This is a genomic window from Collinsella sp. HCP3S3_E11, from assembly GCF_052067375.1.
GTDB lineage: Bacteria > Actinomycetota > Coriobacteriia > Coriobacteriales > Coriobacteriaceae > Collinsella.
The window spans coordinates 1-57,671 of the sequence record NZ_JBQHQI010000007.1 but is presented as its reverse complement, the minus strand read 5'-3'; the positions used below and the strand labels follow the sequence as shown (position 1 = coordinate 57,671).

Below are 57,671 nucleotides of genomic sequence, written 5' to 3'. Positions count from 1 at the left end.
TGCTTTGGGAGCAGGATGTCGCAGGTTCAAATCCTGTCGTCCCGACCATATCTTGCGGGCGTAGTTCAATGGTAGAACCCCAGCCTTCCAAGCTGATGACGCGGGTTCGATTCCCGTCGCCCGCTCCATAGGATAGTTTTAACGGCTTTGGCTCTATTTGGTGCCAGAGCCGTTTTCATAAGCGTGCCGGGCGACGGGAATCGAACCCGGCAGGGTGCGAAGCTGAGAAAATGCGTGAGCATTTTCCAGCGCAGCACGCAAGGGCCAATGGCCCGCAGCGAAACAAGGGTTTGCGAAGCAAACCCTTGGACTTCCCGTCGCCCGCTCCACAAGATAGATGAATGGCTCTGCTTCCTTTTGGAAGCAGAGCATTTTCATATACCTGCCGTGGACCCCACATCCCCTCCTAAGTTGCGGTGAAATACGGACTGTTTTCCGGCTTTTATGGCCCATGTAGTCCGTATTTCACCGCAACTTGCACCTGAGCTTCAGGTTGAGATTGCTCGGCCAGGAAACGCCGGCTATTATCTGGCAGATTATGGTTGGCACGTGCCGTCGCTACTCGAGGCCTGCGATGCGCTGCTCGACGAGCGCGGTTTTCGCGGGTCGGCCAAGGCCGGCATCTCGGTGTTTGACGACGACTTTGGCCTGCATGCTCAGCAGGTGGCACCATCCGCCTGCTCGACAAACGCGACGTAGCCCGCAAGTCGATGTTCACCACGCATTCGCTCCCTTTGTCGATTCTGATCGAAGAAATCGAGCAATCGTGCGATGATATCTTCTTCATAGGGATTCAGCCGGGCGACACGGAGTTCTACAACCCCATGTCCCCGGAAGTCTTTGACGCCGTTGACGCCGTGTACGACGCCGTGGTCGCCAACGACTTTTCCCACTTTGTCCGCTTGGGACAGGAGCTGTAGCAGCGCTTGTCCCTGGTGATTAGGAAAGAAGTGATTGACATGGCAGATTCCAAGGTGGAGTACCCTGCCCCCGATTGCCTGGCGCCCGCCGCGATCGAGGCCAAGACCGAGGCCGCCGGCGTGACCAAGGCTAACCTGCCGGTCGATAAGGCCTTTCTGTTGGCAATGTTCGCCGGTGCGTTTATCGCCTTCGGCGGTCTGTTCTTTACGGTGTTTTTGAGCGACAGCACGCTGGGCTGGGGTGCCCAGCGCGTCGTGGGCGGCCTGTGCTTTTGCCTGGGCCTGGTGCTGGTGCTGGTGTGTGGCGCCGAGTTGTTCACCGGTAATTCGCTTATGGTCTGCGCGCTCAAGAGCAAAAAGATCACCCTGATCCAGATGCTCAAGGCATGGCTCGTCGTGTGGCTTGGCAACTTTGCCGGTGCCTTGTTCATCGTCTTTTTGGTGTACATGGCCGGCATTTACAAGCTTAACGGCGAGGCGGTCGCCAATTCCATGGTGAGTGTCGCCGCCGGCAAGGTGACGATCGACTGGCTGACGATCTTCTTCCGCGGCATCCTGTGTAACATCTTTGTGTGCCTGGCCGTGTGGATCGGTACCGCCGGCAAGACCGTGGTCGATAAGGTCGTGGGCATTCTGCTGCCCATCGCCGCCTTTGTGGCCTGCGGTTTTGAGCACTGCGTTGCCAATATGTACTTTTTGCCCATGGGTGCCGTGATGCACGCGTGCGGCTATGGTGCCGACGTCGCCGGCGCCGATGCGCTCAACGCCGCGGGCATTGCGTTTAACCTGTCCGCCGCCACGTTGGGCAACATCGTGGGCGGTGCGGTTCTGGTCGCGCTCGGCTACTGGTTTATCTACGCCAAGAAGTCTGAGGCGTAAGGTACCGTCTGTTTGACGTTGGACCTCCCGCGGGGCGTCGCCGTGCGAGGATAATAGCGATTGATTGACTCAGCCGATCGAATCGGCTGATAGTTTGACGTTCGAACGATTGATTCACCTTTGGTTTTGAAAGGCCGCACATGAGCGATAGCCAGAACATGTCCGATGAGGTTCGCGCCCGCCTGCGCGCCATTCCCTCCGTCAACGAGCTGCTCGCCGAGTGGCCGGTAGTGAAGGCGGCGGGGGAGACCTGCGACGCGGTGGTACATGCCGCCGTCACGGCCGAGCTCGACGAGGAACGCGCCGCCATTCGCGCCGGTGCCGCCCCGCGCTCTAAGCGCGACCTGGCCTTGGCAATTGAGTGGCGTGCGCACCGCTCCGCGCTGCCGAGCCTGCGCCCTGCCGTCAACGCCACGGGCGTGGTCATCCATACCAACTTGGGCCGCGCCCCGCTCGCGGAGTCGGCGGCAAAGGCCGTGGCCGAGGTTGCGCGCGGGTACAGTACGCTCGAGTACAGCGTGGACACCTGCTCGCGCGGGTCGCGCAAGGAACACGCCGCGCAGCTGATCCGCTCGCTCACCGGTGCCGAGGACGCGCTTGTGGTCAACAACAACGCCGCCGCGGTGCTGCTGGTGCTGGCTACCCATGCCGCAGGCAAGGAGGTCATCGTTAGCCGCGGCGAGCTTGTCGAGATCGGCGGCAGCTTTCGCATCCCCGATGTCATGGCGTCTTCGGGCGCCAAGCTCGTCGAGGTCGGCGCCACCAACCGCACGCACCTAGCAGATTATGAGCAAGCCATCACGCCCGATACGGCCATGATTCTCAAGGTCCATCCTTCCAACTATCGCATCGAGGGCTTTCACGAGGAGGTGAGCTCTCGGGAGCTTGCGGCGCTTGCTCACAAGCATGGCCTGCTGTTCTATGAGGACCAGGGGTCGGGCGCGCTCCTGCCCGATGACATCCTGGTGCGCGGTGGCGAGGAACCCACGCCGGCTTCGGTCGCGGCGGGGCTCGATATCGTGTCGTGCTCGGGCGATAAGCTGCTGGGCGCGGCGCAGGCGGGCATCATCATGGGCCGTCGCGATCTGGTCCAGGCCTGCGGCGCACATCCGCTCATGCGCGCTCTGCGTCCGGGCAAGTTGGCGCTTACGGCGCTCGAGGCCACGCTGCGCATCTACATGGACGGCGCCGATGTTGCCCATCGCGATATTCCGGTGCTCAGCATGCTTACGCTGCCGCAGGCCCATTTGGAGCGACGTGCCCGCAAGCTGCGCGATCGTATGGTCGCCGGGCTCGATAAGGCCGGTTGCCCGTGCGCCGTTCAGGTGGAGATCGTCGAGGAATCGTCGACCCCCGGTGGCGGCTCGCTGCCTACCATGGAGCTGCCCACGATGTGCGTTGCCGTGCGTCTTGTTGACGCGCGCCTGACGGTCGATGCGCTCAAGCGCTCGCTTGTCCAGGACTTCGACACACCGGTCGTCACGCGAACCTCGCACGATCGCATTTTGTTTGACGTTCGTACGCTCGTGGGCGACCGCGATATCGAGACGGCGGCATCGACGCTTGCCGCATGCGTTGAGCAGGCGATTGCTCGATGAGTGAGGTCCAGGCGCTGGTGGAGTGTCCCGTTATCGTTGGCACGGCGGGCCACGTCGACCACGGTAAGTCGGCATTGATCGAGGCACTGACCGGCAAGAATCCCGACCGTCTGGAGGTTGAGCGTCGTCGAGGTATGACCGTTGAGCTTGGCTTTGGCGAGCTGGCGCTGCCGAGTGGCAAGATTGTCGGCCTGGTCGACGTGCCTGGCCATGCCCACTACCTGCGCGCCATGGTGCAGGGCGCCACGGGTATCGACGTAGCCGTGCTGGTGGTTTCGGCCGTCGAGGGCGTGATGCCGCAGACCCGCGAGCACGTGCATGTGCTGGAGCTGCTGGGCGTCACTCACATGGTGGTCGCGTTGACGATGTGCGACCTGGCCGATGCCGAGATGACCGAGCTTGCCGAGCTCGATGTCGATGACTTTTTGTCGGGTACCGTGTTTGCGGGCGCGCCGATTGTGCCCGTGTCGTCCAAGACGGGCGAGGGGATCGACGGGCTGCTTGCGGTGGTCGACGAGCAGGTAAGTGCCTGCTGGGATGCTTGCCGCGACCGTTCCGATCGGAGCGATGCCTCGTCTCGCCTGCCGATTGACCGCTGCTTTACGATCAAGGGTGTCGGCACCGTCGTTACGGGAACGCTGCACGATGCGCCAGTTGCGGTGGGCGACGAGCTGATGGCTTTGCCGTCGCGTACGGTCTGTCGTGTGCGCGGGATTCAGGTGCATGGCGATACGCCGCGCGCGCTGCCTGGGCAACGCGTGGCGCTTAACCTGGTCGGTGACGGTGTCGCGGCGCTTGACCGTGGTGAGATGCTGGGCGCGGCGGGTCGCTTTGGTCAGACGTTGCGCTTTATGATGACGTTTACCTACCTGGGCCGCGAGGGCGCCAAGCCGCGCGTGCTAGAGTCGGGCGCGCGCGTGCACGTGATGGCCGGCACGGCCGAGGTCATCGGCCGCGTCATGCTTTTGGAGGGCGAGGTCCCCATGGCGGTGGGCGAGACCCGTACCGTGCAGGTGCGCCTGGAGGAGCCATTGCCGCTGCGCGCCGGAGACCATGCCGTGGTGCTTTCGTATTCGCCCGTTATGCTCATCGGCGGCGGGCGTGTGCTGCTTTCGCGCTGCCGTCGCTCGCGTGAGCTTTCGGCCGGCGAGCGTGCGCTGTTTGCGGCGCTTGAAGCCGGCGATGCCGTTGCTGGCGTAGACGCGTGGCTGGCGCTGCAAGCGCTGCCGGTTGCGGCGGCTGATGTTGCCGAGGCGCTCGATCTTGTTGCCGGTGAGGCCGATGCCGCGCTGGGCGAGTTGGTGGCGCGAGGCGTTGTTTGCGAGCTTGCCGGCTCGGGCGGCACGTTGTATGCGAATGGCGCCGTGCTTGATGCCGCCATGGACGTGCTGGCGGCGACCCTGTCTGCCATGCACGCGGCGGCTCCCAAGGAGACGGGTTTTACGCCCGGCGCCGTTGCCCATGCTGCGTGGCCTGCCGCCGATGAAGGCGTTGCCGCGGCTCTGATTGCCGCGGGCTGCTCGCGTGGCGTGTGCGCCGCCGAGGGCACCGAGGTGTTCGACTCGCACTCCGCTGCTGCCGCGGCGCGTGTGGTGCGCGAGGCGTGTGAGCGCATTGTGGCGCTGCTCGACGGGGCCGGCCTCGATGCGCCGACGCTGCCCGAGGTGGGTGAGCGACTGCAGCTCGACCGCGACACCATGACGCGCGCCCTGCGCGAGCTTTCGCTCAACCGCTCGATCGTTAAGGTCGAGCGCGACGTTGCCCTGTCTGCCATCTCGGAAGCCCATGCGCGCGAGCTTGTCGCCGCCGCCATTGAGGCAGCCGGCGGCGCTGCCACCACGAGTGTGCTGCGCGAGGCGCTGGGCGTGTCGCGCAAACGTGCCATCAGCATCTTGGAGCACCTGGATGCCGTGCGCTTTACGGTGCTCGACAAGGAAGCCGGCGGCCTGAGGTCCCTACGCTAGACTGGCTGCTCGGTTTGGTAAAATACCGCCGCACTTGGGAACGGATGGGCTCCGGTGGGCTCCGCGGTCCTCAAAACCGTTGCGAGGCGTGCAAAACGTCTTGGATGTGTTCGATTCACATACGTTCCCGCCACACGCCACCAGCGCTTTTGTGCTCGCGGTCTTGCTGCGTGCCGCAAAGGCGCTGTTTTGTTTTTGTGCGGGTCCGCCGTGTCGTCTGTCTTGTCGCCGGTGTGCCCGGGCGCATCATGTGTCCCCAATGTGGTGGTTTGGAACATGTGGACGAAACAGCTTCGAAACACGCGATTTGTACGTCGGGTGCTCAAAAACGCTTCTACCTGCATCGTAATCAAAACGAAACATCTGCTCGTCGGCTTATGCGAAACTTTGCTGCAACAGTGCGATATTATCCATACACGATAAAGTTCGCGGCGCATAGGGTGCCGTGACCGACATTTACGTTTCCCATCATTGGAGGAAGCATGAGCTACACGCAGAAAGTTCTCGAAGAGCTCAAGGCCCGCTATCCCGAGCAGCCTGAGTTCATCCAGGCCGCGACCGAGATCCTCGGCACCATCCAGCCGGCGCTCGACGCCCACCCCGAGTACGAGGAGGCCGCCCTGCTGGAGCGCCTCGTCGAGCCCGAGCGCATCGTCATGTTCCGTGTTCCCTGGGTCGACGATCAGGGCAAGGTTCAGGTCAACCGCGGTTACCGCGTCGAGTTCAACTCTGCCATTGGACCCTACAAGGGCGGCCTGCGCTTTAACCCGACGGTCACCCTGGGTATGCTCAAGTTCCTGGGTCTGGAGCAGATCCTCAAGAACAGCCTGACCACCCTTCCCATGGGCGGCGGCAAGGGCGGTTCCGACTTTGACCCCAAGGGCAAGTCCAACAACGAGATCATGCACTTCTGCCAGTCCTTCATGACCGAACTCTATCGCCACATTGGCCCCAACACCGACGTTCCCGCCGGCGACCTGGGCGTTGGCGGCCGCGAGGTTGCCTACATGTTCGGTCAGTACAAGCGCCTGACCAACGAGTGGACCGGCGTCCTTACCGGCAAGGGCCTTTCCTTTGGCGGCTCGCTCGCCCGTACCGAGGCCACCGGTTACGGTCTGGTCTACTTTGTGGACGAGTACCTCAAGAGCCGCGGCGACTCTTTCGAGGGCAAGAACGTTGTCGTTCACGGCTCCGGTAACGTCGCTATCTACGCGGTCCAGAAGGTCGCTCAGCTCGGCGGCAAGGTGCTCGCCTGCTCCGATACCCACGGCTGGGTCGAGGATCCCGACGGCATCGACTACACCGTGCTCGAGCACGTCTACAACAAGAAGCGCTCCGGCCACGACAAGGGCGTCACGCTCGCCATGTATGTTGACGAGAAGCCCAACGCCGTGTGGCACGAGGGCGACGGCCGCGGCGTGTGGCAGCTGCCCTGCGACATCGCGCTGCCCTGCGCTCGCGAGAACACGCTGCTGCTCGAGGACGCCCAGGCGCTCGTCGCCAACGGCTGCAAGGTGGTCGGCGAGGGCGCGAACATGCCCACGACCATCGAGGCCACGACTTACTTCCAGGAGAGCGGCGTCGCCTTTATGCCCGGTAAGGCTGCCAACGCCGGCGGCGTGCTCGTGTCCGGCCTGGAGATGAGCCAGAACGCCGAGCACCTGTCCTGGACCTTCGAGGAGGTCGACGGCAAGCTCGAGCAGCTCATGCGCGGCATGTTCCACAACGTGGACGACACCGCCAAGGAGTACGGCCAGGAGGGCAACTTTGTCATGGGCGCCAACATCGCCGGCTTCCTGAAGGTCGCCGACGCCATGCTCGCCCAGGGCGTCTGCTAAATCTTCGCTTGACATAGCATGTGGTGAGGCTCCCAGCCATCAGGCTGGGAGCCTTTTTCTATGGTGGCGAGGGCTGTGCTCCCTCGTTTGGTACACTTAGAGATACTGGATAAGTGAGGAGATGGGGGAGAACGTGCTCAAGTTCGGTACCTACGTTCGTGTTGGAAACGCGGCCGAAGCCTATGAGCTCTTACAGAAGAACCGCAACAACAAGATTGTGGGCGGCGGCATCTGGATGCGCCTGGGTTCGCGTCGCGTGGCGACGGCGATTGACCTTTCGGCCTGCGGACTCGATCAGATCGAGGAGACTGAGACCGAGTTTCGCATCGGTGCCATGTGCACCCTGCGACAGCTCGAGCGCCATGCCGAGCTCAACGCGCTTGTCAACCATGTCTTTGAGTTCGCCGTCCACGATATCGTGGGCGTGCAGCTGCGCAACTCCGCCACGGTGGGCGGCAGCATCTACGGTCGCTTTGGTTTCTCGGACGTGCTCTCGGCCTTTTTGGCGCTCGATTCATACGTTGAGCTGACGGGTGCCGGCCGCGTGCCGCTCGCCGAGTTCGTGGATATGGGTTACGTGCGCGACGTGATTGAGCGCGTCGTGGTCGTTAAGCACGATTACCGCGCAAGCTACGAGGCCGTGCACAAGGCCGCGACCGACTTCCCCTCCTTAAACGTCACCGCCGCCTGGTGGGACAACAGCTGGCATGTCACCGTGGGCGCCCGCCCGCTGCGCGCGACCCTGCTGCAGGGCGAGGCATGTGGCCTGGTGAGCGAGCAGCCTTCCGAGGACGAGCTGCGCGCCCTGGCCGCGTCCGTACGCGCGCTGAGCTACGGCACCAACCTGTGGGGCTCGTCCGACTATCGCCGTTGCATCTCGGCGCCGCTGGCGATTCAGGCCGTGCGCCGCGCCGCCGGCATCGAGCTTTCGGCCTCGCTTGCCCGCGAGCTCGAGGGCGTGCAAGTGCCTAAGTTTGCCACGGACGAGTATTCCTGCCGCCGCGTGCCCGGCGTCGATTCTAGCGAGGTGCGCTAATGGCTGCCAAACTCATCGATCTTTCCTTTACGCTCAACGGCCGTAAGGTCAAGGTTCAGATTGCCCCCGACACCATGCTCTTTGCGCTGCTGCGCGAGCAGGGCTGCGCGTCGGTGCGCTGCGCCTGCGAGACTACTAACTGCGGCCTGTGCACGGTGTGGCTCGACGGCGACCCGGTGCTGAGCTGCTCGGTTCCCGCTGCGCGCGTCGAGGGCCGCTCCGTCACCACGCTCGAGGGCCTCAAGGCCGAGTCCGAGGCGCTCGCCCACGCAATGGCTGCCGAAGGCGCCGAGCAGTGCGGTTTTTGCGCCCCCGGCCTCATCATGAACGTGCTGGCGCTTGCCCGCGCCGCCAAGGAGGACCCGAGCCTCGTCGCCACGCGCGAAGAGCTCTCGCGCCAGCTCGCCGGCAACCTCTGCCGTTGCAGCGGCTACGAGAGCCAGCTGCGCGCCATCGTCCGCTTCCTTAATGAGTCCGGCGTGCAGGTGGGCTTTGAGATGCCCGAGCTTCCGGTCAACGACACCAGCTGCGATGGCGTCTCGTACAAGCAGATCACCCATAAGCAGCCCAAGAAGGACTCGAAGGCCCTGCTCGAGGGGCGTCCCGTCTACACAGGAGACCTGGTGCCCGCCGGCGCCCTGATCGTCAAGCTCAAGCGCAGCCCGTATGCCCGTGCCAAGATCCGCTCCATCGATACGTCGCGCGCCCTGAAGGTGCCCGGCGTCGTGGGCGTCTACACCTACGAGGACGTGCCCAAGCGCCGCTTTACCATCGCCGGCCAGAGCTATCCGCAGCCGAGCCCCTACGACCGCCTGATCCTCGAGAACCTGGTACGCTACCAAAACGAGGAGGTGGCGATCGTCGCCGCCGAGACCGAGGAGGCCGCCGACAAGGCACTCAAGCTCATCAAGGTCGACTACGAGGTGCTCGAGCCCCTGCTCGACTTTACCCAGGCGCTCGATAACGACATCGTGGTCCACCCCGAGGGCGACGTGACCTTTATGTTCCCGCAGGGCGGCGACGTTGCTCGCAACCTGGTGTGCAGCGGTACCAGCGATTTTGGCGACCTGGACGAGGCCTTCGCCCAGAGCGACATCGTCTTTGAGCGCACCTACACCAGCCAGGCCACGCAGACCGCGCCCATGGAGACCTTCCGTGCCTTCGCGACGACCGACGCGTTCGGCCGCATCTCGGTGACCACCTCCACGCAGGTGCCCTTTCATGTGCGCCGCATGGTCGCGCAGTCGCTCGACATTCCGCAGTCGCAGGTGCAGGTTATTAAGCCGCGCATCGGCGGCGGCTTTGGCTCCAAGCAGACGGGCTGCTGCGAGATCTTCGTGGCGTTCGTGACGCAGCAGACTGGCCGTCCGAGCTATTGCTGCTACACCCGCGAGGAGACCATCACTGCGGGCAACTCGCGTCACCAGATGCAGATGACCGTCAAGCTGGGCGCCATGAACGACGGCACCATCACGGCCATCGACCTGCACACGCTGTCCAACGCCGGCGCGTATGGCGAGCATGCCACCACGACGATCGGCCTCTCGGGCCACAAGAGCCTGCCCATCTACAACCATGTGAAGGCGAGCCGCTTTAGGTGGGACGCCGTCTACACCAACACCAACCGCGGCGGTGCGTATCGCGGCTACGGCGCCACCCAGGGCCAGTTTGCCGTGGAGAGCGCCGTCAACGAGCTCGCCGATATGCTGCACATGGATCCCGCCGACCTGCGTCTTAAGAACATCGTGCGCGAGGGCGAGATTATGCCGCAGTACTACAACGAAAAGCTCAACGCCTGCGCGCTCGACCGCTGCCTGCTGCGCGCGATGGACATGATCGGCTGGCGCGACAAGCCGCTGGCCGTGGACCTGGGCGACCGCGTGCGTGCTCTGGGCTGCGCGCTCACCATGCAGGGCTCGGGCATCTCCAACGTGGATATCGGCGGCATCGACATGCGCCTGGAGGAGGACGGCTTCATTACGCTTTCGACCGGCGCTACCGATAACGGCATGGGCGTCGACACGATCCTGGCGCAGATTGCCGCCGAGGAGCTGGGCGTGGAGAGCTCGCTTATCGTGGTGCGCGGCGTGGACACCGACGTCTCGCCGTTCGATGCCGGCTCGTACGCGAGCTCGGGCACGTACGTGACGGGCCTGGCAGCCAAGAATGCCGCGACCGAGCTGCGCGAGAAGATCTGCGCCAAGGCCGCCCAGATGTGGGACGTGGACGCCGCCGACGTGGTCTTCGACGGCCAGTACGTGCGTCTGTCTGACGAGCGCGCCGCTCGCGAGTGCGGCCGCTACCTCACGCTGCGCGACTTTGCCAACCTGTGCGTCAAGAACATCGCGGGCGGCGACGCGCTCACCTCGCATGCTTCTGCCTGCCTGCCCGTTTCGCCTCCGCCGTTTATGGCTGGCATTGCCGAGGTCGAGGTCGACAAGGCCACCGGCAAGGTGACTGTGGTGGACTATGCGGCGGCTGTGGACTGCGGCACCGTGATCAACGAGGCACTCGCGCGCGTCCAGGCCGAGGGCGGCATTGCCCAGGGCATCGGTCACGCGCTCTACGAGATTGTCGAGCACGACGACCGCGGCCGCCTGCGCACCGGTAACTTTATGAGCTACAAGCTGCCCACGCGCCTGGATATCGGCAGCATTCGTGTGGCCTTTGAGCCGAGCTACGAGCCGACGGGCCCGTTTGGCGCCAAGTCGATCGGCGAGGTCGTCATCAACACACCGCTCGCCGCCGTTGCCTCGGCCGTGGCGCACGCCACCGGCCACCAGGTTCGCTCGCTGCCGATCACGCCCGAGAAGGCCCTGCTGGGGGAGTAGGCGAGGCGCGGCAGCCGCCGCTCTTTGGCAAGCCCGAGGAAACCGCAGCCCACTTTTCAACCGAATTGTGGGCTGCAGGGTAGCTAATTTGGGACGGGGCTTTTTTAGCTACCCCCACAAGCGGGGTAGCTAAAAAAGCCCCGTCCCAAATTAGCTACCCTGTTCCGCTGTAACTCGTGGTGAGGTCGTGGGCCTAAAAAGGTGTGCGTGCGCTTGCCGTTCGTATCTGCTATCATTCCTAGTCTGTGCGCTCATGCGGGCGTGGCGGAATTGGTAGACGCGCCAGATTTAGGTTCTGGTGGGATTCCCGTGAAGGTTCGAGTCCTTTCGCCCGCACCAACGCACCTGCGTCGGCCTCGGCCGTCGCGACACTTTGTTGCATAAAGGTACCAGCACCTCAGATAAGCTGGGCAGTATGAGGAGGAACGTGTTGAACATCACCGCTTCTGACGTCAAGGACGCCAAGCTCACCGCTACGGTCACCATCCCGGCCGCCGACGTCGACGCCGCGATCAAGAAGGCCTACAAGGACACCGCCAAGAAGTACCGCTTCCCGGGCTTCCGTGCCGGCAAGGCTCCCCGTCCGGTCATCGACGCTGCTCTTGGCGCCGAGGCCACCCTCGCTCAGGCCACCAACGATCTGATCGCCGCCAACGAGCCCGCCGTCCTCAACGAGCTGGACATCGTCCCCACCAAGAACGGTGACTACAAGGAGCTCGACCTCGCCAAGGATCACGAGGACTACACCTACACCGTCGAGTTCTCTCTGCGTCCCGCCGCCGAGCTCTCCTCCTACGACGCCGTCGAGATCGAGATGCCTCCCGCGGAGGTCACCGAGTCCGAGATCAACAACCAGGTCGAGATGCTCCTCAACTATCGCGCTACCTTCGAGGACGTCGAGGATCGTGCCGTCGAGGCCGAGGACTACGTTACCGTCGACCTCAAGGCTGTCGAGAACGCCGACAACTTCGCTGCCGAGGGCCGCATGCTCATCGCCGGTAGCGACAGCAACCCCAAGGAGTTCAACGAGGCTCTGATCGGTGCTAACGTCGACGACGTCAAGACCGTCACCTGGACCGACGAGGTCGAGGAGGGCGAGGAGGCCGAGACCCACACCGTCGAGGTCACCGTCAAGGGCATCAAGGTCCGCAACACCCCCGAGCTCACCGACGAGCTTGTCAAGTCCGACTTTGGCTTCGACAGCATCGATGCTATGCGCGACGCCATCAAGCTCGAGATCGAGCAGGACAAGGCTTCCCGCCTTCCGGCCGAGAAGGAGAACCGTTGCGTCGCCGCTCTCGCCGAGCGTCTGCAGCTCGAGGAGATGGACGCCGACTACGAGCAGTCTGTCTTTGAGGAGCTTGGCCAGAACTTCCTGTCCAACCTCGCTGCCCGCGGCATGACGCTGGACACCTGGCTGCCCGCTTCCGGCCTGACCATGGAGCAGTTCATCGGCGACCTGCACAAGCAGGCCAACGACGTTGCCCGCGAGTCCCTGGCGCTCGACGCCCTCGCCCGTGAGCTCAAGATCGAGGTCACCGAGGACGACGTCAACGCCGAGTTCGAGAAGGTCGGCGTCAAGGACGTCGAGGCTTCCAAGGCCGAATTCATCGCCGATGGACGCATGCCTGCCGTCCGCGAGTCCATCCGTCGCTCCAAGGCCGTCGACCACCTGGTCGAGAACGCCAAGGTGACCGAGGTCGACGAGACCGCCAAGGACGCCGAGTAATTCTCGCCACCTTTCCCGCGAGCGCATGCAGGCGCCCGTGATGGGGTAAAGTTATAAACCGGTTATTCGGTTGCTTCGTACGGTGCCAGCCAATGCATAGCATGCGGGCACCGTACGTTTATCTAGAACCAATTTGGTCCGCAAGAGAGAAATGGAGATGCGTATGATCGCTAAGTTCGATTCCGCCCTCGTGCCATACGTTATCGAGCAGACGCCGCGCGGCGAGCGCAGCTACGATATCTATTCGCGCCTGCTCAACGACCGCATCATCTTCTTGGGCGAGGAGATCAACTCCGTCAGCGCCAACCTGGTCGTTGCCCAGCTGCTGCATCTTGAGAGCCAGGATGCCGAGAAGGATATCTCGCTCTACATCAATTCGCCCGGTGGCGAGGTCTACTCGGGCCTGGCGATTCTGGACACTATGAACTTTATCAAGCCGCAGGTCTCCACCATTTGCGTCGGTATGGCCGCGTCTATGGCCGCCGTGCTGCTTTCGGCCGGCGCCAAGGGCAAGCGCTTCTGCCTGCCGCACTCCAAGGTCATGATTCACCAGCCCAGTGGCGGCGCCCAGGGTCAGCAGACCGAGATCGAGATCGTGGCCGAGGAGATCAAGAAGACCCGTCGCGAGCTCAACCAGATCTTGTCCGACGCCTCGGGCCAGCCGATCGAGAAGGTCCAGGCCGATACCGAGCGCGACAACTACCTGACCGCTGCCGAGGCGCTTGACTACGGCCTGATCGACCGTATCGTTACCTCGCGCGATCTTGCCGCGAAGGACGCCTAGGATGGCCGGTAACATGCAGGACAACTTTGACGAGAACGGCAACCCCATCCGCTGCTCCTTCTGCGGAAAAGAGCAGGGTCAGGTGCGCCGCCTTGTAAAGGGCCCCACCAACATCTTTATCTGCGACGAGTGCGTTGCCGCCTGCTCCGAGATCTTGGAGGAGTCGCTGGCTTCGGACTTTATGGATGCCGCCTGCAACGGCAAGCTGCCGGGCTTCCTCAACGACCACGGTCAGGCTGCCGGGCAGCCTGCCATGGATCCCGAGGCCGAGGGCTTTGAGCTCGAGGACGACGTGCGTCAGGTCATTACGCACGTGCCGACCCCGCACGAGATCTATGACGAGCTTTCGGCCTATGTCATGGGTCAGGAAGACGCCAAGCGCGCCATGTCGGTTGCCGTGTACAACCACTACCGTCGCGTGATCGAGGGCGGCGCCGCGCTTTCGGCCTTTGACGAGGCCTCGGGTGCGGGTTCGCGGCTCGACGACGATATGGACGAGGTGGAGCTCGCCAAGTCCAACATCTTGCTGCTCGGTCCCACCGGTACCGGTAAGACCTTGCTCGCCCAGACGCTCGCGCGCATCCTCGAGGTGCCGTTTGCCATCGCCGACGCCACCGCACTCACCGAGGCCGGTTACGTGGGTGAGGACGTGGAGAACATCCTGCTCAAGCTCATCAATGCTGCCGATGGCGATATCGAGCGTGCGCAGGTCGGCATCATCTACGTGGACGAGATCGACAAGATCGCCCGCAAGGCCGAGAACCTCTCCATCACCCGCGACGTTTCGGGCGAGGGCGTTCAGCAGGCGCTGCTTAAGATCCTTGAGGGCACGGTGGCAAGCGTTCCGCCCACCGGCGGCCGCAAGCACCCCCAGCAGGAGCTGCTGCAGATCGACACGACCAATATCTTGTTTATCTGCGGCGGTGCCTTTGTGGGTCTGGACAAGATTATCGCCGATCGCGTGGGCAACAAGGGCGTGGGCTTTAACTCCGAGATCGCCGGCCCCACCTCGGTCGACGAGAACGACCTGCTGCGTCAGGTGCTCCCGCAGGACCTCAACGCCTTTGGTATGATCCCCGAGTTTGTGGGACGTACGCCCGTCGTCACCCAGACACAGGCGCTCGACGAGGACGACCTGGTGTCGATCCTGACCGAGCCAAAGAACGCCGTTGTGCGTCAGTACCGCAAGATGTTCCAGCTCGAGGACGTTGAACTTGAGTTTGAGGACGCCGCCCTGCACGAGATTGCCCGCATGGCGCTTGCCCGCAAGACCGGCGCCCGCGGCCTGCGCTCCATCTGCGAGGACGTGCTGCAGCAGACGATGTTCGACCTGCCGAGCGAGGAAGGAGTCGCCAAGGTCATCGTGACCGAAGCCTCCGTAAAGGGCACCGAGCAGCCCCAGCGCATCTACGGGTAAACCTGCCAAAAAGGGACAGGTTTATTTTGGCAGGTTTTATCAGGGAGAATGATGTTTGCCCATATAAAACCGACCAAAATAAACCTGTCCCTAAATGGTAGGTTTCGCAAATGTGAATTTGAATAGCCTCCGACCACCCGCAGTCGGAGGCTATTTTATATATACGCAATAACCCCAACTACCTGTGTTATTCTGTGTGTTTGTTTAAGCCTCAGCGAAGTCGTATCAGACTGAAGTAATCGATACCTAAGGGGAGGAATGCAGACCCTGGCGGGCCTACATTCCTCCCCGGTGGGACGGGAGAGATATATGGAAGAGATGCCCAAAAACTACGATCCGTCGACCAACGAGCCGGCGATCCTGCAGAAGTGGCTCGACGGCGGCTACTACAAGCGCCGCGAGGGCGTGGGCGACTGCACTGTCACCATTCCGCCTCCCAACGTGACCGGCAAGCTCCACATGGGTCACGCCACCGACGACTCCATCCAGGATGCCATCATCCGCATGGCCCGCATGCGCGGCAGGTCCACCCGCTGGGTGCTCGGTACCGACCACGCCGGTATCGCCACGCAGACCAAGGTCGACAAGAAGCTTAAAGAGGAGGGCATCAGCCGCCTGGAGATTGGCCGCGATAAGTTTGTCGACGCCTGCTGGGATTGGACCCACGAGTACGGCGGCATCATCGTCGAGCAGATCAAGCGTATGGGCTGCTCCGTCGACTTTGATAACGAGCGCTTTACCATGGACGAGGACTACGCCCAGGCCGTGCGCAAGGTGTTCTGCGACTGGTACCACGACGGCCTGATCTACCGCGGCAAGCGCATCGTCAACTGGTGCCCCAACTGCACCACCGCCATCTCGGACGACGAGGCCGAGTACAAGGACGAGAAGGGTCACCTGTGGCACCTGCGCTACCCGCTAACCGAGCCGGTCAACGGCCAGGACTACATCGTCGTCGCCACTACGCGCCCCGAGACCATGCTCGGCGACACGGGCGTGGCCGTCTCCCCGAAGGACCCCGAGAAGGCCGCCTTTGTGGGTAAGACCGTCAAGCTCCCCATCGTCGACCGCGAGATCCCCATCTTTGAGGATTGGCATGTCGACGCCAACTTTGGCTCCGGCTTTGTCAAGGTCACCCCGGCCCACGACCCCAACGACTACGCCATGGGTCAGGCCCACGACCTGCCGCAGATCAACATCTTTGACGAGCATGCGGTGGTCGTCGAGGGCTACGGCGAGTTTACCGGCATGACCCGCGAGGAGTGCCGCGAGGCCGTCATCAAGTGGTTTGAGGAGCACGACCTGCTCGATCACGTCGAGGATCACGATCACTCCGTCATGCACTGCTACCGTTGCGATGCCGCACTGGAGCCGTGGCTGTCCGAGCAGTGGTTTGTGGCCGTCGACAAGCTCAAGGGGCCGGCGCTCGATGCCGTCAACTCCGGCAAGGTGACCTTCCACCCCGCGCGTTGGACGCAGACCTATACCACCTGGATGGAGAACCTCAAGGACTGGTGCATCAGCCGCCAGCTGTGGTGGGGCCACCGTATTCCCGTGTTCTACTGCGAGGACTGCGGCTGGGAGGATGCCCTTACCGAGGACACCGACGTGTGCCCTAAGTGCGGCGGTCATCACGTGCATCAGGACGAGAACGTGCTGGACACCTGGTTCAGCTCGCAGCTGTGGACTTTCGCCACGCAGGGCTGGCCCCAAAAGCCGGAGCTGCTCGAGGGACATCACCCCACGACGGCACTCGTCACCGCGCGCGACATCATCGCGCTGTGGGTCGCCCGCATGGTCATGAGCTCGCTGTACTTCCTGGATGAGGTGCCGTTTAAGGACGTCGTCATCTACCCGACGATTCTTGCCAAGGACGGCAGCCGCATGTCCAAGTCCAAGGGCAACGGCGTTGACCCCATGGACCTCATTGGCATGTACGGTGCTGACGCCATGCGTTACAACCTGCTGACGCTCTGCACCAACAACCAGGACGTCAAGTTTGACGCGAACATCGATAAGAAGACCAAGAAGCTTATCGACAGCCCGCGTACCGAGCAGGCCAAGTCGTTTGTGACCAAGATCTGGAACGCCAGCCGCTTCCTGCTTATGAACATGGAGGGCTACACGCCCGGCGAGCCTGTCGTAGAGACGCCGGCCGACGCCTGGATGTTCAGTCGTCTGGCCAAGGCCGTCAAGATGGTTACCGAGGGCATCGAGAACTACACCTTTGGCGACATGGCCCGCGGCGTTCAGCAGTTCTTCTGGAACGAGGTCTGCGACTGGTACGTCGAGGTCACCAAGGCGCGCCTGAAGGGCGAGGGCCGTCTGCAGGCGCAGCGAAACCTGATCTTTGTGCTCGATACCTCTATTCGCCTGATGCACCCGCTTATGCCGTTTGTCACCGAGGAGATCTGGGACAACATGCCGGCGAGCGTGCTCGACCTGGACGCCGAGGGTAACGTGGACCGCGCCGAGGCGCTTATGATCGCCAAGTGGCCCGAGCCTGCCGACTATGTCAAGTATGTCGACGAGGACGCCGAGCGCGCGTTTGAGATGTGTCGCACCGTCGTTTCTGCCGCCCGCGCCACGCGTTCGCGTTATCGCTTGAGCCCCAAGGCCGAGCTCGACGTGGTCGTGCGTGCCGGTGCCGAGGATATCGAGAAGCTCGAGAGCCTGCGCTCGACCATCGAGCCGCTGGCCAACACCGCCTCGCTGGTCATGGGTACCGATGTTGAGAAGCCGGCCGCGAGCATCGCCGTGGTCGACAGCGGCGTCGAGGTCTTTGTGGTGCTCGAGGGAAAGGTCGATCTTTCGGCCGAGAAGGCACGTCTGGAGAAGGAGATTGCCGCGGCCCAGAAGGAGCTCGCCGGCTGCGAGAAGACGCTCGCCAACGAGGGCTTTGTGGCCAAGGCCGCGCCCGCGGTGGTCCAGAAGAAGAGGGACCGTGCAGCTGAGCTCAAGGAGATCCTGGAGGCGCTGACTGCTCAGGTTGCTGACTTCTCGTAGGCGTTACTGGGGGATGCGGTTTGGGGCATTGCTCGCTACTGCGGACAGTCCTGCTCGCACGAAGGCCACATTAAGTGGCCTTCGGCTCGTGCGGAACTTGTATCGAGCAAAGCCCCAAACCGCTCCCAGGTCGTTTACGTGGTTGTTTGCAACTGGTGGGTTAGGCCACTTGGCTGTGGCCTTGATTCTGCTGCAAAGCGGTGTTTGGCTGATATTTTGAATGGGAAGGGCTCGTTGTTGATTCGGGCCTCTTTTTATGTTGAGGGGACTTTGGGTTATGGCTAAGCGTTCTGGGTCGTATGTCGTTCCTTTCTCGTTTGATTTGCTTTCGTTTGGTGAGGCTGTGGGGCTTGCTGCCGATACGGGGCGGATTTCTGGGGATGCTGGTCCTCTGCTCGAGACGGTTGTCGATATGCTCGATGAGCTGGGGCGGCCGGACGAGTACTTTGATTGCATTCAGGTTGCCGGTACCAATGGCAAGACTTCGACCACGCGTTTTTCGGCTGCTATCCTTCGCGGCGAGGGGCTCAAGGCTGCGCTTTATACGTCTCCGCAGCTTGTTCGCTATCCCGAGCGCATGGAGGTCGATGGGCACGTCGTGAGCGATGAGGCGTTTGCCCGTGGCGTTTCTGCTGCTGTTGAGGCGGGGCATCGAGTGAATGCGCGCCGCGTGGTGGCGGGGGAGCGTGCCTATACCATCACGCCGTTTGACCTGCTGACGGCCGCCGCGCTTGTGGTGTTTGCCGAGGCTCGCGTGGATGTTGCCGTGCTCGAGGTCGGCATGGGCGGTCGCTGGGACGCCACGAGCGCGACCGATCCCGTTGCCGTTGCCATCACGGGCATCGGACTCGATCACACGCGCATTCTGGGCGATACGCTCGAGGCGATTGCGGGGGAGAAGGCCGCGGTCATTAAGCCCGGACGCCTGGTTGTGCTGGGCGAGGGCACGCATGAGCCGAGCGTTCAGCGCGTTATGGATGCCCGTTGTCGCGAGTGTGGTGTGGTGCCGCTGGTGGTGAGCCACGCCACGACCAAGGTGCCGGCGCATGTGGGGGATACGGTTGAGTTTAGCTGCACCACGCCGCGTGCGATTTATACGTCGAGCATGGTTAAGCCGGCGTATCAGCCGCAGAATGCCGCGTGCGCGATTATGCTCTGCGAGGGGTATCTGGGTCGCGAGCTCGACCACAAGGCGCTTGATGCTTCGCTTATGGGCTGTGCCACGCCGGGCCGTTTTGATGTGTTGGGAACCGACCCGCTCAAGCTGATCGACGCCTGCCATAACCCCCAGAGTTGCGAGAACTTTGTGAGCGCCTTGGACGAGATCGATCCGTGCGTAGAGAATCGCCCCACGTTGCTGTGCGCCGCGCTGGCAGACAAGGACGTGGCGGGTATCGTCGACGTGCTGATCCCGGCCTTCCCGCGCGTGGTCGTCACACAGACCGATTCCGATCGCGCCCTGCCGGCGGAGGAGCTTGCTGCCCTGGTGGATTCCGATAAGCTCGCAGGCGTGTACCCGAGCGTGTCCGAGGCCCTCGCAGCCTTTGAGGCCGCAGGCGAGCCTTTCGTAGCAGCAGGCACCATCACCCTGGCCGGCGAAGTTGCCGGTCTGCTCCGCTAGATCCCTTCCTCAGGGTAGCTAGTTTGCCTGCTCGCCACGAAATGGGCCTATCTACTACGTTTGATCGGCTACCCTCAACTATGCCGAGAATCGTAAAATCAAACCCGCAGGTAGAAGGCTTGCCAATTTTCAAAAAATACCCGCATGGCCGCCCCATGCGGGTTAAACGTAGTAGATAGGCCCATTTCGTGGCGACATTCATGTGATGCGGCAAAGGGGCTGTCCCTTTGCCGCATTGCCTAGTCTAGGCGGACCGGATCGTGGGGGTAGGCGTTGAGGATCTCGACGCCGCTCTCGGTGACCAGGGCAAGGTCCTCGATGCGGACGCCGGTGCGGCCGGGGAGGTAGATGCCCGGCTCGATGGAAAACGTCATGCCCGGCTCCACGACCTGCTCGTTGACGAGCGAGACGTCGCCCGGCTCGTGGTCTTGCAGGCCGATCGAGTGTCCCAGACGGTGCGTAAAGTACTTGCCATAACCCGCGTCCTCAATCACGTCGCGCGCGGCACGGTCCAGGTCGCACATGCGCACGCCCGGGGCGATGAGCGCCTCGGCGGCCTCGTTGGCGCGGCGCACGATGTCGTAGATGCGTGCCGTCTCCTCGTCCGGCTCGCCCCAAAAGAACGTGCGCGTCATGTCCGAGCAATAGTTGCGGCGACGCCCGCCAATGTCGAACAGCACCACGTCGCCACGCTTGAGTACCGTATCGTCTGGCTCGTGGTGCGGGTCGCCGGCGTTGGCGCCAAAGCTCACGATGGGCGGAAAGCTAAAGCCCTCGCAATCGTGCTTGCGATACAGGCCAAGCATCTGGTCGGCGATCTCGCGCTCTGTCACGCCTTCGTGGACGAGCTCGATCGCGTCGGCCATCACGGCGTCGTTAGCGGCCGAGGACACGCGCATAAGCTCCTGCTCGGCGGCGTCTTTGTAGGTTCGCGCGGCGGTCACGGCAAAATCGCCTAGGAAGAATTCGCTCGCGGCATGGCGCTCCATGAGGGGCATCAAGAAGCCGGAGCGCATGACGGTGTCGATGCCGAGCGGTTTGGTCGGATCAACCTCGCGAGCGATGGCGTCGGCCACGACGTCGGTATCGGTGTGGTACGCGACGCGGGCATTGTCATACTCGGGCAGCTGATGCAGCGCGTTGACCAAGATCACGGGCTCGCTACCGCGTGCGAGCAGTACGCCGCAAAAACGCTCGAACATATCGGCATAAAAGCCGGTCAGGTAATAAATCGACCACGGGTCGTTTACGAGCAGCTGCGCGCCGGGGTGATGAGCCTCGAGCGCATCGAGCACGCGTGCCACGCGCTGGTCATCGACATGTGCCATACATCGTCCTTTCGTTAGGTTGCCACCATGGTATCCCCAATGCCAGGGTAGTCAATTTGGGACGGGGCTATTTTAGCTGCGTCAAACATGCGAGCTGATAGGTAAAAGTAGTCAATATGGTCCCGTCCCAAATGGGCTGGTTTCAAAACTATGGCGGATTACGGGGCTGGACCTGTATTACTTGACCATGGGAAAAATCGCGAAATTAAAACCGCAGGTAGAAGGCTTATCAAAAATCGAAAATTGCCGGTATGGGTGGGAGTCTCCGAATCAGCCCCGTAATCCGGCATAGTTTTGAAATGGCACTAAAGTAGGCACAAGCTAAATACCGATCCCAAGGCAAGTTGCGGTGGAATAGCTCCTTGATGCCGGGGTTTTGGCGGAAATTGGGAACTATTTCGCCGCAATTTAGGGGGCGGGGCGGATGCGGGGTAGCTAAAAGAGCACCGTCCCAAACGAGCTGCTTAGGCCGGGTCGATGTCCATGCTGGCGATGAGGTCGGTACCGGTGTCTAGGAGGTTGGGGAGGACTACATCGCCCATGCGGATGGGGACTTTGACCACTAGGCCGCGGATGAGGTCCATGGTCTGGGCATGGAGTTCGAGCGGGATGGCCTCGGCCGTGCGCACGGGCAGCAGTGCCTCGTCGCCGCCTGATACCGCCACGGTGGTAGTGAGGACGCGCATGGGGCAGGTGAGCTCCTGATGTGCGAACTTATCGCCGCGCGGGCAGCTGTTGCCGGTCACGGCGCGCACCGTCGCCACGCGGTCGTCGGCCCCGCGCTCCACTTCCACCGTAAGGAGACACTCGGAGGGGCAGGTGGTGCAGTTGAACTGTAGCGTCTCGATCGCATTTGTGCTCATGGCTATGCCTCCTCGACGGGCTCGACGGAAAGGATAATCTCGCTGGCACCCAGGTCGAGCGCTCGCTGTATCACCTTTGCCGGCAGCGGGAAGCTTTCCATAACGCTCGGTTTAAACGCGCGGACCTTGCCCGTAAGCAGTTCCTCGTCGTCCGCCAGAATGCGCACGCGGGCGGCATCGACCGGCCGGCGCACGCGGAAGTTGAGCCTGGTGAGTGCCACGGCCGTAATGCGTCCCGGCAGCGCGTAGCCGGCGATGCCGGCAGGGGAGACCGTGAGCTGGCAGCCAGCGCCCGTTTCGACATCCGCGCCGGTCCCCAGCGCGTACGCCGCTGCAGCCGCACCGGCACGCTCGGACTCGGCCGTCACGTTATCGGCCAGGTCGTGCACGTGCAGCACGTTGCCGCAGGCAAAGATGCCTGGCACGTCCGTCTGCAGGCTCTGGTCCACCACGGCGCCGCGCGTGCGCGGGTCAAGCTCAACACCCGCGCCTACCGAAAGCTCGTTCTCGGGAATCAAACCTACCGAAAGCAGCAGCGTGTCGCACGGAACGATGTGCTCGGTCCCCGGAATGGGCGCCAGATTTTCGTCGACCTGGCTCACCTCGACGGCCTCCACGCGGTCGTGCCCAATCACGCGTGTGACGGTGGTGGACAGGTGCAGCGGAATGCCAAAATCGTCCAGGCAGTTCTTCACATTGCGGCGCAGGCCGTTGGCGTATGGCATAAGCTCGTACACGCCCTCGACCGAAATCCCCTCGAGCGTGCAGCGACGCGCCATGATGAGCCCAATGTCGCCCGAGCCTAAAATGACGGCGCGCGAGCCGGGCTTGAGGTTGTCGATGTTGATGTATCGCTGCGCCAGGCCGGCGGTAAACACGCCGGCGGGGCGGCTGCCGGGAATCTTGATCTCGCTGCGCGTGCGCTCGCGACACCCCATGGCAAGGACGACGGCGCGCCCGGTGAGCTGCAACATGCCGGCGGGGCTCATGAGCGTGACGGTGTGTGTCGAGGCTTCGCTCGCCGCGCCACTTGCGCCCGCGCCTGCGACTTTGTCCTCGCTTGAGTCGATCCCAATCACCATACTGTCCAGGAACAGTGCGATATCGGTTTTGCGCACCTGGTCGATAAAGCGCTGTGCGTACTCGGGACCGGTCAGTTCCTGCTTAAAGTGTGAGAGGCCAAAGCCCGGGTGGATGCACTGGCGCAGGATGCCGCCCAGGTGCTGCTCGCGCTCCACGATGGCCACGCGCGCTCCGGCCTTGTGTGCGGCAAGTGCGGCCGCCATGCCGGCAGGTCCGCCGCCGATAACGACTACGTCGAACGCCTGCGTCTGCACGGCGCCGGCAGCAATTGATGCCCTGTCGGCATCTGCGCAAGTGCACTCGACGCCCGATACCGCACCCATATCGATACTCGTCGCCATCCTAGCGCACCCCCTTCAAAGGTCCCTCAACGAGCCACGAGCCAGTGTCCTCCAGCAGCACCTCGCTGGGATCGCAGCCCAGCTCGCGGGCCAGAATCCGCACCACGCGGCTTTGGCAAAAGCCGCTCTGGCACCGACCCATGCCGGCACGGCAGCGGCGTTTGACGCCCTCGACCGAGACCGCACCCGGGCGGCGTCGAATCGCGGCCACGATTTCGGCCTCGGGCACCGTCTCGCAGCGGCAGACAATCTGCCCCCATGCAGGGTCGGACTCGATCAGCTCCTCCTTGCGCGCAAGCGGCGCACGGTCGAAGTCGTCCGGCGCGCGACGAATCGGATCCCAATCGGCCCGCTCGCGCAAAGCAACACCCGCCTCGCGCAGCACCTGCTCCATTCGCTCGGCAATGGCCGGAGCGCTCGCTACGCCCGGCGACTGAATGCCTGCCGCCTGGAACAGGCCTGGCACCACGGCGGACTGCCCAATAAAGAAGTCGTTCGTTCCCTTAATGACCGGACGCCCGCCGGCAAACGCTCGCACCACGCGGCGCGTGTCCAGATCGGGCACCAGCTTGCGCGCGCCGCTCAGCAGCGCGTCGACATCGCTCGCATAGGTCTGCGTGTCGCCCGCCTCGCGCACAGCGGCCGTCGCGGTGATCACCGTGTTGCCGTGGACGGTGCCCGTAACGATGACGCCCTTGGAAACCGGCGTGGGAACGGGGTAGAGCGGCATGAGTGCACGCGGCTCCTTGTCCAGCACCACAATGTTGCCCTGGCGCCAGACCATCTGGAACTCCTCGGCGCCCGCCATATGCGAGATGTCTGCGGCGCCGTTGCCCGCCGCGTTAATCAAATAGCGGCAGCGCACATCACCGGCCGGTGTCACCAGCGTAAAACGAGCGGTCCCGTCACCGCTCCTGTCGCCAGCGCCGGGAGCTACCTCGATCGTCTCCACCGGTGCGGAGCGCACAAACGTCACGCCGTTGGCTACGGCGTTCTCCATCGCGGCGATGGCGACCTCAAAGGGATCGACATAGCCGGTCGAGGGACACCACAGCGCGCACGTGGCCTGGGCGCTGGCGCGCGGCTCCAGCTCGTGGATGCGCTCGGCCCCGATGATCGCCAACTCGGGTACGCCGTTTGCCAGCCCGTTGCTTTGCAGCTGCTCCAGCTGCGCGCGGTCTTGGTCGCTAAAGCCCAGCACCATGGACCCGGTGCGGCAAAACAAAAAGCCCAGCTCCTGGGCCCACGTGCCATATAGCTCGCAGCCGCGGGCGTTGACCTGGGCCTTAACCGTGCCCGGCGCCGGATCGTAGCCGGCGTGCACCAGGCCGCCGTTGGCCTTCGACGCGCCCAGGGCAATGTCGTTGGCCGCCTCGACCACGCAGATGGACAGGTCATAGCGTGCGAGCTGCCGCGCGATGGCGCATCCGGTGATGCCCGCGCCCACAATCGCGATATCAAACGTTTCTGCCACAGTGCCTCCAAGACGAGTTGACAGGCTGTCAATAAGGCTATCCTACGGTGTGCGCATCCCCCGCGCAGCGGCAATGCGGCGAACAGCCCCGCTGCATCCGCCAACGGCAGGCGAGGGGAGACTCAGGTCAATCGGTGACCTCGTCTGGCACCCCTGTTGTCAAAGGTTTGTCTCGTTCTGTAACGGTAAGCAGAAGAGTTGGGTTCCAGATGTTACAGATCGATACGTTTGCCAGGCGGGCCCTCTGTTTGTCTTAATTTGTAACAGTAAGAGTAGAAAATCGGTCCTATGTGTTACAGATTGAGATTTAAAGTCAGGGAGAGGTCATCTGTCTCGATCTGTAACATCTTGGGATCGATTTGGGGTCTAGATGTTACAGATTTAGATGAACCCATCAGTCGGTTTCGAATGTCTAAATCTGTAACAGTTAGACCTGTTTTTGCCGAGTTGTTGTTACAGATTGAGATATTTAACGGAGGGCTCACCGTTCATCTTGATCTGTAACAGTAGGGACTGATTCTGGAGTCAAGATGTTACAGATTGAGATTTAAGTCGGGGAGAGAACGGTTTGTCTAATTCTGTAACATCTGGACCCGGATTCCGCTCTCACCTGTTACAGATTGAGATGTTTCTATCCGCCCATGCCTGCGACCTGCCAAATCGTTAACCCCCGTGTTACACTAACTCGAGTTGTAACTACCCCGAAAGGTATCCTAATGTCCAAGTACATCTCTGAGCTCATGTCGCCGCAGCTTATGGGCGTCATCTATGCCTTTGTTGGCTTTATCATCGCCCTGTACGTGCTGTCGGTCGTCTATGTGTTTATTGACGCCCGTCGCCGCGGCGCCAGCGCTTACGTGGCATGGGGCATCATTGCCCTCATCCCGTTTGTAGGCCTCATCGCCTACCTGGTCCTGCGCCCGCACTCCTATGCGGCCGACCGCGAGGAGCAGGAGCTGGACATGGCCTTGCGCGAGCGTCAGCTTGCCCAGTACGGCACCTGCCCGCAGTGCGGTGCGCCCATCGAGAAGGACTTTGTGGTCTGCCCGGTGTGCGACACCCAGGTTCGCAACGTGTGCCCCAGCTGCCATCGCCCGCTCGACGCGCACTGGAAGGTCTGCCCCTACTGCCGAACTCGCATTCAGTAGCGCATCCATCGCCGGGCCGGCCGCAAGCCACGGACACGCCGCGCGCCACGCGAACGCCGCACGCAGCCCCGCCCCCACACGATGAAGCATGCGTAGAAAATCGCCCGCCGTGCCATTCAGGTGCGGCGGGCGCTTGTATACCTAGGTAACCTGCCTATAATGATGCAAGTCAAAACGCACGCGCCGGCAAGCGCAATGCACACCGCACGGCGCCAAGCAGCACTTGCACAAGGCATCCGAGAGGAGAAAACATACCCATGAAGGCACTCTACAATGACGGTTCGGTGGCCGAGCTCCCGCAGGACGAGGTCACGCACGTCATCCGCCACTCCGCCGCGCACATCATGGCGCAGGCCATCAAGCGCCTGTACCCCCAGGCCGATTTTGCCTACGGCCCCGCGACCGACAACGGCTTTTACTACGACGTCGACCTGCCCGAGGGCGTCAAGATCAGCGAGGACGATTTCCCCGCGATCGAGGCCGAAATGAAAAAGATCGTCAAGGAGAACCTCAAGTTCTCCGTGTACGAGAAGTCCCGCGCCGAGGCCATCGCCCTTATGGAGGAGCGCGGCGAGAAGTACAAGGTCGAGCACATCGGCGATCTGGACGACGACGCCCGCATCACCTTCTACCAGCAGGGCGACTACATCGACATGTGCGTCGGCCCCCACATCTGCTACACCAAGGCCCTCAAGGCCTTTAAGCTCACCGGTGTCTCGGGCGCCTACTGGAAGGGCGACAAGGACAACAAGATGCTCACCCGCATCAACGGCGTCGCCTTTGCCACCAAGGAAGAGCTCGACGAGCACATGCGCATGCTGGAGGAGGCCAAGAAGCGCGACCACCGCAAGATCGGCCGCGAGATGGACCTCTTTATGATGCGCGATGAGGCCCCCGGCTTCCCGTTCTTCCTGCCCAACGGCATGATCCTTAAGAACACGCTGCTGGACTACTGGCGCGAGATCCACCACAAGGCCGGCTACGTGGAGATATCCACGCCGCTCATCATGAACAAGCAGCTGTGGAAGACCTCGGGCCATTGGGACCACTACAAGGACAACATGTACTCCACCGTCATCGACGACGAAGAGTACTGCATTAAGCCCATGAACTGCCCGGGCGGCGTGCTGGTGTACGCCTCCAAGCCGCACTCCTATCGCGAGCTGCCCATCCGCGCCGGCGAGATTGGCCTGGTGCACCGCCACGAGCTGCGCGGCGCCCTGCACGGCCTGTTCCGCGTTCGCTGCTTTAACCAGGACGACGCCCACCTGTTTGTGCGCCCCGACCAGCTGACCGACGAGATTGTGGGCGTGGTCAACCTCATCGACTCTGTGTACCAGAAGTTTGGCTTTAAGTATCACGTTGAGCTTTCCACCCGCCCCGAGGACTCCATGGGTTCTGACGAGGACTGGGCACGAGCCGAAGAGGGCCTGCGCACCGCTCTTGAGCAGCTGCACATGGACTACGAGGTCAACGAGGGCGACGGCGCCTTCTACGGCCCCAAGATCGACTTCCACCTGGAGGACTCGCTCGGCCGTACCTGGCAGTGCGGTACCGTGCAGCTCGACTTCCAGATGCCGCTCAACTTTGATCTGGAGTACGTGGACGCCGACGGCACCAAGAAGCGCCCCATTATGCTGCACCGCGTGTGCTTTGGCTCCATCGAGCGCTTTATTGGCATTCTGATCGAGCACTTTGCGGGCAAGTTCCCCACCTGGCTGGCTCCCGTGCAGGTCAAGGCGCTTCCGGTCTCCGAGAAGAGCCGCGACTATGCCCACGAGGTGTGCGCCAAGCTGGAGGAGGCCGGCATTCGCGTGGTCTGCGACGACCGCGACGAGAAGATCGGCTACAAGATCCGCGAGGCCCGCAGCATCGACCGCGTGCCCTATATGCTCATCCTGGGCGAGAAGGAGGTCGAGGCCGGCAACATCTCCGTCCGCGATCGCTCCAACGAGACCGTTCAGATGAGCGTTGACGAGTTTGTGGCCAAGGTGACCGAGGAGATTAAGACTCGCGCCTAGCACAAACAATACAAGAATTAACAAAGGCGATCGTCCTCGCGGGTGGTCGCCTTTTTTGTTGTGCAAAAAGGTACAGTTTTTCGTATCTTTCGACGAAGCTCGTTATACGGGTAAATTCAGATCGTTTTCCCAGCTTGCGCAAATTGCGGCGCGAGCGGGCACATCTCCATACCCCACTTCAAAAGCCTGTACTTTTGCGACTGCGCCTAGCTGCGAGCGAGAAGCCTGTTCTTAACGCCCCTGCATCCGTGTGTGTCGCGGACGCAAGTTAAGGGGCAAGGGATGGAACAGACAATGCGGCGCCAAGGGTGTTCGCGAGTCAGAGGTGGCTAAGGTACTCGCCCTTCTTGATTACTATGGCACTTCGCTTGGTATTGCTGGACGTAGTAGCAACCGCGCACGCAAGCTCATACTGGAGGGCGGGCTCGTCGTTCGGGAGATTTAGGTCAATTTGCTCTAAAAGTTGTTTTCCGAGTGGTCTCTTATCGTGCCTTTGCCTTAGGGTGCTTGGTTTTCATCCTCTAAAGATGTTCTTAAAACTGCCTTAAAGGCGTCCCGGCTCGCGTTGACGGCGTACAATACGCATGTTTGACTATGGCAAATGTGGAATTCAGGGGAGGGGTGCGCCATGGAGGTGCTGGTTGTTGGCAACACCGCATATGTTGACGATGACTTTTGTGCCAAGGCGTTCCCCGGGGACCACGTTAAGGTCGTCGCTGCCGCGGAAGCGCGCCGCGATGAATCGTCGCCCCATGCCTCGTGGAATGAGCTCATCCAGCACTTGGAGCAGGCCTACGAGTTCGACCGGGTGGTCTACCTATCCAATTACCTTACCCCGCATACCGATATCGTGGGCGATATCGAGCTGCTGCGCTCGGTCTTTCGTGCGTGCGCGGGTCGCCGGGTCCAGCTGCTGTATGTGGCGGGGCCCTCGGGTGCCGCGGGTGCCGCCGATACCACGGGGCGAACGGGCAAGGGCATTATCGCGCGCGCAGCCAACGACCTGTGCCGCTACTACGCTGCTCGCGAGGGCGTTCAAACCAAGATCCTGCGCGTGCCGTTCCTGTATACCGCGTCTGCCTCGCTGGATGATCCGTTTTTGGTGCCGCTGTTCGACGCGTGCTCAACCGGATCGGTCGCTTTGCAGGGCGCGGAGGACGCGCCGTTTCCGCTGCTGTGTGCCGAGGAACTCGCGGTGCTGGTGCATCGCATCTTTGACAGCTGGGACGCCTCCTTTGAGACGCTCGATGTTGCCGATACCTTCCATCACACGTCAGGTGAGGTGGGCGAGGCCCTCAAGGCGCTGTTCCCAGGGCTCTCAGTTGCCTATGGCGATTCTGCCGGCTATGCCCTGCCCGTCAGCGACATCGTTCGCGTTCGCTATGGCTGGTTTCAGCGCTACGACCCGTTTCGTGATCTTTCGACCATTCATGCTCGCTGGGATGCTGGCCGCGCAGGGAAGGTCAACCCCTTGCGCGCCGCCATCGACCGCATCCAGATGCACACGCTGCCTATTAAATGCCTGGAGACGGGCGTCGCCTGGGTCCTGTTCGAGGTGCTGGAGTATTTGTTCTCGCAATCTGCCCAGCTCAACGTGCTCGATTATCGCCTGCTTTACGTCGTGCTCATCGGCACGCTGTATGGCCTGGACTTTGGTCTGGTTGCGGCGCTGCTGGCATCGGTTGGGTTGGCTGTGAGCTACTTTACCCAGTATGGCTATACCTTCCAGGGCCTCTTTTACGAGCCGTCCAACTGGCTGCCGTTTATCGCGTACTTTGTGGTGGGTGCCGTATGCGGCTACGTGCAGCTGCGCAACAACGAGGCCATTAAGGTGGAGCGCGACCAAAACGAGCTCGTGCGTAATCGCAATACGTTCCTCACGCAGCTCTATCACGATGCTATCGAGGACAAGCGCACCTACAAGCGCCAGATTGTGGGGCGTCACGATAGCTTTGGCAAGATCTTTGCCGTGACGCAAGAGCTCGACGTGCTCAACCCGCGCGACATCTACCGCAAGTGCTGTGAGCTCATGGGTGAGATTCTCGAAAACAATTCGGTGACGATCTACCACGTTTCGGGCGGGGCGTTTGCACGTCTGGTGGCGGCGAGTCCCGTGATTGCCGAAGACGCCACGCGCTCGCTCACGCTTGAGCAACTTGCACCCCTTTTGGGCGGCGGGGGTCGTTCGAACCTGTGGGTCAATCGCGAGCTGACGCCGGGGCTTCCCATGTTTGGATATACGATCGAGCGCGACGGGGCGCCCGCCGTGTTGATCTTTGTGCGTCGTGCGGCCGAGAACCAAATGACGCTCTATTACCAAAACCTGTTCCGCATCTTGTGCGGACTGGTCGAAAGCGCGCTGGGGCGTGCCTTTGACTATGAGGCGGTGGCGCAGGATAAACGCTGCGTCGATGGCACGTGCGTGCTCAAGCAGGCGGCCTTTGGTCAAGAGCTCGCGGCCGAGCAGGCGCTGTCGGATGGCAAGATGGGCAGCTTTTTGCTCCTACGCGTGGTGCCGGGCATGGAGCCTGTCGGCGAGCTGGTGGGCGCAATTGGGTCGGCAATCCGCGAGAGCGATGCGGCGGGCCTGGTCGACGGTGACGTGCTTTACCTGCTTATGCGCCAGGCAAAGGCGTGCGACCTCCCCATTATCCGCGAGCGCCTGAGCGCGAAGCGGATTGCGGTGGAGCCCGTCGACGGCGAGGACATCGTGGCGCTTCTGCAGCACATCGCTGACACCGGTGACGGTGAGGGGGATGTCGCTTGATCTCGCTTGTCGTTGCTGCCGTCTTGCTGCTGATTCATGCGCTGGTTTGTCTGGTGTTGTGGACGCTTATGAAGTTGGGCCTGCTGCCGGTGCGCGGGCATATGCTGGCCGTGATGGTACTCGTGCCGTTGTGGGGACCGCTGCTGGTGGTGCTGCTTGTCACGCGTAGCGCCGTGTTTGGCGCGGACCTTAAGGACGCCACGCTAGAGTCGCTGCGCATTAACGACGAGCTGCATCGCAGCATCTTGGTCCACGACCGTGAAGCCGATGCGGGCGTGATCCCGCTCGAGGAGGCGCTCATCGTCAACGACCCGGCAGACCGGCGCCGCCTCATGCTCTCCATGCTCACCGAGGAGCCCGATGCGTACCTGGCGCAGCTGCAGGCGGCTAAGCTGAACGACGACGTTGAAGTGGCGCACTATGCCGCGACGGCGGTGGCGCAGATCTCCAAGGAGTCCGACCTTAAACTGCAGCAGCTGGAGCGCGCCTTTAAGACCGACCCGAGCGCGCAAAACCTCAACGAATACTGCGATTTTCTTGGTGAGTATTTAGACTCGGGTTTGGCTGAGGGGCGCGTGGCTCAGATTCAGCGTCAACAGTACGCACGTCTGCTTGCGCGCCGCTGCGAGCGCGAGGACACCTTTGAGCTGCGTATTCGGTATGCGACGGCGCTGGCCGATGTCGGACAGATCGACGAGGCGCAGGCCGTGACCGACCAGCTCGTGCTCGACGCGCCCGAGGAGCAGGAGGTTTGGATGCTTTACCTGCGCCTGGCCGTGATGCGCCGCGACGGTGACGAGGTCCACCGCGTGATCGATGCGATCGACAAACAGCATGTGTACTTGAGCGCCGCCAACCGCGAGGAGCTGGCTTTTTGGCGCGACGGGGAGGAGGCCCGATGAGCGTGGTTCAGCATATCCGCGACCGTGCGGGCCATTTTCGCTGGATGGGCCTGCTCGTGGTGTGGGCGGTCTTTATTGCCATGGCCGCCGTGCTGCTGGTGGAGCGTGCCGGCGTGCAGTACAGTGCGGGCCAGCATAAGCTGGGGATGCTTGCCGCCAACGATGCGGTGCCGGCCTCCTCGGCAATATTTGGTCAAAAGCCCACGTGCCTGGTCATTACTGATTCCGACCAGGCGGGTGTCGAGGACGTAAAGGAGCAGTTCGACCAGATTCTGCTCGACATGAAGATCGCGCACCGCGACGTGGACCTTGCCCTGGACGGCGCGGATGCCATTCCCTCGCTGACGTCGTTTGACCGCGTGATTTTGCTTATGCCATCCCTCGATGCGCTGGGCACGCACCTCACCGACCTGATGAGCTGGGTGAATGCTGGCGGCTCGCTCATGCTGGGTATGACGCCGGAGAACTCCGGCTATATGCAAGCCGTTGCACCCAAGTTTGGCATCGATACCGTTGGATATGAGTACACCACGGCAGAAAGTATCGTCCCGAGCAAGGACTTTATGATCGGTGGTGGCCAGCGCTACGAGTTATCGGACCCCTTTAAATCGTCACTGCTGGTTTCGCTGCGCGAGACGGCGCACGTGTGGGCCAAAACCGGCGATACGGGTACGCCCCTTGTTTGGTCGAGCGATTGCGGCAGCGGACATACCGTGGTGTGCAACTTTGGCATTTACAGCAAGGTCATGCGCGGGTTTTACGCCGCGGCGATCAGCTTGCTCGGCGATGCCACGGCCTACCCGGTCATCAACAGCGCCGTCTTCTATCTGGATGACTTTCCCAGCCCCGTGCCCTCGGGCGACGGCACCTACATCAAGCGCGACTACGGGCTTTCCATCGCCGACTTTTATGCCAAGGTCTGGTGGCCCGATCTGCAAAAGCTCGCGCAAAAATACGGCATTCGCTATACCGGCGTGATGATCGAAAACTACGAGGACGCGGTCAATCGGACCGAGCCCGCGCGCCAGGCCGATACCACGCAGTTTCGCTACTTTGGCGGCATGCTGCTGCAGATGGGCGGAGAGCTGGGCTTTCACGGCTACAACCATCAGCCGCTGGCGCTCTGGGATACCGACTATGGCACGCTGTACGACTACAAGACGTGGAAGAACAAGGAGACGCTTGTTGCATCGCTCAACGAGCTTATCGCCTTTCAGGACGAGGTGCTACCCAACGCGCACGGTTCGGTCTACGTGCCGCCGTCAAATATCCTTTCGGCCCGCGCTCGCAAGATTATTGGCGAGGACGTGCCGCGCATTAAGACCATCGCCAGTACGTATTTTGAGGATGGTACCGACCTGCCGTACGTGCAGGAGTTTAGCGTGGCGAGCGATGGCATTGTGGAGCAGCCGCGTATTGTCTCGGGCGGCATGGTCGACGATTCCTATATGCGCCTGGCTGCCGTGTCCGAGCTCAACATGCACTACGTGAGCACGCACTTTATGCACCCGGACGACCTGCTCGATCCCGATCGCGGCGCCAGGCAAGGCTGGGAGGTCTACAAGGGCGGCCTGACCGACTACCTGGACTGGCTTACCAAGTCTGCGCCCGACCTGCGTCGCCAGACCGGCTCGGAATGCTCGGGCGCCATCCAGCGCTTTTCGTCCGTGACGGTGAGCGTGGATACAGACGCGGATGCCTGGACGCTTAACCTGGGCAATTTTCACGACGAGGCGTGGCTCATGTTCCGCGCCAATAACGGCGAGCCGGGTGCAGTCACGGGTGGCGAGATTACGCATCTGACGGGCGACCTGTACCTGGTCAAAGCTACGGACAAGACGGTGACCATTGCGCGCAAGGAGGGTAGCGACAAATGAGAATCTGCTTGGTGCTCGAAGGTTGCTACCCCTATGTGCACGGTGGCGTGTCCACCTGGATGCATGGCTATATACAGGCCATGCCCGAGCACGAGTTTGTGCTGTGGGTGATTGGCGCGCATGCGGCCGACCGCGGCAAGTTTGTCTACGAGCTGCCCAAAAACGTTGTCGAGGTGCACGAGGTGTTTCTGGACGACGCCCTGCGTCTTTCGGGCGAGCAGGAAGAGGCGGACTTTAACGACCGCGAGCGCGAGGCACTGCGCCGCCTGGTGTCGCTTTCCAATCCGGATTGGGACATGCTGTTCGATATCTTCCAGCGTCGTCGCGTGCATCCGCTCTCGTTTTTGCAGAGCCGCACGTTTATGGATATCTTTCGCGACGTGTGCCTGGCCGAGTACCCCTACACGCCTTTTGCCGACGCATTCCATACCATGCGCTCCATGTTGCTGCCCGTGCTCTACCTGCTGGGCGGCGAGGTGCCGGTGGCCGATGTGTACCACGCCATCTCGACCGGCTACGGCGGCCTGCTCGCCTGCCTGGGCTCAAGCGTTCATCATGCGCCGGTGTTGCTCACCGAGCACGGCATCTACACGCGCGAGCGCGAGGAGGAGATTATTCGCGCCGACTGGGTGGTGCCGTCGTTTAAGGACCGCTGGATTCGCTTTTTCTACCTGCTTTCGGAGGAGATCTACCGTCGCGCCTTCCGCGTGACCAGTTTGTTTCATAACGCCCGCAAGACGCAGATCGATATGGGCTGCGATGCGGACAAATGCCTGGTCATCCCCAATGGCATTCAGTTCGACCGCTTTAAGGACATTCCCTTAAAGCCTGATGACGGCTGGGTTGACATTGGCGCGGTGGTGCGCCTGGCGCCCATCAAGGACGTTAAGACCATGATCTATGCCTTCTTTGAACTGCACGAGCGCGTCCCTAAGGTGCGCCTGCATATCATGGGCGGCGTGGACGACGAGGAGTACGGCGCCGAGTGCCACGCGCTGGTCGATACCCTGGGCGTGCGCGACCTGATCTTTACCGGCCGCGTCAACGTGGTCGAGTACATGGAAAAGCTGGACTTTACCATTTTGACGAGCATCTCCGAGGGCCAGCCGCTCAGCGTGCTGGAGTCGCTTGCCGCGCGTCGTCCCTGCGTGACGACCGAGGTGGGCTGCTGCCGTGAGCTGCTCGAAGGCGCCCCGGGCGACGGCTTTGGCGTGGCGGGATTTGTGACGCCGCCTATGTATCGCAAGGGCTTGGCCGATGCCATGGAGCGCATGTGCGCAAGCCGTGCCCGCCGTATCGAGATGGGGGAGCGCGGCCAGCGTCGCGTTGCCACGTACTTTTTGCACGAGCAGATGCTCGCCAACTATCGCGCGCTGTACGACGAGACGGCGCGTGCGTATGATTTGCCCAGAGAGGGGGAGTAGCCGGTGGCCGGAATCGGTTTTGAGCTCAAACGCCTGTTTAGGCGCAAGGGTCTGTTTGCCACGATGCGCGCCTATGGCTACGCCGGCATTGTGTGCACGGGCCCCATGCTGCTGGGCGTGCTGCTCCAGGTGGGTATCTTGGTGCTGTGCGGTCTGTGGGGTGTGGGCCGCGCCAACCAGGATCTGCTGGTGTGCATGGTGACCTATACGCTGCTGGCGTCGCTTACGCTCACGAGCTTTTTCTCCATGCCCGTCACGCGCTTTTTGGCGGACATGCTCTTCGCCGAGCGCGAAGAAGAGGTCTTGCCCTCGTTTTGGGGTTCCAACGCCATCATGCTGGTTACGGGCACGGCGCTCTACGGCGTCTTTTTGCTGTTTTCGGGCGCCACACTGCTGCAGGGGCTGCTGTGCCTGTGGCTGTTCAACATTATGATCGTCAACTGGAACGGCATGAGCTATCTCACCGCTATTAAGGATTACCGTGGCATTCTGTGCAGCTTTGCGGCTGCCATTGGCGTGGCGTTCCTGTGCGCCCTGGCCGCGCTGGCACTGGGGCTGCCGCCGGTTGAGAGCCTGTTGGCATCAATCGCCCTGGGCTACGGCGTCATGCTCGCCTGGGACGTGGTGCTGCTGTACCGGTATTTTCCACAGAGCGACCGCAGTCCCTGGCTCTTTTTGCGCTGGCTCGATCAGTTTATGCCGCTGGCGCTCACGGGTCTGTTTACCAACCTGGGGCTCTTTGCGCACCTGGTAATTATTTGGGCCGGTCCCATTGGCGTGCAGGTCAAGGGCTTGTTTTATGGCGCGCCCTACCACGATGTTCCGGCGCTCATCGCGTTTTTGACGGTCCTGGTCACGACCGTCAACTTTGTGGTCTCGGTCGAGGTCAACTTTTACCCGCGCTACCGCGACTACTACAGCCTGTTCAACGACGGTGGCGTGGTGGGCGATATTGTGGTGGCCGAGGAGGAGATGCTCTCCACGCTCAACAGCGAACTGCGCTTTTGCGCGCTCAAGCAGCTGTTTGTGACGGCGGCGGTCATTTCGCTCGAGACCACGGTGCTCTCGGCCCTGCCGCTGGGCTTTAACAGTCTTATGCACGGGTATTTTCGCACGCTATGCGTGGGCTATGGCCTGTATGCCGTGGGCAATACGGTGATGCTCGTCTTGCTGTACTTTACCGACTACAAGGGGGCCGTGCTGGCCTCGGGCCTGTTTGCCGGTGTGGCGGGGCTGGCGACTGCCGTGTCGCTGCTTTTGCCGCAGCAGTTTTACGGCTTTGGCTTTTTGTTGGGTGCGGCGGTGTTTTTTATCGTGGCGCTGCTGCGACTCGACACCTATACTGCCAACTTGCCGTATCGTATTCTGAGCCAGCAGCCCATGGTGGCGACCGACAAGACGGGTCGCTTTACACAGCTGGGCCGCTTGCTCGACCGTGCCGAGCGGCGCTATGAGGAAGCCCGCCATAAGGGCGAGCCACATGGCGCGTTTGAACGCACGGTGGTCCGTGTGTATCGCAACCATTGGGGAGGTCCTGATGACCGATAGGATGATATCGCGTCGCCGCTTGATTGAGGCGGCTGCCGGCACACTGCTGCTTTCGGGCTGCTCTGCGCAGGACGAATCCTCGACCAAAAAGGTCAAAAAGCAGGGCAAGATTAACAAGGCCGAGGCCTCGAATGAGGTCAAGCACCTGCGCGACAAGGACGAGCTCTACGAGGTCTACGACGACTCGGGCATTGTGACCATGTACCTGACGGTCTCGCGCGGCAACAGCTCCGAGAACACGGACCACAGCTGGGCCGATATCAATACGTACTCGGTGTATGACTATGCTGACATGGGCGTGGCGCGCTATCAGGTTATGGGCCTTTTGCAGGCGGGCGACGAAGAGGGCCCGGTTGCCGGTGAGGTTGGCTATGGCGAGGAAGCGCCCAATGCCACCGTGCAGGTGCGCGGCCAGACGTCGAGCTCCTATACGCAAAAGAATTACAAGGTGGAGCTCAAAAAGGGCAAGGGTACCTGGCGTCAGCAGCGTTCCATTGCGCTCAACAAGCATATGGGTGAGGGTTTGCGCTTTCGAAATAAGATGGCCTACGATTTGATTCGCGGGATTCCCCAGATGATGGGCCTGCGCACACAGTTTGTGCATCTGTGGGTGTGCGACCAGACCGAAAAGTCCAACGACACCTTTGAGGACTACGGCCTGTTTACACAGGTAGAGCAGCTTAATAAGACGGCGCTTAAGGCACATGGCCTAGATAAGAATGGACACCTGTACAAGGTGAACAACTTTGAGTTCTATCGCTACGAGGACACCATTAAACTCGCCGACGAACCCGACTACAACCAGGCGGCTTTTGAGAGCATGCTCGAGATTAAGGGCGACTCGGACCACACCAAGCTCATCGAGATGCTCGATGCGCTCAACGACGAATCGCAAAAGATCGATGACGTGCTCGACACCTACTTTGATACCGAGAACCTGGTCTATTGGCTGGCGTTTCAGATCCTGACGGGCAACTGCGATACGCAGAACCGTAACTGCTATCTGTACAGCCCGCTCAACTCAAATACCTGGTACTTTTTGGATTGGGATAACGACGGCATGCTGCGTAAGCTTGAGCATAGCCTGATGGGGTTCTCGGACTATGCGAGCTGGGAGCGCGGCGCGAGCAACTACTGGGGCAACGTGCTGTTTAACCGCGCGTTGCGCAGTAAGTCGTTCCGCAGCGAACTCGACCGTGCCGTCAAGGACTTGCGCTCGTATCTGACCGAGGCGCGTCTGGCCAAGATGATTAAACATTACCGCGAAGTGACCGAGTCGCTTGTCTTTTCCGCGCCCGACCTCGATAAACTGCCCGTTACCAAAGACGAATACGAGCAGATTGCCGCGGCGATTCCCTCCGAGATCGAGGAAAACTACAAGAGCTACTGCGAAAGCTTTAAAAAGCCCATGCCGTTCTACATTGGCGTGCCGCAGATCGATAACGGCAAATTGCGTGTGAACTGGGATGCCGCGTACGACTTTGAGGCGCGCGATATTCGCTATACCGTCGAGCTTGCGCGCGACTACGCCATCAATGACGTGCTTTTTAAGGCCGAGGACGTGCTGCTGCCCGAGGTAACGTGCGATGCGCCCGATACCGGCCAGTACTTTGTACGCGTGCGTGCCACCAACTCCGACGGCTATACGCAAGATGCGTTTGACTACTATGTGACCGACGATGGCAAGCAGTACGGCATGAAGTGCTTTTACGTGCAAGACGGCGGTAAGGTCGTGGAGGACACGTATGAGGAGGGCTAGCGCGTTGCTTGAGCGCCTGGCGGCCCCGCCTGCGCGTGCCACGCAGGAGCGTTATCGCCACGAGCTCAAATATCTCATTAACGAGGGCGAGCACTCCGCGCTTGCCTGTCGCATGGCGCCGGTTTTTAAACTGGACAAGCATGCGCGCTCGGGTGGCTACACCATTCGCAGCCTGTACTTTGACGACTACTGCAACTCGGCCTACGAGGAAAAAGACGCCGGTATTCTCATGCGCAAAAAGTATCGCGTGCGCATCTATAACGGCAGCGACAGGGTGATTAAGCTCGAGCGCAAAAAGAAGTACGGCAGCTGGATCTTCAAGGAGGACGCGCCGCTCACGCGCGGCGAGTTTGAGCAGATCCTGGCTGGCGACTACGGCTTTTTGCTGAGGAGCCCGCACCAACTCTGCCGCGAGTTCTACATCGAGTGTATCTGCAACATGATGCGCCCGCGGACCATCGTGGACTACGAGCGCGAGCCGTGGGTGATGGATGAGGGCACCGTGCGCATTACGTTTGACATGAACGTGCGTGCCGCGGTGGGTAGCTTTGACATCTTTGACGCGACCTTGCCCGCGCTGCCCGTGCTGGAGCCCGGCAAGCTGGTGATGGAGGTCAAGTTTACCGAGTTTTGTCCGCAGCTGGTGCGCGATATGGTGCCGCCGGGCGCGGCCGAGCTTACGGCGGTCTCCAAGTACTGCCTGTGTTACGAAAAGACCGCCTACCTGCGCGGTTTTAACTACTGGGATTCGGATTTTGAGAACCGAGGGGATATTTAGACCATGAGCACCAGGGACTTTTTTAAGAACTCCGTCTTGGAGGCGTTTGGTCAGGTCGACCCTGCCAAGATCGGCCTGTCGCTGCTCGTGGCGCTCGCCATGGGCATCCTGATCTATTACGTGTACAAGCGCTTTTTTACCGGCGTGGTGTATTCGCGTAGCTTTGCCGTGACGCTCGTGGGCATGTGCGTGCTCACCTGCATGGTCACGCTCGCGATCTCGACAAACGTGGTCATCTCGCTCGGTATGGTCGGTGCTCTGTCCATCGTCCGCTACCGTACGGCGGTCAAGGACCCGCTCGACCTGCTGTATCTGTTTTGGTCCATTACCACGGGCATTACGGCGGGAGCCGGCATGTATGCACTCGTGGGGCTCACGGCAGCAGTGATCGTGCTGATGATCGCCGGCTTTGCGAGCGGTCAGGATAAGTCGCGCGTGTACATGATGGTCATTCACTACACGGGCCAGACCACTGGCGACGATATCGTGCGCGCGTTTGGGCGCACCAAGTTCACCGTTAAGTCCAAGACTATGCGCGGCGACAAGGTGGAGATGGCCGTCGAGGTGTTCTCTGACGGTGTGGATATGCCCTATGCCGACGCCATCCGTGCCCTCGATGGCGTGGAGGACCTAACGCTCATCCAATACAACGGCGAATACCACGGCTAGAGCCCTAGCGAGTAGATTGGGGAAACATCCGCATTGTGGGCTTTTGTTTTGAAGGGACGGTGTCACGTGGACGCACAACAGCTAGAAGAGGCCTGGGCTGCAAGGGCTGGCGCGCGCGAGGCGCGACTGGTTGCGGCCTCGCATGTGCCGGCGGCGCTGTCTCTGTTGGGGATTGTGCGCCCCGGCGATCGCCTGGTGGCCTTTGCGGATGACTTTGCCGAAGCGTTTGCGTGCGGCTTTGAGGGCTGCGATGTCGTGTTGGTGGGCTCGCCGTCCGCCGAGGCGTTTGCTGCTGCGTCCGAGGGCTTTGATGCTTCGCTTGATGCCGAGGGGCCGCACCTGTGGTGGTTCGCCAATTCCATTGGCGCGTTCGGTCTGCGTGTGCCCGATTTGCGCGCGTTAGGCCGCGCCGCGCGTGAGGCCCATGCGCTGCTGGTTGTTGACAACACCGTGGCTGACGTCTTTGGCTGCAATTCGCTGAGCTTGGGCGCCGTGCTGTCGCTCGAGGCACTCGACCGCGTGTGTGCCGGTAAGGCCCCGCGTAAGCTCGTTGCCGCTTCGGTGGCGCGATCGCAGCTCAAGCGCCATCGTGTGGACGCCGCGGCTGAGTGCGCGCATGCGTTGTTTGCGGGCTGCGGTGCGTCGGCGCTCGATCTTTCTGCTGAGGAGGCCGACGTGCTGGAGCGCGGGCTTTCCTCGCTTAACGCTCGCATGCAGGCTCACTTCGATCGAGCCCGTGCGCTGGCCGAGTATCTGGCCGCGAACGAGATGGTGCGCAACGTGCGCTATCCCGGGCTGAGCTCGCATCCTGACCATGCGGTTGCAACGGGAATCCTCGAGCATGGCTTTGGCCCGGCAGTTGAGTTTGACCTTATCGAGCGTGGCGCGGGAGAGCTGTTCGACGCTTTGCCGGGGGAGTTCCGCACATCGCCTGCCGGCGGTGCAACGACGCGTCTTTCGGCCCTACGTGGCAAGCAGGGGGACACCATCCGCCTCTTCGCCGGCACCGACGACCCCCTGACGGTAGCCGCCGCCCTCGATAGCGCCCTCCGGCAGTAGCTAATTTGGGACGGGGCTTTTTTAGCTACCCAATGTCAATTTTTGGCTATGAGTTAAGAATGCTCTGGATGGGTAGCTAAAAAAGCCCCGTCCCAAATTAGCTACTCTTTGATGGTGTCGATCAGGTCGTTGGCCCTTGCGGCTATGACTTCGTTGATCTCTGCCTGCAGCTCCTCGTAGGCCGCTATGGCTCGCTCGCCGGCGGGGGTGAGCGAGCTCCCGCGGGCGCCGTCGCGCTCGATGAGCTTGCACCCCAGCTGCCCCTCGGCCTCGTTCACAATGCGCCATGCCTTGGAATAGGCCATGCCCATGCTCTTGGCGGCGCGGTTGATCGAGTGTTCGCGGGCGATACCCTGCAGCAGCAAGACGCAGCCGTGGCCGAACACGCCCGGCAGATCTTTGTCGCACGACTGAATGACCAGTTTTGCCGTCGTCTTGTACTTCATGCGCTCCACGTCTCTCCGCTAAAGTGTCTGCTGGGCAAACGCAAAGCCTGCGTTAAACCCTCGTGTGCTCTTCTTAAATCATGCATTGTAGCAGTCAAAGTGCGTTAAGATACTTGCCCAGTATTGGGCGCCCAAGGTTGGGCTGGGTCCTACGAGGCCTGCAGCCGACCGGTCGCATGGAAAAAGGAGAAACATGGCTACGTTCTTTCCCGGTGAGTCCCACACGTTTTCGGAGTATCTGCTGGTCCCTGGTTATTCGTCCTCGCAGTGCATCCCCAACAACGTCTCTCTTAAGACGCCGCTAACCCGCTTTAAGCGCGGCGAGAAGCCGGCAATCACCCTGAACATCCCCATGGTTTCCGCCATCATGCAGTCCGTCTCGGGCGTCGACATGGGTGTCGCGCTCGCTACCGAGGGTGGCCTGTCCTTCATTTACGGTTCCCAGACACCCGAGTCCGAGGCCGCCATGGTCAAGGCCGTCAAGGATCACAAGGCCGGCTTCGTCCAGTCCGATTCCACGCTGACCCCCGACATGACCATGGAGCAGGTCATCGAGCTCAAGGAGAAGACCGGTCACTCCACCATGCCGGTCACCGACGACGGCACTCCCAAGGGCAAACTCCTGGGTATCGTTACCAGCCGTGACTATCGCCCCAGCCGCGATGACCACCAAAAGAAGGTCTCCGAGTTCATGACCCCGCGTGAGCAGCTCATCGTGGGCGACAAGAACATCAGCCTCAAGGTTGCCAATGACGTCATCTGGGACAACAAGCTCAACGCCCTGCCCATCGTCGACGACAACGATCACCTTATGGGCATTGTCTTCCGCAAGGACTACGACAGCCACAAGACCAACCCCAACGAGCTGCTCGACGGCGACAAGCGCTACATGGTCGGCGCCGGCATCAACACCCGCGACTATGCCGAGCGCGTGCCGCTGCTCATCGAGGCCGGCGCCGATGTCCTGTGCATCGACTCTTCCGAGGGCTTCAGCGAGTGGCAGAAGCGCACCATCGAGTGGATCCGCGCCAACTACGGCGAGGATGTTAAGGTCGGTGCCGGCAACGTCGTTGACGCCGAGGGCTTCCGCTTTTTGGCCGACTGCGGTGCCGACTTCATCAAGGTTGGTATCGGCGGCGGTTCCATCTGCATTACCCGCGAGACCAAGGGTATCGGCCGTGGCCAGGCCACCGCGCTGATCGACGTCTGCCGCGCTCGCGACGAGTACTACGAGGAGACCGGCGTCTACGTGCCCGTGTGCTCCGACGGCGGTATCGTCTACGACTACCACATGACGCTCGCCCTTGCCATGGGTGCCGACTTTATGATGCTGGGCCGCTACTTTGCCCGCTTTGACGAGAGCCCGACCGAGCGCGTCAACGTCAACGGTCAGTACATGAAGGAGTACTGGGGCGAGGGTTCTGCGCGTGCCCGCAACTGGCAGCGCTACGACCTGGGTGGCGCCGCGAAGCTCAGCTTTGTCGAGGGCGTCGACTCCTACGTTCCCTACGCCGGCTCCCTTAAGGACGGCGTGGGCGGCACGCTCTACAAGATCAAGTCCACGATGTGCAACTGCGGTGCCCTCTCGATTCCCGAGCTCCAGAAAAAGGCACGCCTGACCCTGGTGAGCTCGACCTCGATCGTCGAAGGCGGCGCCCACGACGTAGTCGTCAAGGATTCGCAGCAGTCTGTGTCTTATCGATAGGATAAGAGCCGCACATAAAGGTTGAGTTCCAACCACGTTATTAAGATAAAGCGAGATGCCTGCAAGTCGCAGGCATCTCGCTTGTCGTATTTGCTATCATCAGTCAAGTTAACCTTAGGGTCGGTCGGCTTGGCTTTGTTCGCTACAAGTTCCGCACGCAAAGAAGAGCACTTAATGTGCTCTTCGTCTTGCGCAGGACTGTCCGCAGTAGCGAATAAAGCCAAGCCGACCGACCCCAGCTAAGATTAAAGGAGCTGATATGTGCGATTGCACAGATCATAAGGACGAGATCCCTGCCTACGACGCGCAGGCCATTGAGTCCAAGTGGATGAAGGCCTGGGAGGACTCCAACCTCTTTGCCGTCGACACCGACGCCAGCAAGCCCAAGAAGTACGTGCTCGAGATGTTCCCGTATCCTTCGGGCGACCTGCACATGGGCCACGCGCGCAACTATACCATCGGCGATGCCATGGCCCGTCAGGCCCGTATGCGCGGCTTTGACGTGCTGCATCCCATTGGCTTTGACGCCTTTGGCCTGCCCGCCGAGAACGCCGCCATCAAGCACAACACGCAGGCTGCTGCCTGGACGTATAAGAACATGGACCAGGCGCTCGCCACGATGAAGCGCATGGGCTTCTCCTACGATCTGGATCGCATGGTCAAGACCTGCAGCCCCGACTACTACCGCTGGGGTCAGTGGATCTTTGAGAAGATGTGGGAAAAGGGCCTGGTCTACCGCAAGAAGAACCCGGTCAACTGGTGCCCCAACTGCAAGACCGTTCTGGCCAACGAGCAGGTTACCGAGGGCAAGTGCTGGCGCTGCGGCACCGAGCCCGAGAAGCGCGACCTTGAGCAGTGGTACTACAAGATTACCGAGTACTCCCAGGAGCTGCTCGACGATCTGGAGAAGCTCCCCGGCTGGCCCGAGCGCGTTAAGCAGATGCAGGCCAACTGGATCGGCCGCTCCGAGGGCGCCGAGGTCGACTTTACCCTGTGTGATGCCAACGGCGATCCCATCGAGGGCGACGAGGGCAAGATCACCGTCTTCACCACGCGTGCCGACACGCTCTTTGGCGTCTCCTTCTTTGTCCTGGCTCCCGAGTACGCTCGTCTGCACGAGCTCGTCGAGGGCACGGAGTACGAGGAGGCCGTGACCAAGATCGTCGAGGACTCCAAGCATATCTCTGCCGTCGAGCGTGCTCAGGGCACCCTCGAGAAGCATGGTGCCTTTACGGGCCGCTACGTGGTTAACCCCGTCAACGGCGAGAAGGTTCCCGTGTGGGTTGCCGACTATGTCGTTGCCGATTACGGCACCGGCGCCGTCATGGCCGTTCCCTGCGGCGACCAGCGCGACTTTGAGTTTGCCCGCAAGTACGACCTCCCGATCGTCCCGATCATCCTGGACGATGACGACCGCGCTGCCGTCGAGGCCAGCGGCGAGACCATCGATACCTTCCATGCCGAGACCGTCGACTGGGATTGCGCCCACGCTGCCGAGGGCACGCTCGTCCAGTCCGGCAAGTACACCGGCATGCGCGGCGGTAAGCACTCCGAGGGCGAGGCTGCCATCGTGGCCGACCTCGAGGCCATGGGCTGCGGTCGTCGCAAGGTCGAGTTCCGCCTGCGCGACTGGCTCATCAGCCGTCAGCGCTATTGGGGCAACCCCATCCCGGCCATCCATTGCGAGCACTGCGGCATTGTGCCCGTGCCCGAGGACCAGCTGCCGGTGACGCTGCCCGAGAACCTGGACCTGGGCGCCGGCGAGACCCTCGCCGAGTGCAAGGACTTCTACGAGACCACCTGCCCGGTCTGCGGCCGCCCGGCCAAGCGCGAGACCGATACCATGGACACCTTCACCTGCTCCAGCTGGTATTACCTGCGCTATACCGACCCGCACAACACCGAGCTGCCCTTCTCCCGCGAGGCGGCAGACCGTTGGATGCCCGTCGATAACTACATCGGCGGCATCGAGCACGCCATTTTGCACCTGCTCTACAGCCGCTTCTTTACCAAGGCGCTGCGCGACCTGGGTCTGCTCAGCGTGGACGAGCCCTTTACCAACCTGCTGTGCCAGGGCATGGTCAAGGACGAGAACGGCGACACCATGTCCAAGTCCAAGGGCAACGTCGTGCCTCCGAGCTCGGTTATCGAGCCCTACGGCGCCGACACCATGCGTCTGGCGATCCTGTTTATCGCCCCGCCCGAGAAGGACTTTGACTGGGATCCCAAGGCCGTCGAGGGTGCCAACCGCTTTATCAAGCGCGCCTGGCGTATCGTGTGGCAGCTTGTCCAGTCGGGTGATGCCAACGCTGCCTTCGACAAGTCCGTGCTCGACGAGACCGCGATGAAGCTCTATCGCGAGCGTCACCGCACCATCGCCAAGTGCACCGAGGACTTCGATCGCGGGCAGTTTAACACCGCGATCTCGGCCGTCATGGAGCTCGTCAACGCAGCGAGCGCCTACCTCAACGCCACCGAGGGCGCATCGCGCGACAAGGCACTGTGCTACGGCGTGGCCAAGGACATCGTGAGCGTTCTTGCCCCCATCTGTCCGTTCTGGGCCGACGAGCTGTGGCACGAGGCGCTCGGCTGCGAGGGCAACGCCTACACCGCCTCCTGGCCCGAGTTTGACCTGGCCGAGTCCATCGAGGACACAGTGCAGATCGTCGTCCAGGTGCTCGGTAAGGTCCGCGGCCGCATCGATGTGGCCCGCGATGCCTCCAACGAGGAGATGCAGGCTGCCGCCGAGGCCGCTGTTGCCAAGTGGCTCGAGGGCAAGACGGTCGTCAAGGCCATCTGCGTGCCCGGCAAGCTGGTCAACCTGGTGGTTAAGTAAACCTTGCGCATATAGTTGATGCACAATAGACGAGGGACGATCCGGCTGGGTTGTCCCTCTTTTTGGATATGGATACTTGCGACTACACCTAATTATCCATTTCTTGTGGAGAACCTGTGCTCACGCTGACCTGCGGGTTTGTGCTGTGGTTGCACGTTTTCGCAGGTATTGGTATAGTTTGCTTGCAAATGAAGTTGTAATTGAAAGAAGTGGGGTTTCGGCCCCGCTTCTTTTTTGTATGGATGGAGGTGCCGCAATGGTCAAGAGCAAGACCGAGCAGGCGATCATCGACGCGCTCGAGGCCGTCGCTCCCCAGCACGATGTCGATATCGTCGACGTTGAGCTCGTGGGTGCTACCAAGGCCCCCTGCGTGCGTGTGCGTATCGAGGGTGCCGAGGGTCAGAGCCTGTCGCTCAACGACGTCACGGCCAACACCAAGTGGGTCGGCGACGTGATTGAGGAGCTCGACCCCATCTCTTCGAGCTATACGCTCGAGGTGTCGAGCCCGGGTATGGCGCGCCCGCTGCGCCGTCCGCGTGACTTTGCCCGCTTTGTGGGCGAGGACTGCGAGCTTTCCTCCACCGCCACCGAGGGCCGTCGCAAGTACTCCGGCAAGATTGCCGCCGCGACCGAGACCAACGTAACCCTCGAGCTCGAGGACGGCGAGTCTGTCACCCTCGATTATTCCGATGTTAAAAAGTGTAAGTTGAAGCCCGTCTATGACTTCAAGCCCGCGAAGGAAGGAAACTAACATGGCAGCATCCGACATGATGTCCGCCCTGATGGAGCTTTGCCAGGAGAAGCACATCGACCAGCTCTACCTGATCGACCGTCTGGAGCAGTCGCTCGCCAAGAGCTATGCCGAGATCCTGCATCTTGAGTGGGGCGCCAAGGTGACCATCGACCGCACCACCGGCAAGATCTATGTCTACCGCCTGGAGCCGATCGACGATTCCATGGACGAGGAGGGCAACTTCACCGAGTTCGAGGAGATCGACGTCACCCCCAAGAACACCAGCCGCATCGCCGCCCAGCACGCCAAGGCCGAGATCAACGCCATCGTGCGCAACTCCGCCCGCGAGCAGATCTACGAGGAGTTCTCCGGCCGTATCGGCGACCTCATCAGCGGTACCGTACTGCAGTCCACACCCGACTTTACGATCGTCAAGATCCGCGAAGGCGTCGAGGCCGAGCTTCCGCACTTTGATCAGCGCCGCTACGAGAACGAGCGCAACGAGCGCCCCATGGGCGAGCGCTATCTGCACAACCAGCACATCAAGGCCGTGATCATTGACGTTCGCGACCCCAACTCCACGCTTCCGCCGGTTCGCGGCGAGCACAGCCGTCCGCCGATCGTTATCTCGCGTACCCACCCCGAGCTCATGCGTCGTCTGTTTGAGCAGGAGGTGCCCGAGATCTATGAGGGCACCGTCCAGATCAAGTCGATCGCCCGCGAGCCCGGCCAGCGCTCCAAGGTCGCCGTCCACTCGCTCGACGACCGCCTGGATCCCGTGGGCGCCTGCGTCGGCCCCAAGGGCAGCCGTGTGCGCGCCGTCGTGGGTGAGCTGCGCGGTGAGCGCGTCGACGTCATCCTGTGGGATGCCGATCCGGCCGTCTACGTCGCCAACGCCCTGTCGCCCGCCAAGGTCACTCGCGTCCTTATCGACGAGGAGAAGGCCTATGCCGGCGTCATCGTGCCCGACGACCAGCTTTCGCTCGCCATTGGCAAGGAGGGCCAGAACGCCCGCCTGGCCGCACGCCTGACCGGCTGGCACATCGACATTAAGTCCGAGACCCTTGCCGCCGACATCCTCAAGAACGTGCCCGTTCACGAGGAGCCTGCCGCCGACCTGATCGGTGACGAGGAGGATGACGACGCCCGTCGTTGCGAGTACGTGTCCGAGGACGGCATCCAGTGCCGCAACCAGGCCCGTCCCGGTTCCCGTTTCTGCGGTGTCCACGACACCGACGCCTTCGATGATGCGGAGGACCTGATCTAGCGCGCGGTTGCGCTGGACAGGTTCCGGCGCACATCCCACGCTCGTTCAGTCTCTAGGCACCCAAGGTGCCAGAAAGGGTAGGTGAAGTCATATGGCAAAAGTCCGTGTGTCCACCCTGGCCAAAGAGTTCGGCATGACCTCCAAGGAACTGATGGGTCACCTCGCCGAAATGAAGATTCCCGCTAAGTCTGCTTCCTCCGCCCTGGAGGACGCTTATGTTGCCATGGTCCGCAAGCAGCTTGCCTCGGTGATCGAGGCCCGCGCCCAGGAAGTCGAGGCCGCCAAGCAGGCCGAGGAGGAGGCTGCCGCCGCCGAGGAGGCAGCGCGTGCCGCCGAGGCCGAGCGCGAGCGCATCGCCGCCGAGAAGGCACGCGAGGAGGAGCGCCGCCAGTTTGCCGCCGCCCAGGCCGCCGAAGAGGCAGCCCGTGCCGAGGCTGAGGCCAAGAAGAAGGCCGAGCAGGAGCGCCTTGCCCGCGAAAAGGAGGAGGCTGCTCGCGAGGCCCAGCGCCGCGCCGTTCCCGCTTCCGACTCCGGTTCGCGCTTCCGTTCGCTGCTCGATCAGATCGCCGCACAGGAGACCGTGCTCAAGGAGAAGAAGGACGCCGAGGACAAGGCCAAGGCCGAGCGCGGCAACCGTCGCGGCGGCAACAACGATCGTCGTGGCGGCCGTCGCAACGACCGCAACGCCTCCGAGAGCCGCCCGCACAGCCATCGCACCAACGCCAGCAACAATGTCGCTGCCGGCATGGATTTTCCCAACCCCGATAAGCAGGGCAAGGGCAAGAAGCGCAAGGGTGGTCACAACAGCGAAGAGGACCACTACAGCCGCATGGCGCGCGAGGCCGAGGAGTACAGCCGCGAGAAGGTTCTCGAGGAGGCCCGTGCCGCCGTCGAGGAGGCCTCTCGCGAGTCCACCGGTCGCCGCAAGAAGCGCAAGGAGAAGCGCGAGCGCGAGGCCGCTAGGGCTCAGGAGGAGCGCAAGATTGAGGAGGCGCTGGCCCAGGGCGTGAACCCCGAGGAGCTCGACGCCATCAAGGTCTCCCAGGGCGTTACCGTCCAGGAGCTTGCCGAGGCGCTCGACGTTCCGGCCAACGACATCATCAAGCGCCTGTTCCTGCTGGGCACCCCGCTCACCATGACGCAGTCCATGTCCGACGACCTTGTCGAGCTCGTTGCCGACGACTTGGGCCGTCAGATCAGGATCATCACCCCCGAGGAGGAGAACACCTTCTCGTTCTACGACGATCCCGCCGACCTTAAGCCCCGCGCCCCGGTCGTCACCGTCATGGGTCACGTCGACCACGGCAAGACGAGCCTGCTCGACGCCATCCGCCACACCGGCGTCGCTGCCGGCGAGGCTGGCGGCATTACCCAGGCCATCGGCGCTTCGCAGGTCATGATCAACGACCGCAAGATCACCTTCATCGATACCCCGGGCCACGCTACCTTTACGGCCATGCGTGCCCGTGGCGCCAAGGTGACCGACATCGTCATCCTGATCGTCGCCGCCGACGACGGCGTCATGCCCCAGACGGTCGAGTCGATCAACCACGCCAAGGCCGCCGGCGTTCCCATCGTCGTCGCCGTCAACAAGATCGATAAGCCCGGCGCCAACCCCGACCGTGTACGCCAGGAACTCACCGAGTACGGCGTCATCCCCGAGGAGTGGGGCGGACAGAACATGTTCGTCAACATCTCGGCCAAGCAGAAGATCGGTATCGACGACCTTCTGGAGACCGTGCTGCTCCAGGCCGACGTGCTCGAGCTCAAGGCCAACCCCGATACCTTCGCCTCGGGCAACGTCCTCGAGGCCAAGCTCGACAAGGGCCGCGGCTCGGTCGCTACCGTGCTCGTGACCCGCGGTACCCTGCACGTGGGCGATACGCTGGTCGCCGGCCTCACCTATGGCCGCGTTCGCGCCATGCTCGACCCCAAGGGCCGCGCCGTCACCGAGGCCGGTCCCTCCGACGCCGTCGAGATCCTGGGCCTGCAGTCCGTCCCCAACGCCGGCGACGAGTTCCGCGTGTTCGAGGACGAGCGCGAGGCGCGCGCCCTGGCCGATGAGCGCTCGCTCAAGGCCCGTATCGAGGAGCAGAGCCGCGTGAAGCACGTCACGCTCGAGAACCTCTTCGAGACCATCGCCGACGCCGAGGTCAAGGAGCTCAACCTGATCATCAAGGCCGACGTCCAGGGCTCCATCGAGGCCCTTCAGGACTCGCTCGACAAGATGGATCAGTCCGAGGTCCGCATCAACACGATCCACTCCGCGGTCGGTGCCATCAACGAGACCGACGTCGTCCTGGCTGACGCCTCCAACGCCATCATCATTGGCTTTGGCGTGCGTCCCGACGGTAAGGCCCGCTCCGCTGCCGAGCGCGAGGGCGTCGAGATTCGTTGCTACGACGTTATCTACAAGTGCCTCGAGGAGCTCGACGCTGCCCGTATCGGCATGCTCAAGCCCACCGAGGTCGAGGTCTCCACGGGTACCGCGACCGTCCTGGACACCTTTAAGGTGCCCAAAGTCGGTATCGCCGCCGGTGTCCGCGTCGAGGAGGGCGAGATTGCCGCGACCGATTCCGTGCGCCTGGTGCGCGACGGCATCGTTGTCTTTAACGGTAAGATCGCCTCGATGCGCCACTACAAGGACGAGGCCAAGAGCCTCAAGAGCGGTTCCGAGGGCGGCATTGGCCTGGAGAACTTCCAGGACATCAAGCCCGGCGACCAGATCGAGGGTTACCGTATCGACCAGGTTGCCCGTACCGAGTAGGGGGTAGCGCTATGAAGCAAACGCAGGCAACCCGCCGTCTGGGCGAGCAGCTTCGCGAGAAGCTCGGTTATATCCTTCTCTTTGAGGTTTCCGATCCGCGTCTCGACCTGGTCACCCTGACCGCGGTCGAGGTCGCGGTGGACCGTTCGTTCGCGCGCGTGTACGTGTCGTGCGATGCGAGCCGCTACGATGAGGTCATGGAGGCGCTCGCCAGCGCCAAGGGCCGCATTCGCAGCCTGTTGGCTCGCTCGCTCGACTGGCGCGTCACGCCCGAGCTCGATTTTCGCATCGATCGCTCGACCGATGAGGCCGAGCGCATTACGCGTGCGCTGGAGAATGTCCCGGCCACGCTGGCGATCGAAAAGGACGAGGACGGCTATCCCATAGCGGATGCCGCCCAGGAGGCAGCTTTAGATGACTAATTCCGCCGACCTCGTCTCGTGCGAGTCTGCAGATATTAAACGACGCATCCTCGAGCTTATCGAGGGTGCGTCCTCCATTGCGATCTCGGGTCATACCTCTCCCGACGGCGATGCCCTGGGCTCCGTGTTGGGCTTGGGTCTCTCGCTCATGAAGGCGTTCCCCGACAAGGACATCGCGCTGCTGCTCGCAGACGACGATCCCGTTCCGCGTATTTACCGCTTTATGGAAGGCGCCGATCGTCTGGTGCCGGCTTCGAGCTTTACGGGCGATCCCGACCTGTTTATCTCGGTGGATGTGCCGGTTGTCGAGCGTCTGAACAACTCGGCCGACGTGCTCCGCCGCTCCAAACATGTGGTGTGCTTTGACCACCATCCGGCGCGCGAGGAGTTTGCCGAGGTAAGCCTGAGGCGTGTCGATGCTGCGGCGTGCGCCATGATCATCGACCGCTTTTTGGATGATTGCGGCATTGTCGTTCGCGATCGCATCGCCACCTGTCTGCTCTGCGGCCTGGTTACCGATACCGGTCGTTTTCAGTATCAGAATGCCGATGCCGCTGCGTTCCATGCGGCCTCGCGCCTGGTGGCGCACGGTGCCGACCCGGCGCGTGTCGCGCTCGAGGTCTATCAGAGCATGCGCGTCGAGTTCTTGCACCTCAAGTCCATCGTCATGGGCCGCATCAAGACGGTCGCGCACGGGCGCGTGGCGTATAGCTACGCGTACGAAAGCGACCTTAAGGAATGTGGCGTCACCTCGGATGAGTGCGACGGCTTGGTCGATGTGGTGCGCTCGGTGATGGGTGTCGAGGTCTGCCTGTTCCTTAAGGGCATCGAGGGCGATACCAAGGTGCGCGGAAACCTGCGCTCCAAGGGCGACATGGATGTCTCCGAGATTGCGGCCAACTTTGGCGGAGGCGGACATCACGCTGCCGCCGGCTTTACCAATAACGGAACGATTTTCGAGACGCTCACCGCGGCACTTCCCATGCTGGCCGAGCTGGTGGGGGAGGATCCCGCTTCGGTGACCGTCGAGCTCTAACTTTTTGGATGGTACATGGCTCGTCGTACGCCTTCTCAATTGAATATGCTGCTCGCCGTCGATAAACCGGTGGGCTGCACGTCCCACGACGTGGTTTCGCGGTGCCGACGCGCCCTCCATGAGCGGCGCGTCGGTCATGCCGGCACGCTCGACCCCATGGCGTCGGGTGTCATGGTGGTGGGCGTGGGCCAGGCTACGCGTCTGCTGGGCATGCTTACCCTCGATACCAAAAGTTACGTCGCCGATATCTCGTTTGGCGCCGAGACCAATACCGACGATGCGGAAGGCGAGGCCGTCCGTACGGTTGCCATTGCACCTGATCTGCGCGATCCGGCCTATGCCCGTGAGCGCTTGAGCGCCATGCTGGGCCCTCAGATGCAGGTCCCGCCGGCGTTTTCGGCTATTTCGGTCAACGGCGTGCGCGCCTATAAGTCTGCACGTGAGGGCAATGCCGTTGAGTTGCCTGCGCGCCCGGTCGAGGTATATTCTGCCGACCTGATCGCCGTGAGTGGCGAGGGCGATTCCTGCATTTGGACCGTTGCCTTCTCGGTGAGCAAGGGCACCTATATCCGTGCGCTCGCTCGCGACCTGGGTCGTGCCTGCGATAGTGCCGCGCATATTTCCGCGCTGCGCCGTACCGCTTCTGGCATTGTCTCCATCGGTGCCTGCCATGCGGTCGAGGAGCTTTCTCCCGATTCCGCTGCCGGCTTTGCCTTGGACCCCATTGCGGCCCTCGGCGCCACGCGTGTCGACTTGCCGGGCAATCTTGCGGACGATCTGCTGTGCGGACGTCGTATTCCTATTGATCGCGCGCTCGCCGGCTTCGATGTGTCTAAGGCACCGTTTGCGCTGGTGCTCGATGGCGAGCTCAAGGCTTTGGCTCGTATCGAGGATGGTCGCTTTGTGATGGAGCACGTCTTTCCGCAGGCGATCGGCGGTGTTCGATGATGCTGGACCCTCGCGAGCTCGCGCGCACATTTTTTGTGGGCGCGGCGGCGGAGGCCCGCATCGTTTTGGCTGATGCTTTTGGTGACTGCGAGTCTATGGGTGCCGCCTCGATTGCCATCGGCGTGTTCGATGGCGTGCATAGGGGACATCGTGAGCTGATCGACGCGGTCATTCGCGATGCGCGCGTCCGCGGCTGCAAAGCGGTTGTCGTAACGTTTGACCCTGATCCAGATGTTGTGGTGAGCCCTGCGCCCGCTCAAAAATTGATGACGACGGCCGACCGCCTGCATGCCCTGGCTCAGACTGGGGTCGATGCCGTGGTGGCTGTTCCCTTTACGCCTGCGGTAGCGTCGCTCGACCACGTGGGCTTTCTTGAGCTGTTGGCGCATGCTGTCGACATTCGCTCCATTCGCGTTGGCAGCGATTTTAGGCTGGGCCGCGGCGGCGCCTCGGGCGTTGCCGAGATGCAGGCGTGGGGCGCTGAGCGCGGTGTTGACGTGTATGGGCACAATTTGCTGTGCGAGGGCGGCGAGGCTATCTGCGCCACCCGCATTCGACGTGAGCTGAGCTTGGGCCATGTTGAGCTGGCAGCCGATCTACTCGGCCGTCCCTATATGGTGCGTGGCGGCGTGATTCGCGGTCGCCACGAGGGCTCCGATATGGGATTTCCGACGGCAAACCTGTTGGTACCAAACGGAATCCAGCTGCCTGCCGATGGCGTCTACGAGGGCCTTGTGCTGGTCGACGATACCGTGTGGCCCGCTGCCGTCAACGTGGGCCTGCCGCCGACGTATGCCGACGATGCCGCTTCGGCGCATCTCGAGGCCAACTTGATCGGGTATGCGGGCGACCTGTATGGACGTTCGGTTTCGTTGGCGTTTACGCGTTGGCTGCGTCCTTCGCGCGTGTTCGATTCGCTGGACGAGCTTATCGCGACCGTCGAGGGTAATATTGACGATATCCGTCATAACTTGGGTGAGCAGGGGGTGGGCATCCGTGATTAGCGATGAGGAGAAAGACCAGGTGCGCGCTGCGTCCGACCTGGTTGCCATTGTGCAGGAAACGGTTGAGCTCAAGCCCCGCGGCCATGAGTTTTGGGGTTGCTGCCCCTTCCATGGCGAAAAGACCCCATCGTTTCACATTATCCCCGCTACGCAGGTGTGGCACTGCTTTGGCTGTGGCGAGGGCGGCGACGTCTTCACCTACATCATGAAGCGCGAGAACCTGAGCTTTCCCGAGTCGATTCGCTACCTGGCCGATCGTGCCGGCATTGAGCTGCACGATACCGGCGCGCAGCGCGATCGCGGCACCAAGCGCGCCCGCATCTATGACCTGTGCGCCGAGACGGCCCAGTTCTATCACACCATGCTCATGCGCGGTAAGGACAGCCGTCCGCGCGAGTACTTTGCCAGCCGCGGTATGGGTGGCGACGTCTGCCGTCGCTACTGCCTGGGCTTTGCGCCGGGTCGCAATATGTTGGTGGCCCATCTGTCGCAGAAGGGCTTTACCCCGCAGGAGATGATCGACGCCAACGTGGCCGTGAGTCGCGGGCGCGGACAGCTTGCCGATCGTTTTTACGACCGCGTGATGTTTCCCATCTTTGACGAACAGGGTCATAACATCGCCTTTGGCGGTCGTATTATGGGCGACGGCCAACCCAAGTACCTCAACACCGCCGAGACGAGCGTGTTTCATAAAAAGAGAAACCTCTACGGCTTTAACTGGGCCAAGGAGTTTATCGTCGCGCAGGATACCGCCATCGTGGTGGAGGGATATACCGACTGCATCGCCTGCTGGGAGTCGGGGATCAAAAACGTCGTCGCCACGCTGGGCACGGCGCTGACGGAACATCACGTAAAGACGCTCACCCGTTTTGCCAAGCGTATTGTGTATATGTTCGATGGTGACGCCGCCGGTCAAAAGGCCGCGCGCCGCGCGATTCAGTTTATCGAGCAGGATTCGATGGACCTGCGCTGCGTGGTGCTTCCCGACGGTAACGACCCCATGGAGTTCATCACGGCGCATGGTGGCGAGGCCCTGCAGGCGCGTATCGACGCCGCCGAGCCCCTCATGGACTTTGTGTACCGCTCACTGCAGGAGTCGAGCGACATTACCACGCCGGGCGGTCGCGCCAAGGCGCTCGAGGATGCGCTGACGCTCATCTATCCGCTGCGCGATAGCTACATGATCGATACGTACTTTATCCAGATCGCCGACCTTCTGGGCCTGGATTTGGAGACGGTGCGCTCGAGTTCGGGCCGTGTGTTTCGCGATGTCGCCAAACGCGAGGACGCCGAGCGTCGTCGCGAGCAGAACTACGAGCGCCAGCGGGCACAGGCCGAGCGCGCCGGCAGCGCGGGCGGTCGGGTGTCCGGTCCGCAGGGGGCATCTCGCGGCGCCTGGGCGTCGGGGACGACGCCGCCGGTATCCGCACCGGTCGAGGAGGAACCGTACGACTATGTGCCGCTCGAGGCCTACGGGGCCGCGCCGGTCGAGGTCGTCGACGATACGCCGCCGATCGATGTGCCTGCTGGCATGGACACAACGCCCGCGGGGTCTGCTTCGAGCGCTTCCGTTCCGGCGACGCCGATCGTGCTGACCGATCTGGAGCGGAAGTCTCTGGCGGGGGAGCGCGAGCTGTTGACGATGCTCACCAGCTACCCCGACCTATTCCGCACGTACACCGATCGCATCTGCTCGATTGAGTGGGTAGACCCCCGTCACGAGTCCATCGCGTGGGCCGTGCTCGCGACGCCGCCGGGCACCGACCCCGCGGCGTGCATGGACGCCGCGCGCGCGGTGTGTCCCGAGGCGGCTTCGCTTGTCAGCGCCGGGCGCATCTCGGCGACGAGCAAGCACCCCACCGAGACGAACATCGTCTTTATGCTCGATACGCTTGAGCTTTACACCATCAAGCGCCGTATGCGGGCTGCCCAGGCCAAGCTGCGCCAGGACCGGTCGCTCGACGATGACGCGCGCCGTGCATTGACCATGCAGGCCGCGCAGGATTCTTTGCGCCAGCGCGAGCTCCAGAAGTCGATTGGCGGCGTGGCCGATCCGTTCCGGTTGATTGGTTTGGAGGCCGCGGGTCCCGATCAGGCCTAGATGTTGTGGTCAATCGGCATGTTATCTGCTATATCCAGTCTGAATTTTGGGTATAGACGTGTAAGTGTGTGCTAAAGTAATGTGTCCTGTGGACTACGAAGGGAGAATCTGTGCCAAATAAGACTGAGAGCACGGGTACTGGGCTGGAATCCTACGTTGCTAAGCTCATGGGCAACGGCTCAAACAGGACTTCGGTAACCGAGGACGAGATTCAGGTCGTCCTGAAGGATATCGATGTTTCTGACGAGCAGCTCAACGCGGTCTATTCCGCGCTGCGCAACAGCGGCATCCAGATTATCTCCGCGAGCGGAAACGACGACGCCCCCATGGACGTCGACGATGACGATAACGATACCGACGATTTCGATGACGACGAGGAGCACGATTCCGGCTCGCTCGACGATCATGAGCTTAAGATGGCCCGTCAGGCCGATGCCGAGATGGGTTCTTGCAAGAGCAAAAAGAAGCGCACCGTCCGCACGTCCCGTTCGCGTTCTCGCGTGCGTGGCATCGATGCCTCCACGGTGATGCTGACCGGTGACCCGGTTCGTATGTACCTTAAGGAGATCGGCAAGGTCGACCTGCTGACTGCCTCCGAAGAGGTCGATCTGGCCATGAAGATCGAGGCCGGGCTCGAGGCCACCGAGAAGCTCGAGGCCGCCGAGGCGGGCGAGATCGAGCTCACCCGCGCCGAGATGCGTCGTCTGACTCGTATCGAGAACGTGGGCCTCGAGGCCAAGCAGGCGCTCATCAGCGCCAACCTCCGTCTGGTCGTCTCCATCGCCAAGCGCTACGTCGGTCGCGGCATGCTGTTCCTGGATCTGATCCAGGAGGGCAACCTCGGTCTGATCCGCGCCGTCGAGAAGTTCGACTACCAGAAGGGTTTCAAGTTTTCCACGTACGCCACGTGGTGGATCCGTCAGGCCATCACGCGCGCTATCGCCGACCAGGCCCGTACCATCCGTATTCCCGTACACATGGTCGAGACCATCAACAAGCTTGTCCGCGTGCAGCGCCAGCTCCTCCAGGATCTGGGTCGCGACCCGACCCCCGAGGAGATCGGTGCCGAGATGGACATGAGTGCCGACCGCGTCCGCGAGATTCAGAAGATCTCGCAGGAGCCCGTGTCGCTCGAGACTCCTATCGGCGAGGAAGAGGATTCCCAGCTGGGCGACTTTATCGAGGACTCCCAGGCCATCGTTCCGCCCGATGCCGCCAGCTTCTCCATGCTGCAGGAGCAGCTCACCCAGGTGCTCGACTCGCTTGCCGATCGTGAGCGCAAGGTTATTGAGCTGCGCTTTGGACTTGTCGACGGACATCCCCGCACGCTCGAGGAAGTCGGCCGCGAGTTTGGTGTCACGCGCGAGCGCATCCGCCAGATCGAGTCCAAGACCCTGGCCAAGCTCCGCCACCCCAGCCGCTCCAGCAAGCTCAAAGACTACATCGAAAGCTAGTCATGCAAGAAGCGCCCTCAAGCACATCCGCTTGAGGGCGCTTTCATGTAACAAGGGCCGGCAGTTGGGGCACGGGTAGTCTTTTTGGGACGGGGCTTTTTTAGCTACCCTATCTCAATGCGCGGTTCAAGCTTTAAAGGCCCCAGGTTGGGTAGCTAAAAAAGCCCCGTCCCAAAATGAACTGCCTCCCATTTCTTGGACACGAGAAATGGGAGGCTTTTTATGCGAGTCGACTTGAGGGTGAAGCACGACATCGAGGCCAGGAAGGCGGCGATCGGGCTCTTCGAG

At 61.9% G+C, this 57,671-nt stretch carries 40 protein-coding genes and 4 tRNA genes (1 of these 44 running past the window's edge); 39 read left to right on the top strand and 5 right to left on the bottom strand.

Annotation, left to right across the window (positions count from 1 at the left end):
• The 17 genes from ACTM86_RS05835 to ACTM86_RS05755 all read left to right on the top strand — a co-directional run.
• Positions 1-48: transfer RNA gene (locus ACTM86_RS05835), tRNA-Pro, on the top strand; it begins 29 nt to the left of the window's first position.
• Positions 49-54: 6 nt separating this feature from the next.
• Positions 55-128 (top strand) — tRNA-Gly (locus ACTM86_RS05830).
• 421 nt (positions 129-549) lie between these two features.
• Positions 550-699 (top strand): hypothetical protein, encoded by a 150-nt coding sequence (locus tag ACTM86_RS05825; RefSeq protein ID WP_427747744.1) that lies wholly within the window; start codon positions 550-552, stop codon positions 697-699.
• Between the two features lie 11 nt (positions 700-710).
• A complete protein-coding gene (locus tag ACTM86_RS05820) occupies positions 711-920 on the top strand; it encodes a hypothetical protein (RefSeq protein ID WP_441016205.1) in 210 nt (69 codons plus the stop codon).
• 39 nt (positions 921-959) lie between these two features.
• Positions 960-1,799, top strand: a complete 840-nt coding sequence (locus ACTM86_RS05815; RefSeq protein ID WP_441016202.1) for a formate/nitrite transporter family protein — start codon at positions 960-962, stop codon at positions 1,797-1,799.
• 140 nt (positions 1,800-1,939) lie between these two features.
• Positions 1,940-3,397: an L-seryl-tRNA(Sec) selenium transferase gene (gene selA / locus ACTM86_RS05810; RefSeq protein ID WP_441016199.1), complete on the top strand. Its 1,458-nt coding sequence runs from the start codon at positions 1,940-1,942 to the stop codon at positions 3,395-3,397.
• Positions 3,394-5,361, top strand: a complete 1,968-nt coding sequence (gene selB, locus ACTM86_RS05805; protein ID WP_441016196.1) for a selenocysteine-specific translation elongation factor — start codon at positions 3,394-3,396, stop codon at positions 5,359-5,361. Before selA ends, selB begins: the two co-directional genes overlap by 4 nt.
• Positions 5,362-5,397: 36 nt before the next feature.
• Positions 5,398-5,494: transfer RNA gene (locus ACTM86_RS05800), tRNA-Sec, on the top strand.
• A gap of 349 nt (positions 5,495-5,843) precedes the next feature.
• Entirely contained in the window at positions 5,844-7,199 is a 1,356-nt protein-coding gene (gdhA, locus tag ACTM86_RS05795; RefSeq protein ID WP_441016193.1) for an NADP-specific glutamate dehydrogenase, read from the top strand.
• Between the two features lie 133 nt (positions 7,200-7,332).
• Positions 7,333-8,235, top strand: coding sequence for an FAD binding domain-containing protein (locus ACTM86_RS05790; protein ID WP_441053312.1), 903 nt, complete (start codon positions 7,333-7,335; stop codon positions 8,233-8,235).
• Positions 8,235-11,066 carry a molybdopterin-dependent oxidoreductase gene (locus tag ACTM86_RS05785; protein WP_441016188.1) on the top strand — a complete coding sequence of 944 codons (2,832 nt, stop codon included), beginning with the start codon at positions 8,235-8,237 and terminating at the stop codon, positions 11,064-11,066. Before ACTM86_RS05790 ends, ACTM86_RS05785 begins: the two co-directional genes overlap by 1 nt.
• A gap of 255 nt (positions 11,067-11,321) precedes the next feature.
• A tRNA-Leu gene (locus ACTM86_RS05780) sits at positions 11,322-11,405 on the top strand.
• Between the two features lie 88 nt (positions 11,406-11,493).
• Positions 11,494-12,795 (top strand): trigger factor, encoded by a 1,302-nt coding sequence (gene tig, locus ACTM86_RS05775; protein WP_441016185.1) that lies wholly within the window; start codon positions 11,494-11,496, stop codon positions 12,793-12,795.
• 163 nt (positions 12,796-12,958) lie between these two features.
• Positions 12,959-13,579 (top strand): ATP-dependent Clp protease proteolytic subunit, encoded by a 621-nt coding sequence (locus tag ACTM86_RS05770; RefSeq protein WP_022095182.1) that lies wholly within the window; start codon positions 12,959-12,961, stop codon positions 13,577-13,579.
• A gap of 1 nt (position 13,580) precedes the next feature.
• Entirely contained in the window at positions 13,581-14,996 is a 1,416-nt protein-coding gene (gene clpX, locus ACTM86_RS05765; protein WP_154515377.1) for an ATP-dependent Clp protease ATP-binding subunit ClpX, read from the top strand.
• Between the two features lie 309 nt (positions 14,997-15,305).
• Entirely contained in the window at positions 15,306-18,002 is a 2,697-nt protein-coding gene (locus ACTM86_RS05760; protein WP_441016182.1) for a valine--tRNA ligase, read from the top strand.
• A 277-nt stretch (positions 18,003-18,279) separates the two neighbouring features.
• Positions 18,280-19,623, top strand: coding sequence for a bifunctional folylpolyglutamate synthase/dihydrofolate synthase (locus tag ACTM86_RS05755; protein ID WP_441016179.1), 1,344 nt, complete (start codon positions 18,280-18,282; stop codon positions 19,621-19,623).
• A 239-nt stretch (positions 19,624-19,862) separates the two neighbouring features.
• On the opposite strand, the gene ACTM86_RS05750 is transcribed toward ACTM86_RS05755, so the two are convergent.
• The 4 genes from ACTM86_RS05750 to ACTM86_RS05735 form a co-directional block, all read right to left on the bottom strand.
• The gene (locus ACTM86_RS05750; RefSeq protein WP_441016176.1) at positions 19,863-20,951 is read right to left on the bottom strand and encodes a M24 family metallopeptidase; all 1,089 of its coding nucleotides are present in this window, start codon (positions 20,949-20,951) and stop codon (positions 19,863-19,865) included.
• 464 nt (positions 20,952-21,415) lie between these two features.
• Complete coding sequence (locus ACTM86_RS05745) at positions 21,416-21,814, bottom strand: DUF1667 domain-containing protein (protein ID WP_427793828.1); 399 nt, start codon at positions 21,812-21,814, stop codon at positions 21,416-21,418.
• Positions 21,815-21,816: 2 nt separating this feature from the next.
• Positions 21,817-23,238: an NAD(P)/FAD-dependent oxidoreductase gene (locus ACTM86_RS05740; RefSeq protein ID WP_441016173.1), complete on the bottom strand. Its 1,422-nt coding sequence runs from the start codon at positions 23,236-23,238 to the stop codon at positions 21,817-21,819.
• 1 nt (position 23,239) lies between these two features.
• Positions 23,240-24,712, bottom strand: coding sequence for an NAD(P)/FAD-dependent oxidoreductase (locus tag ACTM86_RS05735; RefSeq protein ID WP_441016170.1), 1,473 nt, complete (start codon positions 24,710-24,712; stop codon positions 23,240-23,242).
• A 716-nt stretch (positions 24,713-25,428) separates the two neighbouring features.
• On the opposite strand from ACTM86_RS05735, the gene ACTM86_RS05730 reads away from it, so the two are divergent.
• From ACTM86_RS05730 to ACTM86_RS05680, 11 genes are all read left to right on the top strand, one after another.
• Positions 25,429-25,860, top strand: a complete 432-nt coding sequence (locus ACTM86_RS05730; RefSeq protein WP_006234085.1) for a double zinc ribbon domain-containing protein — start codon at positions 25,429-25,431, stop codon at positions 25,858-25,860.
• A gap of 257 nt (positions 25,861-26,117) precedes the next feature.
• Positions 26,118-27,881, top strand: coding sequence for a threonine--tRNA ligase (gene thrS, locus ACTM86_RS05725; protein ID WP_441016167.1), 1,764 nt, complete (start codon positions 26,118-26,120; stop codon positions 27,879-27,881).
• A 628-nt stretch (positions 27,882-28,509) separates the two neighbouring features.
• Positions 28,510-30,648, top strand: a complete 2,139-nt coding sequence (locus ACTM86_RS05720; RefSeq protein WP_441016164.1) for a DUF4118 domain-containing protein — start codon at positions 28,510-28,512, stop codon at positions 30,646-30,648.
• Positions 30,645-31,550, top strand: coding sequence for a hypothetical protein (locus tag ACTM86_RS05715; RefSeq protein WP_441016162.1), 906 nt, complete (start codon positions 30,645-30,647; stop codon positions 31,548-31,550). Before ACTM86_RS05720 ends, ACTM86_RS05715 begins: the two co-directional genes overlap by 4 nt.
• Positions 31,547-33,427, top strand: a complete 1,881-nt coding sequence (locus tag ACTM86_RS05710) for a DUF2194 domain-containing protein (protein ID WP_441016159.1) — start codon at positions 31,547-31,549, stop codon at positions 33,425-33,427. The genes ACTM86_RS05715 and ACTM86_RS05710 overlap by 4 nt, the downstream gene beginning before the upstream one ends.
• On the top strand, positions 33,424-34,851 hold the full coding sequence (gene pelF / locus ACTM86_RS05705; RefSeq protein ID WP_441016156.1) for a GT4 family glycosyltransferase PelF: 1,428 nt from the start codon (positions 33,424-33,426) through the stop codon (positions 34,849-34,851). The genes ACTM86_RS05710 and pelF overlap by 4 nt, the downstream gene beginning before the upstream one ends.
• 3 nt (positions 34,852-34,854) lie before the next feature.
• On the top strand, positions 34,855-36,399 hold the full coding sequence (gene pelG / locus ACTM86_RS05700) for an exopolysaccharide Pel transporter PelG (RefSeq protein ID WP_441016154.1): 1,545 nt from the start codon (positions 34,855-34,857) through the stop codon (positions 36,397-36,399).
• Positions 36,389-38,158, top strand: coding sequence for a CotH kinase family protein (locus ACTM86_RS05695; protein WP_441016152.1), 1,770 nt, complete (start codon positions 36,389-36,391; stop codon positions 38,156-38,158). The genes pelG and ACTM86_RS05695 overlap by 11 nt, the downstream gene beginning before the upstream one ends.
• The gene (locus tag ACTM86_RS05690) at positions 38,145-38,936 is read left to right on the top strand and encodes a polyphosphate polymerase domain-containing protein (protein WP_441016149.1); all 792 of its coding nucleotides are present in this window, start codon (positions 38,145-38,147) and stop codon (positions 38,934-38,936) included. Before ACTM86_RS05695 ends, ACTM86_RS05690 begins: the two co-directional genes overlap by 14 nt.
• 3 nt (positions 38,937-38,939) lie before the next feature.
• Complete coding sequence (locus ACTM86_RS05685) at positions 38,940-39,605, top strand: DUF4956 domain-containing protein (RefSeq protein WP_441016146.1); 666 nt, start codon at positions 38,940-38,942, stop codon at positions 39,603-39,605.
• Between the two features lie 66 nt (positions 39,606-39,671).
• Complete coding sequence (locus tag ACTM86_RS05680) at positions 39,672-40,664, top strand: PLP-dependent transferase (protein ID WP_441016143.1); 993 nt, start codon at positions 39,672-39,674, stop codon at positions 40,662-40,664.
• 101 nt (positions 40,665-40,765) lie between these two features.
• Here the strand turns inward: ACTM86_RS05680 and ACTM86_RS05675 are convergent, their stop codons facing one another.
• The gene (locus tag ACTM86_RS05675; protein WP_441016140.1) at positions 40,766-41,110 is read right to left on the bottom strand and encodes a winged helix-turn-helix domain-containing protein; all 345 of its coding nucleotides are present in this window, start codon (positions 41,108-41,110) and stop codon (positions 40,766-40,768) included.
• Positions 41,111-41,303: 193 nt separating this feature from the next.
• On the opposite strand from ACTM86_RS05675, the gene ACTM86_RS05670 reads away from it, so the two are divergent.
• From ACTM86_RS05670 to rpoD, 11 genes are all read left to right on the top strand, one after another.
• Positions 41,304-42,815 (top strand): IMP dehydrogenase, encoded by a 1,512-nt coding sequence (locus ACTM86_RS05670; RefSeq protein ID WP_154515410.1) that lies wholly within the window; start codon positions 41,304-41,306, stop codon positions 42,813-42,815.
• 259 nt (positions 42,816-43,074) lie between these two features.
• Positions 43,075-45,651: a leucine--tRNA ligase gene (leuS, locus tag ACTM86_RS05665; protein WP_441016137.1), complete on the top strand. Its 2,577-nt coding sequence runs from the start codon at positions 43,075-43,077 to the stop codon at positions 45,649-45,651.
• A 256-nt stretch (positions 45,652-45,907) separates the two neighbouring features.
• Complete coding sequence (rimP, locus tag ACTM86_RS05660; protein WP_441016134.1) at positions 45,908-46,402, top strand: ribosome maturation factor RimP; 495 nt, start codon at positions 45,908-45,910, stop codon at positions 46,400-46,402.
• A 1-nt stretch (position 46,403) separates the two neighbouring features.
• Positions 46,404-47,651: a transcription termination factor NusA gene (gene nusA, locus ACTM86_RS05655; RefSeq protein ID WP_154515419.1), complete on the top strand. Its 1,248-nt coding sequence runs from the start codon at positions 46,404-46,406 to the stop codon at positions 47,649-47,651.
• A gap of 91 nt (positions 47,652-47,742) precedes the next feature.
• Entirely contained in the window at positions 47,743-50,418 is a 2,676-nt protein-coding gene (gene infB / locus ACTM86_RS05650; RefSeq protein WP_427719633.1) for a translation initiation factor IF-2, read from the top strand.
• Positions 50,419-50,429: 11 nt separating this feature from the next.
• Positions 50,430-50,840 (top strand): 30S ribosome-binding factor RbfA, encoded by a 411-nt coding sequence (gene rbfA / locus ACTM86_RS05645; protein WP_006234038.1) that lies wholly within the window; start codon positions 50,430-50,432, stop codon positions 50,838-50,840.
• A complete protein-coding gene (locus ACTM86_RS05640; protein WP_427719632.1) occupies positions 50,833-51,876 on the top strand; it encodes a DHH family phosphoesterase in 1,044 nt (347 codons plus the stop codon). Before rbfA ends, ACTM86_RS05640 begins: the two co-directional genes overlap by 8 nt.
• Before the next feature lie 15 nt (positions 51,877-51,891).
• Positions 51,892-52,824, top strand: a complete 933-nt coding sequence (gene truB / locus ACTM86_RS05635; RefSeq protein WP_441016131.1) for a tRNA pseudouridine(55) synthase TruB — start codon at positions 51,892-51,894, stop codon at positions 52,822-52,824.
• Positions 52,821-53,828: a riboflavin biosynthesis protein RibF gene (gene ribF / locus ACTM86_RS05630; protein WP_441016128.1), complete on the top strand. Its 1,008-nt coding sequence runs from the start codon at positions 52,821-52,823 to the stop codon at positions 53,826-53,828. The genes truB and ribF overlap by 4 nt, the downstream gene beginning before the upstream one ends.
• Entirely contained in the window at positions 53,821-55,929 is a 2,109-nt protein-coding gene (gene dnaG, locus ACTM86_RS05625) for a DNA primase (protein ID WP_441016125.1), read from the top strand. The genes ribF and dnaG overlap by 8 nt, the downstream gene beginning before the upstream one ends.
• A 110-nt stretch (positions 55,930-56,039) precedes the next feature.
• Positions 56,040-57,383: an RNA polymerase sigma factor RpoD gene (gene rpoD / locus ACTM86_RS05620; RefSeq protein ID WP_370450567.1), complete on the top strand. Its 1,344-nt coding sequence runs from the start codon at positions 56,040-56,042 to the stop codon at positions 57,381-57,383.
• Positions 57,384-57,671 lie beyond the last annotated feature (288 nt).

What these genes read in the sequence shown, in the direction of transcription:
- ACTM86_RS05820 (WP_441016205.1), top strand. Translation starts at nt 711, where the DNA reads ATGTTCACCACGCATTCGCTCCCTTTGTCGATTCTGATCGAAGAAATC.
- ACTM86_RS05815 (WP_441016202.1), top strand. Translation starts at nt 960, where the DNA reads ATGGCAGATTCCAAGGTGGAGTACCCTGCCCCCGATTGCCTGGCGCCC.
- selA (WP_441016199.1), top strand. Translation starts at nt 1,940, where the DNA reads ATGAGCGATAGCCAGAACATGTCCGATGAGGTTCGCGCCCGCCTGCGC.
- selB (WP_441016196.1), top strand. Translation starts at nt 3,394, where the DNA reads ATGAGTGAGGTCCAGGCGCTGGTGGAGTGTCCCGTTATCGTTGGCACG.
- gdhA (WP_441016193.1), top strand. Translation starts at nt 5,844, where the DNA reads ATGAGCTACACGCAGAAAGTTCTCGAAGAGCTCAAGGCCCGCTATCCC.
- ACTM86_RS05785 (WP_441016188.1), top strand. Translation starts at nt 8,235, where the DNA reads ATGGCTGCCAAACTCATCGATCTTTCCTTTACGCTCAACGGCCGTAAG.
- ACTM86_RS05770 (WP_022095182.1), top strand. Translation starts at nt 12,959, where the DNA reads ATGATCGCTAAGTTCGATTCCGCCCTCGTGCCATACGTTATCGAGCAG.
- clpX (WP_154515377.1), top strand. Translation starts at nt 13,581, where the DNA reads ATGGCCGGTAACATGCAGGACAACTTTGACGAGAACGGCAACCCCATC.
- ACTM86_RS05760 (WP_441016182.1), top strand. Translation starts at nt 15,306, where the DNA reads ATGGAAGAGATGCCCAAAAACTACGATCCGTCGACCAACGAGCCGGCG.
- ACTM86_RS05755 (WP_441016179.1), top strand. Translation starts at nt 18,280, where the DNA reads ATGGCTAAGCGTTCTGGGTCGTATGTCGTTCCTTTCTCGTTTGATTTG.
- ACTM86_RS05750 (WP_441016176.1), bottom strand. Translation starts at nt 20,951, where the DNA reads ATGGCACATGTCGATGACCAGCGCGTGGCACGCGTGCTCGATGCGCTC.
- ACTM86_RS05745 (WP_427793828.1), bottom strand. Translation starts at nt 21,814, where the DNA reads ATGAGCACAAATGCGATCGAGACGCTACAGTTCAACTGCACCACCTGC.
- ACTM86_RS05740 (WP_441016173.1), bottom strand. Translation starts at nt 23,238, where the DNA reads ATGGCGACGAGTATCGATATGGGTGCGGTATCGGGCGTCGAGTGCACT.
- ACTM86_RS05730 (WP_006234085.1), top strand. Translation starts at nt 25,429, where the DNA reads ATGTCCAAGTACATCTCTGAGCTCATGTCGCCGCAGCTTATGGGCGTC.
- thrS (WP_441016167.1), top strand. Translation starts at nt 26,118, where the DNA reads ATGAAGGCACTCTACAATGACGGTTCGGTGGCCGAGCTCCCGCAGGAC.
- ACTM86_RS05720 (WP_441016164.1), top strand. Translation starts at nt 28,510, where the DNA reads ATGGAGGTGCTGGTTGTTGGCAACACCGCATATGTTGACGATGACTTT.
- ACTM86_RS05710 (WP_441016159.1), top strand. Translation starts at nt 31,547, where the DNA reads ATGAGCGTGGTTCAGCATATCCGCGACCGTGCGGGCCATTTTCGCTGG.
- pelF (WP_441016156.1), top strand. Translation starts at nt 33,424, where the DNA reads ATGAGAATCTGCTTGGTGCTCGAAGGTTGCTACCCCTATGTGCACGGT.
- ACTM86_RS05695 (WP_441016152.1), top strand. Translation starts at nt 36,389, where the DNA reads ATGACCGATAGGATGATATCGCGTCGCCGCTTGATTGAGGCGGCTGCC.
- ACTM86_RS05690 (WP_441016149.1), top strand. Translation starts at nt 38,145, where the DNA reads ATGAGGAGGGCTAGCGCGTTGCTTGAGCGCCTGGCGGCCCCGCCTGCG.
- ACTM86_RS05685 (WP_441016146.1), top strand. Translation starts at nt 38,940, where the DNA reads ATGAGCACCAGGGACTTTTTTAAGAACTCCGTCTTGGAGGCGTTTGGT.
- ACTM86_RS05675 (WP_441016140.1), bottom strand. Translation starts at nt 41,110, where the DNA reads ATGAAGTACAAGACGACGGCAAAACTGGTCATTCAGTCGTGCGACAAA.
- ACTM86_RS05670 (WP_154515410.1), top strand. Translation starts at nt 41,304, where the DNA reads ATGGCTACGTTCTTTCCCGGTGAGTCCCACACGTTTTCGGAGTATCTG.
- leuS (WP_441016137.1), top strand. Translation starts at nt 43,075, where the DNA reads ATGTGCGATTGCACAGATCATAAGGACGAGATCCCTGCCTACGACGCG.
- rimP (WP_441016134.1), top strand. Translation starts at nt 45,908, where the DNA reads ATGGTCAAGAGCAAGACCGAGCAGGCGATCATCGACGCGCTCGAGGCC.
- nusA (WP_154515419.1), top strand. Translation starts at nt 46,404, where the DNA reads ATGGCAGCATCCGACATGATGTCCGCCCTGATGGAGCTTTGCCAGGAG.
- infB (WP_427719633.1), top strand. Translation starts at nt 47,743, where the DNA reads ATGGCAAAAGTCCGTGTGTCCACCCTGGCCAAAGAGTTCGGCATGACC.
- rbfA (WP_006234038.1), top strand. Translation starts at nt 50,430, where the DNA reads ATGAAGCAAACGCAGGCAACCCGCCGTCTGGGCGAGCAGCTTCGCGAG.
- ACTM86_RS05640 (WP_427719632.1), top strand. Translation starts at nt 50,833, where the DNA reads ATGACTAATTCCGCCGACCTCGTCTCGTGCGAGTCTGCAGATATTAAA.
- truB (WP_441016131.1), top strand. Translation starts at nt 51,892, where the DNA reads ATGGCTCGTCGTACGCCTTCTCAATTGAATATGCTGCTCGCCGTCGAT.
- ribF (WP_441016128.1), top strand. Translation starts at nt 52,821, where the DNA reads ATGATGCTGGACCCTCGCGAGCTCGCGCGCACATTTTTTGTGGGCGCG.